At 38.1% G+C, this 56942-nt stretch carries 62 protein-coding genes and 2 pseudogenes (1 of these 64 running past the window's edge); 14 read left to right on the top strand and 50 right to left on the bottom strand.

From position 1 onward, the window contains the following. Positions 1-224: 224 nt before the first annotated feature. On the bottom strand, positions 225-1334 hold the full coding sequence (locus tag PAN07_RS11855; protein WP_269797986.1) for an AI-2E family transporter: 1110 nt from the start codon (positions 1332-1334) through the stop codon (positions 225-227). Positions 1335-1436: 102 nt separating this feature from the next. Here PAN07_RS11855 and pbp3 point away from each other — a divergent pair, with 102 nt between their 5' ends. Continuing rightward, positions 1437-2678: a D-alanyl-D-alanine carboxypeptidase PBP3 gene (pbp3, locus tag PAN07_RS11860; protein WP_269797987.1), complete on the top strand. Its 1242-nt coding sequence runs from the start codon at positions 1437-1439 to the stop codon at positions 2676-2678. 189 nt (positions 2679-2867) lie between these two features. On the opposite strand, the gene sdbB is transcribed toward pbp3, so the two are convergent. From sdbB to PAN07_RS11920, 12 genes are all read right to left on the bottom strand, one after another. Then, the gene (gene sdbB / locus PAN07_RS11865; protein WP_049493461.1) at positions 2868-3434 is read right to left on the bottom strand and encodes a thiol-disulfide oxidoreductase-associated lipoprotein SdbB; all 567 of its coding nucleotides are present in this window, start codon (positions 3432-3434) and stop codon (positions 2868-2870) included. An 11-nt stretch (positions 3435-3445) separates the two neighbouring features. Further along, positions 3446-4153: a thiol-disulfide oxidoreductase-associated membrane protein CcdA2 gene (gene ccdA2, locus PAN07_RS11870; RefSeq protein ID WP_045606863.1), complete on the bottom strand. Its 708-nt coding sequence runs from the start codon at positions 4151-4153 to the stop codon at positions 3446-3448. 196 nt (positions 4154-4349) lie between these two features. Next, a complete protein-coding gene (locus PAN07_RS11875) occupies positions 4350-4769 on the bottom strand; it encodes a F0F1 ATP synthase subunit epsilon (protein ID WP_049493458.1) in 420 nt (139 codons plus the stop codon). A gap of 10 nt (positions 4770-4779) precedes the next feature. Continuing rightward, on the bottom strand, positions 4780-6186 hold the full coding sequence (gene atpD, locus PAN07_RS11880) for a F0F1 ATP synthase subunit beta (protein WP_000094357.1): 1407 nt from the start codon (positions 6184-6186) through the stop codon (positions 4780-4782). A gap of 85 nt (positions 6187-6271) precedes the next feature. Next, the gene (locus tag PAN07_RS11885) at positions 6272-7150 is read right to left on the bottom strand and encodes a F0F1 ATP synthase subunit gamma (protein WP_000301224.1); all 879 of its coding nucleotides are present in this window, start codon (positions 7148-7150) and stop codon (positions 6272-6274) included. Between the two features lie 15 nt (positions 7151-7165). Then, complete coding sequence (gene atpA / locus PAN07_RS11890; RefSeq protein ID WP_000996629.1) at positions 7166-8671, bottom strand: F0F1 ATP synthase subunit alpha; 1506 nt, start codon at positions 8669-8671, stop codon at positions 7166-7168. A gap of 14 nt (positions 8672-8685) precedes the next feature. Continuing rightward, the gene (locus PAN07_RS11895; RefSeq protein ID WP_049551105.1) at positions 8686-9222 is read right to left on the bottom strand and encodes a F0F1 ATP synthase subunit delta; all 537 of its coding nucleotides are present in this window, start codon (positions 9220-9222) and stop codon (positions 8686-8688) included. Further along, entirely contained in the window at positions 9222-9716 is a 495-nt protein-coding gene (gene atpF, locus PAN07_RS11900; protein ID WP_001103468.1) for a F0F1 ATP synthase subunit B, read from the bottom strand. Before atpF ends, PAN07_RS11895 begins: the two co-directional genes overlap by 1 nt. Before the next feature lie 13 nt (positions 9717-9729). Continuing rightward, the gene (gene atpB, locus PAN07_RS11905) at positions 9730-10440 is read right to left on the bottom strand and encodes a F0F1 ATP synthase subunit A (RefSeq protein WP_000392870.1); all 711 of its coding nucleotides are present in this window, start codon (positions 10438-10440) and stop codon (positions 9730-9732) included. Positions 10441-10473: 33 nt separating this feature from the next. After that, on the bottom strand, positions 10474-10674 hold the full coding sequence (locus PAN07_RS11910; protein ID WP_001054558.1) for a F0F1 ATP synthase subunit C: 201 nt from the start codon (positions 10672-10674) through the stop codon (positions 10474-10476). Between the two features lie 314 nt (positions 10675-10988). Beyond that, positions 10989-12275 (bottom strand): U32 family peptidase, encoded by a 1287-nt coding sequence (locus tag PAN07_RS11915; protein WP_000169065.1) that lies wholly within the window; start codon positions 12273-12275, stop codon positions 10989-10991. 137 nt (positions 12276-12412) lie between these two features. Beyond that, the gene (locus PAN07_RS11920) at positions 12413-13111 is read right to left on the bottom strand and encodes a GntR family transcriptional regulator (RefSeq protein ID WP_084862361.1); all 699 of its coding nucleotides are present in this window, start codon (positions 13109-13111) and stop codon (positions 12413-12415) included. Positions 13112-13252: 141 nt separating this feature from the next. On the opposite strand from PAN07_RS11920, the gene guaA reads away from it, so the two are divergent. After that, complete coding sequence (guaA, locus tag PAN07_RS11925) at positions 13253-14815, top strand: glutamine-hydrolyzing GMP synthase (RefSeq protein ID WP_084862363.1); 1563 nt, start codon at positions 13253-13255, stop codon at positions 14813-14815. Between the two features lie 81 nt (positions 14816-14896). On the opposite strand, the gene PAN07_RS11930 is transcribed toward guaA, so the two are convergent. From PAN07_RS11930 to PAN07_RS11940, 3 genes are all read right to left on the bottom strand, one after another. After that, positions 14897-15136 carry a hypothetical protein gene (locus PAN07_RS11930; protein ID WP_084862365.1) on the bottom strand — a complete coding sequence of 80 codons (240 nt, stop codon included), beginning with the start codon at positions 15134-15136 and terminating at the stop codon, positions 14897-14899. 3 nt (positions 15137-15139) lie between these two features. Then, complete coding sequence (locus PAN07_RS11935) at positions 15140-15592, bottom strand: hypothetical protein (protein ID WP_239822191.1); 453 nt, start codon at positions 15590-15592, stop codon at positions 15140-15142. 120 nt (positions 15593-15712) lie between these two features. Continuing rightward, positions 15713-16705 (bottom strand): hypothetical protein, encoded by a 993-nt coding sequence (locus PAN07_RS11940; RefSeq protein ID WP_265471061.1) that lies wholly within the window; start codon positions 16703-16705, stop codon positions 15713-15715. A gap of 657 nt (positions 16706-17362) precedes the next feature. Here PAN07_RS11940 and PAN07_RS11945 point away from each other — a divergent pair. The 4 genes from PAN07_RS11945 to PAN07_RS11960 are packed head-to-tail and all read left to right on the top strand — an operon-like array spanning position 17363 to position 21884. Next, positions 17363-18136, top strand: coding sequence for an ABC transporter ATP-binding protein (locus PAN07_RS11945; protein WP_049511084.1), 774 nt, complete (start codon positions 17363-17365; stop codon positions 18134-18136). After that, positions 18126-20180, top strand: a complete 2055-nt coding sequence (locus tag PAN07_RS11950) for an FtsX-like permease family protein (protein WP_269797988.1) — start codon at positions 18126-18128, stop codon at positions 20178-20180. The genes PAN07_RS11945 and PAN07_RS11950 overlap by 11 nt, the downstream gene beginning before the upstream one ends. 32 nt (positions 20181-20212) lie before the next feature. Further along, complete coding sequence (locus tag PAN07_RS11955; RefSeq protein ID WP_042751014.1) at positions 20213-20902, top strand: response regulator transcription factor; 690 nt, start codon at positions 20213-20215, stop codon at positions 20900-20902. After that, entirely contained in the window at positions 20886-21884 is a 999-nt protein-coding gene (locus PAN07_RS11960) for a sensor histidine kinase (RefSeq protein ID WP_049511081.1), read from the top strand. Before PAN07_RS11955 ends, PAN07_RS11960 begins: the two co-directional genes overlap by 17 nt. A gap of 83 nt (positions 21885-21967) precedes the next feature. On the opposite strand, the gene ffh is transcribed toward PAN07_RS11960, so the two are convergent. The 7 genes and pseudogenes from ffh to PAN07_RS11995 all read right to left on the bottom strand — a co-directional run bounded on the left by ffh (position 21968) and on the right by PAN07_RS11995 (position 29719). After that, a complete protein-coding gene (gene ffh / locus PAN07_RS11965; protein ID WP_084862369.1) occupies positions 21968-23539 on the bottom strand; it encodes a signal recognition particle protein in 1572 nt (523 codons plus the stop codon). Positions 23540-23550: 11 nt separating this feature from the next. After that, a complete protein-coding gene (locus PAN07_RS11970; RefSeq protein ID WP_084862372.1) occupies positions 23551-23883 on the bottom strand; it encodes a putative DNA-binding protein in 333 nt (110 codons plus the stop codon). 78 nt (positions 23884-23961) lie between these two features. Then, positions 23962-24327: pseudogene (locus PAN07_RS11975) on the bottom strand (transposase); the annotation flags it as partial. 116 nt (positions 24328-24443) lie between these two features. After that, on the bottom strand, positions 24444-26441 hold the full coding sequence (gene metG, locus PAN07_RS11980) for a methionine--tRNA ligase (RefSeq protein ID WP_084862374.1): 1998 nt from the start codon (positions 26439-26441) through the stop codon (positions 24444-24446). 123 nt (positions 26442-26564) lie between these two features. Then, complete coding sequence (locus PAN07_RS11985; protein ID WP_269797989.1) at positions 26565-27824, bottom strand: ABC transporter permease; 1260 nt, start codon at positions 27822-27824, stop codon at positions 26565-26567. 1 nt (position 27825) lies between these two features. Continuing rightward, the gene (locus PAN07_RS11990) at positions 27826-28527 is read right to left on the bottom strand and encodes an ABC transporter ATP-binding protein (RefSeq protein ID WP_125454525.1); all 702 of its coding nucleotides are present in this window, start codon (positions 28525-28527) and stop codon (positions 27826-27828) included. Beyond that, positions 28511-29719: an efflux RND transporter periplasmic adaptor subunit gene (locus PAN07_RS11995; RefSeq protein WP_033684942.1), complete on the bottom strand. Its 1209-nt coding sequence runs from the start codon at positions 29717-29719 to the stop codon at positions 28511-28513. Before PAN07_RS11995 ends, PAN07_RS11990 begins: the two co-directional genes overlap by 17 nt. Before the next feature lie 291 nt (positions 29720-30010). On the opposite strand from PAN07_RS11995, the gene gor reads away from it, so the two are divergent. Next, positions 30011-31357 carry a glutathione-disulfide reductase gene (gene gor, locus PAN07_RS12000; RefSeq protein ID WP_033684941.1) on the top strand — a complete coding sequence of 449 codons (1347 nt, stop codon included), beginning with the start codon at positions 30011-30013 and terminating at the stop codon, positions 31355-31357. A gap of 188 nt (positions 31358-31545) precedes the next feature. Then, positions 31546-32082, top strand: a complete 537-nt coding sequence (locus tag PAN07_RS12005) for a biotin transporter BioY (protein ID WP_023946412.1) — start codon at positions 31546-31548, stop codon at positions 32080-32082. Positions 32083-32135: 53 nt separating this feature from the next. Here PAN07_RS12005 and PAN07_RS12010 read toward each other — a convergent pair whose 3' ends face one another. Beyond that, positions 32136-32351, bottom strand: a complete 216-nt coding sequence (locus tag PAN07_RS12010; protein ID WP_000807422.1) for a YdbC family protein — start codon at positions 32349-32351, stop codon at positions 32136-32138. Between the two features lie 98 nt (positions 32352-32449). Between PAN07_RS12010 and PAN07_RS12015 the strand changes: the two genes are divergently transcribed. Further along, entirely contained in the window at positions 32450-32770 is a 321-nt protein-coding gene (locus tag PAN07_RS12015; protein ID WP_023943050.1) for a hypothetical protein, read from the top strand. A gap of 30 nt (positions 32771-32800) precedes the next feature. Here PAN07_RS12015 and PAN07_RS12020 read toward each other — a convergent pair whose 3' ends face one another. From PAN07_RS12020 to rpsP, 7 genes are all read right to left on the bottom strand, one after another. Next, entirely contained in the window at positions 32801-33139 is a 339-nt protein-coding gene (locus tag PAN07_RS12020) for an ATP cone domain-containing protein (protein WP_001196040.1), read from the bottom strand. An 11-nt stretch (positions 33140-33150) separates the two neighbouring features. Beyond that, complete coding sequence (trmD, locus tag PAN07_RS12025) at positions 33151-33870, bottom strand: tRNA (guanosine(37)-N1)-methyltransferase TrmD (protein WP_061425171.1); 720 nt, start codon at positions 33868-33870, stop codon at positions 33151-33153. Next, a complete protein-coding gene (gene rimM / locus PAN07_RS12030) occupies positions 33860-34378 on the bottom strand; it encodes a ribosome maturation factor RimM (protein ID WP_001105892.1) in 519 nt (172 codons plus the stop codon). Before rimM ends, trmD begins: the two co-directional genes overlap by 11 nt. A 30-nt stretch (positions 34379-34408) precedes the next feature. Continuing rightward, entirely contained in the window at positions 34409-35197 is a 789-nt protein-coding gene (locus PAN07_RS12035) for an alpha/beta hydrolase (RefSeq protein ID WP_269797990.1), read from the bottom strand. A 97-nt stretch (positions 35198-35294) separates the two neighbouring features. After that, positions 35295-35627 carry a MazG nucleotide pyrophosphohydrolase domain-containing protein gene (locus PAN07_RS12040; protein WP_024057004.1) on the bottom strand — a complete coding sequence of 111 codons (333 nt, stop codon included), beginning with the start codon at positions 35625-35627 and terminating at the stop codon, positions 35295-35297. A gap of 44 nt (positions 35628-35671) precedes the next feature. After that, a complete protein-coding gene (gene kphA, locus PAN07_RS12045) occupies positions 35672-35911 on the bottom strand; it encodes an RNA-binding protein KphA (protein WP_000379617.1) in 240 nt (79 codons plus the stop codon). Between the two features lie 19 nt (positions 35912-35930). Next, positions 35931-36203, bottom strand: a complete 273-nt coding sequence (rpsP, locus tag PAN07_RS12050) for a 30S ribosomal protein S16 (protein WP_000268760.1) — start codon at positions 36201-36203, stop codon at positions 35931-35933. A gap of 177 nt (positions 36204-36380) precedes the next feature. Between rpsP and PAN07_RS12055 the strand changes: the two genes are divergently transcribed. From PAN07_RS12055 to PAN07_RS12070, 4 genes are all read left to right on the top strand, one after another. Beyond that, complete coding sequence (locus PAN07_RS12055) at positions 36381-36524, top strand: hypothetical protein (RefSeq protein WP_192851466.1); 144 nt, start codon at positions 36381-36383, stop codon at positions 36522-36524. A gap of 376 nt (positions 36525-36900) precedes the next feature. Beyond that, the gene (locus PAN07_RS12060; protein ID WP_084950378.1) at positions 36901-37497 is read left to right on the top strand and encodes a DUF3796 domain-containing protein; all 597 of its coding nucleotides are present in this window, start codon (positions 36901-36903) and stop codon (positions 37495-37497) included. Positions 37498-37499: 2 nt separating this feature from the next. Continuing rightward, the gene (locus tag PAN07_RS12065; protein WP_023946407.1) at positions 37500-37724 is read left to right on the top strand and encodes a helix-turn-helix transcriptional regulator; all 225 of its coding nucleotides are present in this window, start codon (positions 37500-37502) and stop codon (positions 37722-37724) included. Positions 37725-38029: 305 nt separating this feature from the next. Continuing rightward, positions 38030-38833, top strand: a complete 804-nt coding sequence (locus PAN07_RS12070; protein WP_023946405.1) for a peptidylprolyl isomerase — start codon at positions 38030-38032, stop codon at positions 38831-38833. A 55-nt stretch (positions 38834-38888) separates the two neighbouring features. Here PAN07_RS12070 and PAN07_RS12075 read toward each other — a convergent pair whose 3' ends face one another. The 7 genes from PAN07_RS12075 to PAN07_RS12105 form a co-directional block, all read right to left on the bottom strand. Then, positions 38889-40430 (bottom strand): ABC-F family ATP-binding cassette domain-containing protein, encoded by a 1542-nt coding sequence (locus PAN07_RS12075; protein WP_049499635.1) that lies wholly within the window; start codon positions 40428-40430, stop codon positions 38889-38891. Position 40431: 1 nt separating this feature from the next. Next, the gene (locus tag PAN07_RS12080; protein ID WP_049499637.1) at positions 40432-40914 is read right to left on the bottom strand and encodes a VanZ family protein; all 483 of its coding nucleotides are present in this window, start codon (positions 40912-40914) and stop codon (positions 40432-40434) included. After that, positions 40914-41999, bottom strand: coding sequence for a 23S rRNA (adenine(2503)-C(2))-methyltransferase RlmN (rlmN, locus tag PAN07_RS12085; protein ID WP_000804762.1), 1086 nt, complete (start codon positions 41997-41999; stop codon positions 40914-40916). The genes PAN07_RS12080 and rlmN overlap by 1 nt, the downstream gene beginning before the upstream one ends. Before the next feature lie 20 nt (positions 42000-42019). After that, entirely contained in the window at positions 42020-42550 is a 531-nt protein-coding gene (locus tag PAN07_RS12090; RefSeq protein ID WP_020903213.1) for a YutD family protein, read from the bottom strand. A gap of 161 nt (positions 42551-42711) precedes the next feature. After that, on the bottom strand, positions 42712-43317 hold the full coding sequence (gene sodA / locus PAN07_RS12095) for a superoxide dismutase SodA (protein ID WP_006150800.1): 606 nt from the start codon (positions 43315-43317) through the stop codon (positions 42712-42714). Positions 43318-43491: 174 nt separating this feature from the next. After that, on the bottom strand, positions 43492-44529 hold the full coding sequence (gene holA / locus PAN07_RS12100) for a DNA polymerase III subunit delta (protein WP_064276467.1): 1038 nt from the start codon (positions 44527-44529) through the stop codon (positions 43492-43494). 32 nt (positions 44530-44561) lie between these two features. Further along, positions 44562-45497, bottom strand: coding sequence for a dihydroorotate oxidase (locus PAN07_RS12105; RefSeq protein WP_269797991.1), 936 nt, complete (start codon positions 45495-45497; stop codon positions 44562-44564). A gap of 228 nt (positions 45498-45725) precedes the next feature. Here PAN07_RS12105 and gdhA point away from each other — a divergent pair, with 228 nt between their 5' ends. Continuing rightward, positions 45726-47072: an NADP-specific glutamate dehydrogenase gene (gdhA, locus tag PAN07_RS12110; protein ID WP_000199543.1), complete on the top strand. Its 1347-nt coding sequence runs from the start codon at positions 45726-45728 to the stop codon at positions 47070-47072. A 94-nt stretch (positions 47073-47166) separates the two neighbouring features. Here gdhA and PAN07_RS12115 read toward each other — a convergent pair whose 3' ends face one another. From PAN07_RS12115 to PAN07_RS12170, 12 genes and pseudogenes are all read right to left on the bottom strand, one after another. Next, positions 47167-47811: a TetR/AcrR family transcriptional regulator gene (locus PAN07_RS12115; RefSeq protein WP_020903209.1), complete on the bottom strand. Its 645-nt coding sequence runs from the start codon at positions 47809-47811 to the stop codon at positions 47167-47169. Between the two features lie 16 nt (positions 47812-47827). Continuing rightward, positions 47828-48832 (bottom strand): NADP-dependent oxidoreductase, encoded by a 1005-nt coding sequence (locus PAN07_RS12120; RefSeq protein ID WP_020903208.1) that lies wholly within the window; start codon positions 48830-48832, stop codon positions 47828-47830. A 345-nt stretch (positions 48833-49177) separates the two neighbouring features. Continuing rightward, on the bottom strand, positions 49178-50365 hold the full coding sequence (locus tag PAN07_RS12125; RefSeq protein WP_115904255.1) for a site-specific integrase: 1188 nt from the start codon (positions 50363-50365) through the stop codon (positions 49178-49180). Then, positions 50337-50606, bottom strand: coding sequence for a DUF3173 family protein (locus tag PAN07_RS12130; RefSeq protein ID WP_000450956.1), 270 nt, complete (start codon positions 50604-50606; stop codon positions 50337-50339). Before PAN07_RS12130 ends, PAN07_RS12125 begins: the two co-directional genes overlap by 29 nt. Positions 50607-50911: 305 nt before the next feature. Further along, on the bottom strand, positions 50912-51133 hold the full coding sequence (locus tag PAN07_RS12135) for a helix-turn-helix transcriptional regulator (RefSeq protein WP_115904254.1): 222 nt from the start codon (positions 51131-51133) through the stop codon (positions 50912-50914). 535 nt (positions 51134-51668) lie between these two features. Then, on the bottom strand, positions 51669-51842 hold the full coding sequence (locus tag PAN07_RS12140; RefSeq protein ID WP_265471006.1) for a hypothetical protein: 174 nt from the start codon (positions 51840-51842) through the stop codon (positions 51669-51671). 189 nt (positions 51843-52031) lie between these two features. Next, positions 52032-52310, bottom strand: a complete 279-nt coding sequence (locus tag PAN07_RS12145) for a competence protein ComA (RefSeq protein ID WP_125448200.1) — start codon at positions 52308-52310, stop codon at positions 52032-52034. Positions 52311-52378: 68 nt separating this feature from the next. Next, entirely contained in the window at positions 52379-53035 is a 657-nt protein-coding gene (locus PAN07_RS12150) for an ATP-binding cassette domain-containing protein (RefSeq protein WP_000087001.1), read from the bottom strand. A gap of 4 nt (positions 53036-53039) precedes the next feature. Next, positions 53040-55241 (bottom strand): ABC transporter permease, encoded by a 2202-nt coding sequence (locus PAN07_RS12155; protein ID WP_125448199.1) that lies wholly within the window; start codon positions 55239-55241, stop codon positions 53040-53042. Positions 55242-55547: 306 nt separating this feature from the next. After that, positions 55548-55694: pseudogene (locus tag PAN07_RS12160) on the bottom strand (helix-turn-helix transcriptional regulator); the annotation flags it as partial. A 206-nt stretch (positions 55695-55900) separates the two neighbouring features. Then, entirely contained in the window at positions 55901-56632 is a 732-nt protein-coding gene (locus tag PAN07_RS12165) for an ABC transporter permease (RefSeq protein WP_024056643.1), read from the bottom strand. Between the two features lies 1 nt (position 56633). Then, a protein-coding gene (locus tag PAN07_RS12170; protein WP_033685031.1) for an ABC transporter permease crosses the window boundary here: on the bottom strand, positions 56634-56942 show its final stretch. 435 nt of this gene lie beyond the right edge of the window; the window shows 309 of its 744 coding nt (coding positions 436-744); its start codon lies off the right edge, out of view; the stop codon is at positions 56634-56636.

Raw genomic sequence — 56942 nt, forward strand, 5'->3', positions numbered from 1 at the left:
GTATTTTTCTTTTGCCATTTGAGTAAAAGCCTCCAATAAAATATATTTTATAGATAGACAGTAGGCAATACAGTCTAACTTTCCTTACTATTTTATCAAATTTCAGCTAAATTGCAAGTGTTTTACAAAGTTTTTGTGAATTATTCTTAATCTACTAATCTAAACGGTATTTCTACTCCCATCACTTCTTTAATGAAAAAGAAAAATCAGGAATTTCCTGATTTTTACTTAGCTAATTCTCTTTCTCGTTCTTTCATTATTTTATGATTTTCATACAAACGTGATAAAAACTTAGAAATTTCTTTTAAGATAGAATAGGTTGGTACTGCGACAATCATGCCAATGACACCATAGATATTACTTGATAACAAAAGTAATACTAAAATCGTAATTGGATGAACCTTCATCACTCCACCAACGATTCGAGGGTAAAGGATGTTCCCATCTACTTGTTGAATAATCAACATATAAACAACTGCAATCAGCATTCTATGAGGATCAGTAAAGACATTGGCGATAATCATCGGAATCAAACCAATACTTGGTCCAACATAAGGAATGAGATTGGCCAATCCTGAAAAGATGGCAAAGACCAAAGCGTATTTCAAACCAATCACGCTATATCCGATAAAGGCCAAACAACCAATAATAATCGCATCAATAGCAACTCCACTAATATATCGAGCAATTGTAGTATTCAAATTTTTTAAAAGACCTGTAATATGCAACTTATCTCGCTTTAAAACAGTACGCTCAAGCATCGGCAAGAATTTGTGGCCATCTAACAAAAAATAAATTAAAAATACAGGTGTCATGATAATAATCAAAACAGTACTAAAGAGCGCAGATAAGACACTTCCAACACTATTCGTTACACTATTTAGGATATTCTGTAGAATATCTACATAAGAGAGATTTAACTGTTGAATAGTCGCTTGAATATCTAAATTTTGAAAGTCTGGATAAGTGGATAAATCGATAATCAAATCTTGCAGACGACTGTAGATTGTCTGACTTGTAGCAATCAAACTTGTCAGCTGATTAATCAAAATCGGTAAGAGATAGACGACCCCAATAACTAGCCCACAAACCAAGGCGCACAAGGTTAGTAGAATACCAATGATACGGTTAATTTTGAAATACTTTTGTAAAAAATTTACAATAGGATTGGTCAAATAATATAAAAAACCACCTAAAAGAAAGGGAATCATTATAGTGTTTGCGACACTTACAAAAGGCGTTATAATCCCACCCATCTGTCTCCATAAATAAAAGATGATGGTTAATAGTAAAATCTCACTGGTCCAAAAAAATAATTTATTCTTACGAAACATGAAGTACCTCCATTCATCTATTTTACCACACTTTCAAAAAAGCTTCTTTCTTATATCATGAAACTGGGAATATTTTTTTCTTTATGATAGAATAAACTTACTATGAAAAAAATAATTTTAACTCTCCTAAGCCTTTCCGTTATTGGGGCAGCATCTACTGTTGATGCTCAAGATTTTAATATTGCTGCTAAACATGCAATTGCTGTTGAGGCAAATACCGGTAAAATTCTCTATGAGAAAGATGCAACCCAGCCAGTTGAAATTGCTTCGATCACAAAATTGATTACTGTTTATCTTGTCTATGAAGCCTTGGAAAACGGTAGTATTACACTATCAACTCCGGTAGATATCTCTGATTATCCATACAAATTAACGACAAATTCTGAAGCAAGTAACGTTCCTATGGAAGCTCGTAATTATACCGTTGAACAGCTACTTGAAGCAACACTGGTATCTAGTGCCAACAGTGCAGCTATCGCCCTAGCTGAGAAAATTGCTGGCTCAGAAAAAGATTTCGTCGATATGATGCGGGCAAAACTCTTGGAATGGGGAATTCAGGATGCCACTGTTGTTAATACAACAGGTCTTAACAATGAGACTCTAGGGGATAACATTTACCCGGGCTCTAAAAAAGATGATGAAAATAAGCTCAGTGCTTATGATGTCGCTATCGTTGCTCGCAACCTCATCAAAAAATACCCACAAGTCTTAGAAATCACTAAAAAACCTTCATCTACTTTTGCTGGGATGACAATCACTTCTACCAACTACATGTTAGAAGGCATGCCTGCTTATCGCGGTGGTTTTGATGGCCTTAAGACAGGAACAACAGACAAAGCTGGAGAATCTTTTGTTGGTACTACTGTCGAAAAAGGGATGAGGGTTATCACAGTTGTTTTGAATGCAGATCATCAAGACAATAATCCTTACGCTCGCTTCACAGCTACATCTTCACTAATGGATTATATCTCTTCTACATTCACACTTCGTAAAATCGTTCAGAAAGGTGATGCTTATCAAGATAGCAAAGCCCCTGTACAAGACGGAAAAGAAGATACAGTCACTGCTGTTGCTAAAGATGATATTTCTCTAATTGAACGTATTGGGAATCAATCTTCTCAATCTGTTCAATTCACACCTGATTCTAAGGCAATTCCAGCACCACTTGAAGCCGGAACAGTGGTTGGACATTTGACTTATGAAGACTCAGACTTGATTGGTCAAGGTTACATCACCACAGAACGTCCTAGTTTTGAAATGGTAGCAGAAAAGAAAGTAGAAAAAGCCTTCTTCTTAAAAGTTTGGTGGAATCAGTTTATCCGCTTTATCAACGAGAAGCTATGATATAATAAACTTCTTAAAGCTAAAAAATAAATATTATGTTTAAAGAAAAAAAAGGGGAATCTGTATAATACAGAACTCCCTTCTTTTTTAAACTTAATTTATTGATAGCAAAAATCCCCTAAATCTTAGATTAATACTATCTAAAATCTAGGGGATTGATTGTATAAATACTATTTTAAAATCTTGATTCTAGTTCATTTCTTTAAAGGCTGCTTCTGCATCCTCGTTGCTGATGACACCAAATTGAATCTTTCCAATCTTTCCTTGACTATCAATCAGGTATTCTGTAGGAATGCTTCGAATTTGATAAGCTTGGAAGGTGGTTCCTTTTGTGTCATAAAGTACTGGGATATCTTTATATCCTTGATCTTGGAACCATTGTGGAAATTGCTCGACAGTTTTTTCACCTTGAATTCCTGGTGCAATGACACTAAGAATTTCAAAATCACGATCTGGTTTCGCTGCTAATTCCATCAACTCAGGCATACTTTTCTTACATGGACCACACCATGAAGCCCAAAACTTCAAGTAGACTTTTTTCCCCTTATAATCAGATAACTTAACTTCTTTACCATCCATAGATTGCAAGGTGAAGTCTGGAGCATCTTTTCCAACAGCAATTTGTTGTACAGGCGTTTGTTGCTGTTGTTTTGGGGATTGTTCTGGTGCTTGAGTCTTTTTAGTCTCTTCCTCGCCACAGGCCATCAATACAACTAGTGACAAGAGGCTTAAGCCAGCAAACATTACTTTTTTCATCTTTTTCTCCTTTATTCAAAAATACCAGCTAGAACATTTACTTGTCCTAATAGTAACAAAATTCCCATTAAAATAATGAGGAAACCACCAATTTTCTTCAGTAGCATCATATGACGCTTGATTTTACTAAAATAAGGCATTACTACACCTGAAGCTAGAGCCAAAAGCAAGAAAGGAATTGCCATCCCCAGAGTGTAAATCAAGGTATAGATTGCACCTTGCCAAGCGCCATTTCCTCCAGAAGCCGCAAGCGCTAAAACAGAACTCAAAACAGGACCAATACAAGGCGTCCAACCAAAGCTAAAGGTAATACCGAGTAAAAAGGCCGACCAATAACGATTGGCTTCTGATTTCTTAAAAGTAAAGCTTTTTTGAACCTCTAATTTCTTAAAATGAAAAATTTCCATCTGGTGAAGGCCTAAAATGATAATAATTGTTCCCATGGTATAGCGAAACCAATTGGCATAGAGAATGTTACCAAAGTAACCAGCACCGAATCCTAGAATAAAGAAAATGAGTGAAATGCCTGCGATAAAGCAAAGAGTTCGAATCAGACCTGACCAGGCAACCTTTCTCCCAAACAAAGAAAAACTTTTTGCGCTTTCTTGATCATCCAATAAAATTCCAGTATAAACAGGTAACAGAGGGAAAATACAAGGTGAAAAGAAGGACAAAATTCCTGCTAAAAAAACGGAGATTGAAAATACTATCGTTTCCAATAAAAAACCAACTTTCTTAATAATTCTAATCCTATTTTACTATAATCAATTTCATTTGTATGATTTCTGCTACGCAAATTGAACTATGCAATCTTTTAATTATCTTTTATATCTCTAGACAATTCTAATTTTGCATCAGTTTTGCTCCCTAAGAAAACATAAAAAATGAACTTGGTAACTCAAGTTCATTTTTTTCTTATAGTCTATTTCCGACATTAATACGGTTAATGGCACGTTGCAGTGCAATCTTCGCACGACGTTCTTGGTCAATCAAGTGTTTGTCGTGTGCTTCTTCAATTTCACGCTCTGCTCGAAGTTTGGCACGTTCTGCACGACTAACGTCGATATCACGAGCACGTTCTGCAGAGTCAGCAACAATTGTGACAACGCCATTGGCAACTTCGATAACGCCCCCGTTCACTGCAATCCAGTTCACGTGATTTTCATCATCTACACGTTTAACCTTAACCTCATCAACTGCTAAAACTGCAATCATATTTTCATGTCGTGGCAAGATTCCCATCTCACCATCCAGAGTTCGAACTGATACAAAGCTGGCATGGTGATCATAGACGAGACCATCTGGTGTCACGATCTGGACAGTTAACTGAGCCATAGATCACCTCTTAAAATCCCATTTTTTCAGCTTTTGCAATCACATCTTCGATAGAACCTACACCACGGAAGGCATCTTCTGGCAAGTGGTCGTGTTTACCATCAAGTATTTCCTTAAAGCCACGAACAGTTTCAGCAACTGGAACATAAGAACCTGGCTGACCAGTAAATTGTTCCGCAACGTTGAAGTTTTGTGACAAGAAGAACTGGATACGACGGGCACGAGCAACCAAGGTCTTTTCTTCATCAGAAAGCTCATCCATACCAAGGATAGCAATGATATCTTGCAATTCATGGTAACGTTGAAGAACGCGTTTTACTTCAGCAGCAACTGCATAGTGCTCTTCTCCAACAATTTCAGGTGCCAAGGCACGTGAGCTTGAAGCAAGTGGGTCAACGGCTGGGTAGATACCCAATTGTACCAACTTACGTTCCAAGTTAGTTGTTGAGTCCAAGTGAGCGAAGGCTGTTGCTGGCGCTGGGTCAGTATAGTCATCCGCTGGCACATAGATAGCCTGAATAGAGGTTACAGAACCCTTCTTAGTTGATGTGATACGCTCTTGCAATTGACCCATTTCTGTAGCAAGTGTTGGTTGGTAACCAACGGCTGATGGCATACGACCCAAAAGGGCAGATACTTCTGAACCAGCCTGAGTGAAACGGAAGATATTATCGATAAAGAGAAGCACGTCTTGGCCTTCAACATCACGGAAATATTCAGCAATTGTCAAACCAGTAAGAGCAACACGCATACGTGCTCCTGGTGGCTCATTCATCTGACCAAATACCATGGCTGTCTTCTCGATAACGCCTGATTCTTTCATTTCCCAGTAAAGGTCATTACCCTCACGAGTACGTTCCCCAACACCGGTAAATACTGAAATACCACCGTGTTCTTGGGCAATGTTGTGAATCAATTCTTGGATTAAGACGGTTTTACCAACTCCGGCACCACCGAAAAGTCCAACCTTACCACCTTTAAGGTAAGGGGCAAGAAGGTCGATAACCTTAATCCCTGTTTCAAGGATTTCAGAAGAGGTAGACAACTCATCAAAAGTTGGAGCTTTTTTATGAATTGGCTGACGCTCTGCATCTTCTGTAAAAGGAGCTTCCAAGTCAATGGTATCTCCCAAAACATTGAAGACACGTCCCAAAGTTTCTTTACCTACTGGTACAGAGATTGGACGACCTGTGTCCAATACTTCCATTCCACGAGTCAAACCATCTGTTGATTCCATGGCGATAGTACGGACCATACCATCTCCCAACTCCAAGGCTACTTCAAGGACGATTTTTGTTTTTCTTTCGTCATTTTTGTAGACGACAAGTGCATTGTTAATCTCAGGAAGTTTTTCCCCTGCTGCAAACAAGACGTCTACAACGGGACCGATAACCTGAGCAATTTTACCTGAACTCATCTCCTTCTCCTATTCTATATAAGATACTGTCGGTCCCTAGCTTAACTAGGTCCTAAGTTCATTTTCATACGAGCTGGACTAGTGCCTATTCTAAGGCACTAGCTCCTGCTACGATTTCTGTAATTTCTTGTGTAATCGCCGCCTGTCTGGCACGGTTATACTGAATTGTCAAATCATTAATGACTTTCTTAGCATTATCTGTCGCTGTTTGCATGGCTGTCATACCAGCAGCATTTTCAGCTGTCTTAGCATCGATAATAGCACCATAAATCATACTTTCTGCAAATTGAGGCAACAACTGCTCCAAAATTTCTTCTCGACTAGTTTCCAACTCAAAGGTCAAACTGTAACTGTCATCCGCTTCATTTGGATCCAAGTCAACAATTGGAAGCATTTGCTCCACACGCATTTGACTGGTTAGCGTATTGACATGGTGGTTATAGCAGACATAGAGTTCATCAAAAAGTTCATTTTGGTACATTTCAACAGTTTTTGAAATAATCTTACGAACTTCATCAAAGCTTGGTTGATCTGCCAAGCCACGTAGTTCATAAAGTGGTTGAATACCACGAGCTTTAAAGAAATCAGCTCCCATTCCACCAATACAGATCATTTCAAAACCTTTACCGTCTGGATGGTATTCTTCTTTCAGCTCCATAACGGCTTTCAAAATAGAAGAATTATAACCTCCAACCAAACCTCGGTCTGATGTAATGACGATATAGCCTGTCTTCTTAACTGGACGGCTAATCAACATCGGATTGGTTGAACTACCAGCTCCATTCCCATGAAGAATATCCGTCAAAAGTTTACGAACTTTCTGAGCATAAACTTGGAAGTTGCGAGCAGCTTCTTCAGAACGACCTAGCTTAGCAGCTGATACCATCTGCATGGCATTTGTGATTTGACTAGTATTTTTTGTTGAGGCGATTTTTGTTTTAATATCATTTAGAGATACTGCCATCTGACACCTCTATTCTTATTGGAAGCTGGTTTGATTGAGAAACTCTGTAATCGCAGCATCCAAGACTGCTTCTTCTGGCAAGTCTTTTGTATCACGAATGGTTTCCAAAATCTCTGGATGTTGAGCATCAAAGAAGGCATGGAACTCTTCCTCGAAACGAACAATATCATCTACTGGAACAGTATCCAAGAAACCATGTGTCAAAGCATAGAGAATGGTTACTTGTTTCTCAACAGGTAATGGTTTGTGAACAGGTTGTTTCAAAACTTCCACTGTACGACGTCCACGGTTCAACTTAGCCTGTGTCGCCGCATCTAAGTCAGAACCAAACTTAGTGAAGGCTTCCAACTCACGGTATGAAGCAAGGTCGATACGAAGTGTACCAGCAACCTTCTTCATGGCTTTGATTTGTGCAGAACCACCTACACGCGATACAGAAGAACCCGCATCGATGGCTGGACGAATACCTGCATTGAAGAGACCATCACCAAGGAAGATTTGTCCATCAGTGATTGAAATCACGTTGGTTGCGATATAGGCAGAGATATCTCCTGCTTGTGTCTCGATAAACGGTAGGGCTGTAATAGATCCACCACCAAGTTCATCAGAAACTTTAGCTGAGCGCTCAAGCAAACGGCTGTGAAGGTAGAAAACATCCCCTGGGAAAGCTTCACGACCTGGAGGACGACGAAGCAAGAGAGAGAGTTCACGATAAGCTACCGCTTGTTTTGATAAATCATCATAAACGATCAAAACATGCTTACCTTGGTACATAAATTCTTCCGCCATGGCAACCCCAGCATAAGGAGCTAGGAAAAGCAATGGAGATGGTTGTGAAGCAGAGGCAGTCACAACGATTGTGTAGTCCAAGGCACCGTACTGACGTAGTGTTTCTACTTGCGTACGAACTGTTGATTCTTTTTGTCCAATCGCAACATAGATACAGATCATATCTTGACCTTTTTGGTTCAAGATTGTATCAATTGCAATGGTTGTTTTCCCTGTCTGACGGTCACCGATAATCAACTCACGTTGACCACGACCAATCGGTACAAGGGCGTCGATAGCTTTCAAACCAGTTTGCAATGGTTCTGATACAGACTTACGTTGCATAACACCAGGAGCTGGCGCTTCTACTGGACGAGTTTTATCAGTGTGGATTTCTCCAAGACCATCAACTGGACGACCAAGCGGATCCACAACACGTCCAATCAGACTTTCACCTACTGGGACTTCCATGATTTTCCCTGTACGGCGGATTGTATCGCCTTCACGGATATCTGTAAAGTCACCTAGGATGATAATACCAACATCTGTTGACTCCAAGTTTTGAGCCATACCATAAGAGCCGTTTTCAAAAATCAACAACTCTCCACTCATGGCATTTTCAAGGCCATGAGCACGCGCGATACCGTCCCCGATATAGGTTACAACACCTGTTTCAGTCACATCAAAATTGGGTTTGAAATTTTCAATTTGTTGCTTAATTAAAGCGCTGATTTCTTGTGCGTTAATTGCCAAAAGAACACCACTTTCTATTTCAAATTTTCTTTAACAACTTTAAGTTGTTGTTTAATACTCACATCAATTGTCTTGTGATTGGCAAAAATGACAAAACCACCAATAAGACTTTCATCGATTTGTTCTTTTACACTCCTTACTTTGAGAGACATTTTTTTCTCAATCAAAGGGAGCAAGCGACTCTTCTGTTCATCTGTTAAAGGATGAGCTGACGTAATCGTCACTTCAAATCGATTTGTTTCTTTTTCAAGTCGGTTCAAACAATCTACAAGAATATCATAAAAAAGATTTGCTCTGTGATTGTAGATAAGAACCTGGATAAAGTTTTGCAATAAAGGTGACACTGAGTCTTGGAAGAAAGAAATCGTTTTTTCCTTGTCAGACTCGTCTACTGCCACTTTTTTTAAAAAAGAAGGTAAACCTGTTTCTTCAGCAACTTGCTTGATTTGAGCTAAGTCTGAAAAGATACGGTCTTCTTCTCCTTTTTCTAAAACCAATTGGACAAAAGGCATGCTGTATTTTTCAATTACCTTTACTGTTTTCTTGTCCATTAAGCTTCTCCTAACTGATCGATATACTGATCAATGAGTTCTTTATGGGCATGACCGTCAAGGTTTTGTGAGATGATTTTACCAGCCAAGCTGATTGTCAAATCTGCTACCTCACCCTTAACACTTTGTAAAGCTTCAGCTTTATTTTGAGCAATTTCTTGGTTCGCTTTTTCTTTCAAGCGTCCTGCTTCTAGCTTAGCATCTGCTAAAATACTAGCTTTGCTTTTCTCAGCTGTTTCTTTCGCATTCTCAATGATTGTCTTAGCTTCTTTACGGCTACCAGCCAATTCATCTTCGCGTTTTTGAGCCAATACTTCTGCTTTTTGACGTGCTTGTTCAGCTCCGTCAATATCTGCTGCAATTTTTTCTGCTCTTTGTTCGAAAATGCTAGTCAAATTTGACCAAGCGTATTTCTTAACCAAGACTAGCAAGAGAATAAAGGAACCAGCGATTAGTATAAAATCACCAAGTAATTCACCTACTGTTACATTCATAAACTACTCCTTTCTATTCTTCATCATTAATTTTATTTCCTAGGTACATTGAAGATAACAATGTAAATACATATGCTTGTACACAAGAAATAAAAACAGAAAATGCAGTCCAGATTAGATTTGTTCCAAAAGCAATAGGATACCAATAGAAGGCCTGATGAGAAAGTAGGACTAACATACTTGCCATCACTTCCCCTGCAAAGATATTACCAAAGACCCGCAATGCAAGTGAAAGGAGATTGGTAACTTCTTCCAAAAGATTCATTGGTGTCATAAAACCTGGTGTTACAAATGCTTTTAAATACTTTTTGATTCCACGACGACGAATTCCTTCTACGTGTGTCATTAAGATAATTGTAAAAGACAAGACCAAGTCAAATGACAAATTTGCTGTTGGTGAGGTCCAAAGATTTACACCATCTGTAGTCTGAATTCTAGCCATTAAGCCAATATTATTTGCAATGGCCATAAATAGGAATAAACAGAAATAAAAGAGAGAATAATCCTTTATCATTGGACCAAGGTTTGATTTTGTAAATCCAACAACAAAATCAAATAAATACTCTAATACATTTTGTTTTCCTGTGGGTCTCAAAGTCATATTTCGAGTTGCCCAATAAATAAAGCCAAAAATAAGTGCTACAGTCAACAAAGTCAAAACTACTATGGTTAAATTAAAGGTAACAGGACCAATATTGATGGTTGGATTAATACTTTCTTCCATCTAAAATCCTCCCTTTTTCAATTTATACTTCTTTTATTTGATGATAAATGAAAAGACAAGAGTAACGAAGAAAGTACCTTCAATAAAGGCAACCCCTAGGATCATCAAACTACGTAGTTCTGAGATGATATCTGGTTGGCGAGCAACTGATTTCAACAAACCGTTCATCAACAAACCTTCACCAAGAGATACACCCATACAGGCAAGACATAGACCGAAAAATGTTAAATTCATGACGAATTCTCCTTTTAATTAAAATTTACTTACTTAGTTTAGTCCTAAAAATTGGATTTGTCAACTTTTTACTAACATTGAAAGCGTTTAATGAAAATTATTTACAATTTTACTATTTTTAAGTCTATTATATAGAAAATTTTGGAAAAAACTTGTAATAAATCCGTCTATTATCTAGGTCTTTCTGAAAAATAATGAAAAAATCCGAGATGAAATCTCGGATGGAAATTAATATATTTTTTTAACCTAATGTTCTTTTAGTAAATAGGATTAAAGGGAAAGCAACTAGAAAGCTTTCGTCCCCTACATATTTATTAAGCACGAACTGTGACGCTGGTTCCATCTTCCTTATAAAGATTGATGAGACCTTCTTTGAGAGCTCGAACCATGTCTCCAGCTTGAACAGGTTGTGGAACCTTGATAGTCAAGAGTTCCATTGGATTAGGAGCACGATCGATTTTATTTCCTTTGGCATCATGTAAATCTTCGATATACGTTTCAAAATGACGGAAACCTGGGCCATAAAACTCAACTTGGTCGCCTTCGTTAATGACATTCCGTTGACGAATAGTTGCTGTTTGTGTCGCATCATCATAAGAAACTACTTCAGCGACAAACTTATACTCAGGAATTTTACGACGAGCACCAAACAACTGCTCATTTTCAGATGGTGTACCGTAATAGAAACCTGTTGCTAATTCACGTTGGGCAACCTTCCACATCTCATCAATCAAGTCTTGCTTGATAGCTTCAAACTTCTCTGGACTCTCTAGATAAGCATCAACAGCAGCCTTATAACAGTTAGTTACTGTTGAAACATAGTGAATAGACTTCATGCGTCCTTCGATTTTTAGACTGTCCACACCATTTTCAATCATATCTGGGATATGGTCAATCATGGACATGTCAACAGCTGACATTGAAAATTCTTCTGGGATTTCCCCTTTCAAGCTCTTACGTTCTTTCCCAAATGGCATATCATAAAGATCATACTTCCAACGGCAAGACTGAGAGCAACCACCACGGTTAGCATCACGCATACTCATGTGGTTTGAAAGAGTACAACGACCAGAGTAAGAAATACACATGGCTCCGTGGACAAAGGCTTCAATCTCAACATCTGTACGTTTGCGGATTTCAGCTAATTCTTCCATCGAAACCTCACGCGCCAAAACGACACGAGTCAAGCCCAGTTCTTTCCAGAACTCAAGGGTTTCATAGTTGGTGGCACTTGCTTGGGTAGAGAGGTGGATTTCAAGACCTGGTGCTTCAGTCGCTGCAATCATAATCAAGGCTGGGTCAGATACGATAACTGCTGCAATCCCGATATCACGCAGTTTACGGAACCACTCACCAGCACCAGCTTCATTTCCTTCGTGCATAACCATGTTGGCAGCCACATAAACCTTAGCACCATACTTGGCCGCAAACTGGACACCTTCTTCCATCTGTTCAAAGGTAAAGTTTCCTGCACGGCTACGAAGACCATAGGCCTGACCACCGATAAAGACAGCATCTGCACCATACTGAACAGCTACTTTTAGCTTCTCTAAAGTCCCTGCAGGTGATAAAACCTCAGGACGTTTTAATGTTTTTGTCATGTTTTCTCCTATTTGCAATATAAAAGTTTGACGTTTTTCCTTCTCATTTTATAGTAAATAAGCGATAAAATCAAGCCTAGACAGATTGTTTTGACAATTCTAATCTTTTAAGAAAGAAAAAAACTAGCCTTTCTAGACTAGTTGTTCTCAAGATAAAATTCAAAACGTTCGCCTACATACTGACTTTTTACGTATTCAAATGCAGTACCATCTTCTAGGTAGGAAATCTGAGTCAAACCAAGAATAGCATGTCCTCTTTCAACTTCCAAATAGTGAGCAATCTTTTCTTTAGCTAGGCGAGCATAGACGGTCTGCTGTGATTTGCCAATACGGTAGCCATGTTTTTGCAAGGTCTGGAAGAAATGACTAGTGATTTCTTCTTTTTTAAAGTCCTTAATGAATTTTTCAGGAATAGAAGCAACTTCATAAACTAGAGGAACTTGGTCGGCATAGCGGACCCGTTCCATTCGGATAATATTCTCCGTTGGAGAAATTCCTAGCTTGGCAACTTCCTGCTCATTGGGAATGGTTTTTCTGTAGGAAATGAGCTGGCTAGAGGGTACTTTACCTTGAGACTTAACAATTTCAGTAAAACTGGTTGTCCCTCGCATCTTTTCTTGTACCCGAGTACTAGAAACAAAGGTGCCACTTCCTACGCGGCGCTCTAAGACACCTTCTTCAACTAATAGAGATACAGCTTGGCGGAGGGTCATGCGACTGACCTCAAACTGCTCTGCTAAATCTCGTTCACTAGGAAGCCTCTCCCCAATAGCCCAACGGTGATCGTCAATATCCTTTTTAATCTGATCATGGATTTTCATATAAGCAGGTAGCATATTTTTCACTTCATTTCTATCTTTTCTCTATTGTACCCCAATAAACTAGAAAAAGTCAAACTTCGCCTTGTTTAGTTGGTAATTCGCCCTTATTTGTGATAGAATATTGAAAAAAGATATTTCTTTTGAGAAAGGAAAAAGATGAGCAACATTTCAACTGATTTGCAAGATGTAGAAAAAATCATCGTATTGGACTATGGTAGCCAATACAACCAGCTGATTTCACGCCGTATCCGTGAGATTGGTGTGTTTTCAGAACTAAAAAGTCATAAAATTTCAGCTGCTGAAGTTCGTGAAATCAACCCTGTAGGAATTATCCTTTCAGGTGGTCCAAACTCTGTATATGAAGATGGTTCATTTGATATTGACCCAGAAATTTTCGAACTTGGAATTCCTATTTTGGGAATTTGTTATGGTATGCAGTTATTGACCCATAAACTTGGAGGAAAAGTTGTTCCTGCAGGTGATGCTGGAAATCGTGAATACGGTCAATCAACTCTTACTCACACACCATCAGCTCTTTTTGAATCAACACCAGACGAGCAGACTGTTTTGATGAGCCATGGTGATGCGGTTACTGAGATTCCTTCTGACTTTGTTCGTACAGGTACATCAGCTGACTGCCCATACGCAGCCATCGAAAACCCAGATAAAAACATTTACGGTATCCAATTCCACCCAGAAGTTCGTCATTCTGTGTACGGAAATGATATCCTTCGTAACTTTGCCCTTAACATTTGTAAGGCTAAAGGCGACTGGTCAATGGATAACTTCATTGATATGCAGATCCAAAAAATTCGTGAAACTGTCGGTGATAAACGTGTCCTTCTTGGTCTATCAGGTGGTGTTGACTCATCTGTCGTTGGAGTTCTTCTCCAAAAGGCTATTGGCGATCAATTGATCTGTATTTTCGTAGACCACGGTCTTCTTCGTAAAGGAGAAGCGGACCAAGTTATGGACATGCTTGGTGGTAAGTTTGGTTTGAATATCGTCAAAGCAGACGCTGCAAAACGTTTCCTTGATAAACTTGCTGGCGTTTCTGACCCAGAACAAAAACGTAAAATTATCGGTAATGAGTTTGTCTATGTATTCGATGACGAAGCAAGCAAGCTCAAAGATGTGAAATTCCTTGCTCAAGGTACCTTATACACAGACGTTATCGAGTCTGGTACAGATACAGCTCAAACTATCAAGTCACACCACAACGTGGGTGGTCTTCCAGAAGACATGCAGTTTGAATTGATCGAACCACTCAACACTCTTTATAAGGACGAAGTTCGTGCCCTAGGTACAGAGCTTGGTATGCCAGACCACATCGTATGGCGCCAACCATTCCCAGGACCAGGACTTGCTATCCGTGTCATGGGAGAAATTACTGAAGAAAAACTTGAAACAGTTCGCGAATCAGACGCTATTCTTCGTGAGGAAATTGCCAAAGCTGGCCTTGACCGCGATATCTGGCAATACTTCACAGTTAACACAGGCGTTCGTTCAGTCGGTGTTATGGGTGACGGTCGTACATATGACTACACGATTGCAATCCGTGCAATCACCTCTATCGATGGTATGACTGCTGATTTTGCAAAAATTCCTTGGGAAGTACTTCAAAAGATTTCTGTACGTATCGTAAACGAAGTGGACCACGTTAACCGCATCGTCTACGATATTACAAGTAAACCACCTGCAACAGTTGAGTGGGAATAGAGTTAATAAGTTTAAAAAGCCTTAGAAATATTGATTTCTAAAGCTTTTTATTTTGCATTAACAATATTTTAACAACAAAAACTATTTTTCAGTATTTAAACCTAATATCTTTTTAACCTTTTTGGTAATTTCTATATACATACCTTTCTTAGACTCTCTAACAATTCTAGAATAATCTCCATTATCCTCGCGCAATTCATAAACACGGTAAAAATCATTATTATATTCAAACTCACTAATCAAGTCTATTTCTTTATTTATTATTTCCTCACTACCTAAATTTTCTGAATACTTCCTGAACTCTATTAACCAATTAAACACCTATTAATCAATTTTTAAATGTATCTTACCCTTCACTACATCCGGTATATATTTTGAAGTAATCTCATATTCAATCGTTTGAGGAACATTCTCAAACATTAGTATCGATGGAAATGCCATTGAGGAGTTATGTTTCAAATACTCAATGCCAAATCTTAAAATATCAAATTCTGAATTTGTAAAATTTTTATATATAAATATGTGTTCTAAAGAGTTTTTATAGTTGTATTTTTGATCTTCATAACCAGGTCTCGTAGTATATGCGATAAGTGGATTAATATTAATTCTTTCTATATTTGATGGGATTATTTGAAAATAAGCGTAAGCATCAACTGAGTCACTTTCTTTAATTTTAAATAGAAATTCATCTAATTCAATTCCCTGTATCTCCTCAATTATGTTCTCTCCTGGATAAAGCAAGTTATTATGTTTTAGCAGACAACCTTTTGGTACCATCAGTTTTATATCGATATCTTCATCATATGTTTTACCTAAGTTAGAAACGATTAATTCGACAAATTTAATGTTATCTATGTATGTGAAATATTCAATGTACTCTTTGTAAGATACTATTTCCTAATATAATTTGTTTAATTTAGAAAAGCGTTTCTTTTCCTTGTCAGACCCTATATACGAAGGTCTACTGTTACCAAAAGGAATTTCCACCTGAAATTTATCTTTCCTTAAATTTCCTAAGTGCCAAAAATTTTCATGTAGTTTGATTTGGTTTTCTTTAGCGAAATCATTTATAGTATCTTTGAATTCATCACTAATAACCACAGAATCAGCCATTTTATAAAGAAAATCAACATTCGCATCTTCTTTTGAAGGCATGATCAACTTTTTGGTTTTATCTTCTAATATACCTGATTCTTCAGAAATTACGGTACTGTTTAGTTCATCTATATATTCATTAATCCTACTTTGTTTTTCATTGATAAATTTTGACTCCAGTAAACTAAATTGTTTAGGTAAAACATTTTCGTCAGATAATGTATTTTTATCCCTTATTGTCACAAACGGTTTTATATTTTCGTTTTGATAAGTTTCTTTTTCTGAAATTAATTTTAAAAAATAAAGTGATAGATGATTTGTAAAAAGCCTTTGAAAATCACTCTCGTCATTAACTATAAAAAACATCCCTCTATCTTTATATCTTTCTTTAAATTCTTGCACTTTTTCATATTGCTTAATGTCTATATTAGACGGAATTATCGGAGCTTCTAAAAAGTACATAAAAACTTGTTTATCAGCTGATAGCATCTCCTCAATTTCTTCTTCCGTTCCTGATCCATAATTATCTGTTGCTGTACCAAATCTTGTCCAAAATATAGCAACAGCTGCATCACATTCCCTAACAATTTGCTTATTCAATAATTCCTGTGGTTTATCACCTGATTCAGGAAAACTATCCGTTGACCAATGCTTGATTGATACTTGTATATTATTCAAACTACCATATAGTTTATTAAAATTATCAACAGCTTCCTTAATTAATTGAAGATAGCCAGTAACATCCCCGGGACACGAAATTAATAAATCGTAAATAGTCACTCCTTCTCTTGGCATCAATGTATCCTCCGAAAATTTAATACTATACAAATCTAACCTATTATGATTATAAATCAAAAAAACAATAAAATCAAATTCTCTTACTGTTTTATTGGTTATAAACAATTGGAAATGAATGGTTTTGAACAAAGGTATCTACAACACAAAAGAGTAAATTAGGCTATGTTAATAGCATTTATCCCTTAGCGACTGCTCTTGTAAAAACTTATGGCAATGATGTAAAGCCATATTGGAAAAAAGATGATATTAATAAGGCAACAGAGAAAGCTAGTAATCGTATAGTGAGATTTATCTTTGGATAAAAAATAGTGTAGGCTGAAGAGAATTCTTTAAAACTAGCTTGCTACAATTATTCTTTGTCAGATTTAAATGAAGTAACAATAGAAAATAAGAACGGAAATAGATTTTCCTGTAAGATAATACCGCTGGAGCATGAACTTCAGTGGTATTATTTTTTATGATTTCAATATTAGGAAAATTTCTCAACCTCTACTCCTCTTTTTAAATCCCTGAAAGCATGCTATAATATAGTAAGTATAGTTCCAATAACCTGATTATAAAAGTCAGCGATAAAGATTTCTTACATCATCCGTAAGTGTTATTCTACTCTGATTCATATTATAATGAAAGTAACAAAAAATGGAGGTGTTTCACATGGACACAATTTTACGAGTAGAATCATTAAAAAAGCATTATGGGAAAGAGCCCAATATTACCAAAGCCTTGGATAGCATATCTTTTCAAGTTGTCAAAGGCGAGTTCTTAGGAATTATGGGGAGTAGCGGTTCTGGGAAAACAACCCTTCTTAACTGTCTCGCCACAATCATCAAGCCAACTGACGGTTCCATTCAAATGCAAGAAAAGGATTTAGGTCAGCTAAAAGGGAGCCAATTAGCAGATTATAGAGGCAAGGAAATTGGCTATCTCTTCCAGAATTTTGAGCTCTTGGACAATCTTACAGCCAAAGAAAATATTTTACTTCCCTTGTCTTTGCACAAGGTCGATGCCAACGAAAGCAAGGTTCGATTAGAATTACTTTCCCAATATCTGGATATTTCTGAACTTCTGGATAAGTTCCCTTCTCAATTATCAGGTGGTCAACGGCAAAGGGTAGCTGCTGCGCGCGCCTTAATTTTAGACCCTAAGATTGTATTTGCAGACGAGCCCACAGGGGCTTTGGATTCAAAAAATGCGACCATTTTGATGCAAAAATTATCCGAAATGAATCAAGTGGAAGAAACCACCATTCTCATGGTGACCCACGATTCCGTCGCAGCCAGCTTTTGCAACCGCATCTTGTTTATCCAAGATGGAAAACTATTCCATGAAATCCGTCGCGATTATCCAAGAGAAAGTCAAGAAGACTTCTACCACAGAATACTAAAGGTCATGGCAGCACTAGCTGGAGGTGATGGTAATGTTTTCTAAATTAGTCTCAAGAAATAGCAAGAGAGATCGAAAGAATAATGGCTTGTATTTCAGTTCTATGGTTCTGTCTATTATCTCCTTTTACATCATCCTTTCTTTGACTCATCAAGATGTGATGCACTTTCTAAAACAAATAGAAAGTGACGCTGTAAATAAACTCTTTAGCATGATTCCCATTCTTTATGTAGCAACGCTCTTTATTCTCTTTTTTCTAGTCTACTTCTCAAGCAGTATGCAGATGGAAAGGAGAAAACATGAATTTGGTGTCTATCTCACACTGGGAATGCAAAGAAGCAAACTGTTCTTGCTACTTCTGCTCGAGGATTTGAGAAACAGTGTCCTTGCCCTTGGAATAGGCCTTCCTATTTCCATCTTAATTTCAGAATTGATTAGCCTAATAACCTCTAAAATTGTGGGACTAGGGATTATTGAACATCAATTTTCTCTATCTACCACAGCTCTACTCTATACAGTCATCGGCTTCCTAGCCGTAAAATTAGCTGTTTTTGTCCTTTTAAGTGCAAAGACTGCCAATATGGAAATCGGAAACCTGCTCGCCTATTCTCCTTCTGGGATGAAGAAACTACTCCCCAAGGGGGTGTACCTTCTTGCTTCTGTCCTCGGAATTTTGCTTCTAGGAACAGCCTATTACATGGGTATGAGTGGACGAGCTTGGGAAAATGTCATAACAATGGGCATCACCGTTCTCTTAGGAACTCTGGGAACTATCCTACTCTTCTTTGGTATGCGTTTATTTATAGACTTTTTGGTCAAGCTTGGAAACAATCGAAAACTTCATGCCTATAATTTTAGACAGATTCAGGAATTAGTTATCCAACGCTCAACTATACTGGCTGTCTGCTCCCTCTTAATTTTCTCTGCCTTGTGCCTCTTTGGAGCAGGTGTGGCCATTACAAGCGGCAATCCAGGCAATCAAACCCACGTATTGGATTATACATTTAGAGATAGCAAGCAGGAAACAGATGAAAATCTTGATGTAAATGCAGTTAAAAAAGAGCTTGAAGCTGCCGGACTAGTATCACAGTTTTCAAAGATTCTGCAAATTAAAGTAGGCCAAACTAAAGAACACGAATCCGTGTCCTTTGAAGAGGTCATCAAGGAGTTGAAAAATCAAAAAGACAACAAGAACAAGGAAATTTTGCTCCATAAATTTAAACAGTCTACTAATTCCCACCTCATACCAGTTTCCGAATACAATGAACTTAAAAAGGCTGCCAATCTTCCTCCTCTAGAACTAACTAATAAGGAAGCATATTTGTATATGGGGAAAGATTTTCTGCCAGATGAAAGTCTCGTCAACTCTGTCCTAAAGACAAAGCCTCAAATCAAAGTCATGGGAAATGATGTAAAATTGATTGGCGAGGTGGAGTCTTTGCCAATCGTAACGGATCATGAGATAACCCTCTCTGTCGCTCTCATAGTTCCAGATGAGATTTTTATGAGCTATACAGACGGTCGCTATTCGAACTATGTTAGCGGTATCTTGGCTCCTGAGCTAGTCAAGGAAAAAGGCTTGATGAGAGCTATCTCAGATACCAATGAAAAGCTAAATCAAACCTCTCTTGGCTATGAAAGCTATATACAAAATATGGGAAGACAATTGTTTTACATTATCTCTGCCAGCTATGTCACCATCTATCTGTCTATCATCTTCCTTGTTGTCGCAAATACAATTATCGGCGTTCAGTTTTTGATGGGACAAAGACAATCCTATAGACGATACCAGACCTTAATCCATCTTGGTGCCAACTACGAAACTCTTTGTAAATCGTCAGAAAAGCAAGTCAACTGGTATTTCGGTCTACCAATAGCCCTTGCACTTATCAGTAGTAGCTTCGGAGTGAGCTCCCTCCTCACAGGAATAGTGCCCACTAGCGCAAGAATGGTTATGGGGCAGAGATTTATCACAGCCATGCTGATCGTACTGCTATTAGCTGGCTTTGAAGTCATCTATATCAGAATTGTAAAGAAAAATAGCAACAAGTACTTATTGTCATTAATGGAACCCAAAAGAGATGAATAAGGTAGAATAAAATAGGAAAAGGAGGAACCGATATGAAGCATATTCTGGTTATTGAAGATGAAGCCTTGATTCGAGATGAAATTGTCATCTTGTTAGAGAAAGCGGGTTATCAAGTTGATAAGTTGACTGACTTCAAAGATACAAGCCAGCAAGTGCTGCAATACGATACAGATCTAATCATACTGGATTTGAATTTGCCAGGAGAAACAGGTTTTCAAATTTGTAAAAATCTCAAGTCAAAACGCTCTGTCCCTATATTGGTTCTCACTTCCCGTGAACAATTAAAAGATGAAATCTACGCCCTGAAATTAGGGGCAGATGAGTATCTAACAAAGCCTTTCAAGAAAGAAAGATTTTTGGCACGTATAGAAAATATCTTGAAACGCTATGAAGGCAGACAAAATCTACTTGAAAAAGATAATTTTCTGCTTGATAGACAGACCTATACCCTTTATATCAATGGACACTCGATTTTACTCCCCCAAAATCAAGGGAAATTGTTAGAAACTTTATTAGTGGCAACTGATTCTGTCGTCACAAAAGAAGAACTAAGCATGAAACTGTGGAATACAACTGAGTTCATCGATGAAAATGCCCTTCAAGTAAATATTGCAAGACTCAAAAAGGTGATGAAACAGGCTGGTATTGCACTTCAAGTCAAGTCCGTCAGAGGTATCGGTTACAAATTGGAAGAGGAAAGGGAATATGAAACAGAATCCTAAATATTTGGCTACCTATCTGCCTTGGTTACTTGTTCTCTTAGCATTTGATCTATTCACAGCTGTCCTGCTTTGGCTTTCAGACGTGAGAAAGTTTCAAGCCCTCATCATTCTCTATCTTTTAGCTACTGTCCTGCTCTTTTTCATCCTATCATTCCTACTGATAAGAAAAGAAAGAAAAAAATCCGCTGCCTATAAAGCCTTCATAGCCAATCCCAAGGTCGATACTGAGCTGGAATTATTGCGTTTATCAAGTGCCTCAGAGAAAGAAAGCATCGAAGAAATCGCAAATGCGCTTTACCAAAGGCAAGCGGAAATAGGAAAGCTCAACTCATTACTAGCCGAATACGAGGACTATGTTGAAAAATGGGCTCATGAAATCAAACTCCCTCTATCGCTTCTTTCCCTCCTTTTGGACAATCAAAGTGACCAGTTGCCAAAGGATACAACTTTTAAGTTGGACTATGTGAAAAATCAAATCCAAGGAAATGTATCACAGATACTATTCTATTACAGGGTGAAAAGTGAAAAAAATGATTTTCTATTTGAAGACCTTGACCTCCAAGAGTGTATCCAAGATCTTTTGGAAAACTTTGATCCCTTGCTCAAAGAAAAGAAATTTACGATTCAGCTAGAGAACATACAAGGAATCTGCTACACCGATCAACGCAGTTTTGAATTTATCCTCTCTCAAATCCTCGCCAACGCCCTTAAATATAGCTCTGACAAGCCCGAACTCAGTATTTCTATGTCAAAAGATAAGGGGCGCACAAGTCTGATTATTAGGGATAATGGTTGCGGAGTTAAAGCTTGTGACCTCCCTCATATCTTTGAAAAAGGCTTTACAGGTGATTCAGGTGATACAAGGAAAAAATCAACAGGTATGGGGCTCTATCTAGTCAAACAATTAGCAGATGCTTTAAAAATCGAAATCACAGTAAAATCCGAATGGACGCAAGGATTTGAAATCTCTCTTTCTATTTAGTCAATTTTTCGATTAAGAAAATTGCCTAATCATAGAAAGCACATATGTTATATCAAAAAGGAAAGCACTTCTGCTTTCCTTTTTTATTTGCGTTTCTTCTTAGCTTTTTTCATTTTATTCGCCATGCGTTTCATTGACTGTTTCATAGCAAATTCACCGATTTTACCTTTTAGTCCGCCACCAAACATCTGGCTCATATCTGGCATTCCTGCTCCTCCGAGAGCTGACAAGTCAGGCATCCCACCTTGTCCCATCATTCCTTCAAGGGCAGACATATCCATTCCTCCCATATTTGGCATATTTTTAGGAAGGTTGTTTGGATTGATTCCCATCTGCTTCATCATCTTGTTCATATCACCAGACATAACACCCTGCATGAGTTGTTTAGCCTGGTTAAAGTCCTTGATGAATTTATTGACTTCGACAAAGGTATTTCCAGAACCAGCAGCGATACGACGGCGACGGCTTGGATTTAACAAATCTGGATTTTCACGTTCTTCAGGTGTCATGGAAGACACAATGGCACGTTTGCGAGCAATCTGGCGTTCATCCACCTTCATGTTTTGAAGGGCTGGATTGTTAGCCATACCTGGAATCAGCTTGAGCAAGTCTTCCATTGGCCCCATGTTTTGCACCTGATCCAACTGATCAATGAAATCATTGAAATCAAAGGTGTTTTCACGCATCTTCTCAGCCATTTCAAGGGCTTTTTGCTCATCGTATTCTTGAGAAGCTTTCTCAATCAAAGTGAGCATATCCCCCATACCAAGGATACGGCTAGACATACGGTCTGGGTGGAAGGTTTCGATATCTGTAATTTTTTCACCTGTACCAGTGAACTTGATTGGTTTTCCAGTGATGTGACGAACCGATAGAGCCGCACCACCACGAGTATCCCCATCAATCTTGGTAAGGATGACCCCAGTGACTTCCAACTGAGCATTAAACTCACGCGCAACATTGGCCGCTTCTTGACCAATCATGGCATCAACCACGAGGAGAATTTCGTTTGGTTGAGCCAATGCTTTTACGTCACGAAGCTCATTCATCAAAAGCTCATCAATCTGCAAACGACCTGCCGTATCAATCAAGACATAGTCATTATGATTGGCTTGGGCTTGTTCCAAACCTTGACGAACAATCTCCACAGCTGGAACCTCTGTCCCAAGAGCGAAAACCGGCACATCAATCTGTTGTCCAAGAGTTTTCAACTGGTCAATAGCCGCAGGACGATAAATATCCGCCGCAATCATCAAAGGACGAGCATTTTCTTCTTTCTTGAGTTTGTTGGCCAATTTACCAGCAAAAGTTGTTTTACCAGCCCCCTGTAAACCAATCATCATGATGATTGTAGGAATCTTAGGTGACTTGATAATTTCTGCCGTATCAGAACCTAAAACGGCTGTCAGTTCCTCATCAACGATTTTAATAATCTGTTGCGCAGGATTAAGGGTATCAATGACCTCGTGGCCGACTGCACGCTCACGAACTTTTTTGATAAAGTCCTTTACAACAGGCAAGGCAACATCGGCCTCAAGCAAGGCCAAGCGAATTTCTTTGGTTGCCTCTTGGACATCAGCTTCAGAGATTTTTCCTTTTTTACGTAGATTTTTAAAGACGTTCTGCAAACGTTCTGTTAAACTTTCAAATGCCATTTTTCTTCCTCTTATTCTCTATTATCAATGCTTGTTAAAATTTCTATCTGCTCCTTCAGAAAGCCATCCTTGGGATAGCGCTCCAAAATCTGGTCAAAAATCTGACTGCGGACAATGTAGTCCGAGTACATGTGCAATTTCATCTCATAATCTTCCAGAATCTTTTCTGTCCGCTTGATATTATCATAAACAGCCTGACGACTGACACCAAATTCCTCGGCAATTTCAGCAAGGCTATAATCGTCAGCGTAGTAGAGCTCGATATAATTCATTTGCTTATCTGTCAAAAGCGCCGCATAAAATTCAAAGAGCGCATTCATACGGTTGGTTTTTTCGATTTCCATAACTTTTATTATACCAAAAAATCTATTATACTTCTACATTAGAAGTCACTCTATCGGGTCAATCAAACCATTCTTCTATACAATAGATAGGACCTGATTAAAAATTTGCTCTATTATTTCCTTATATTGAAAACGATGTCTGTAATTCTTACCATAAGTTGTAAAATGAGGAATTTTATCGTTTCAATCCCCCCTTAAACCAACGATAGGCGGTATTGACCTCAATGTCCTTGATGGTTTGGAGCATGAAACTGAAACCGTAGAAACATTAGATGGGAGGAATTTTAACCAACATATGTAACAGTGGATAAACTAGGACACCTTTTATCCGAGGAATAAGTACCTGCGACCAAGAAAATGGTCTTACGAAATGAGTTCAACTAGCTCGTAAAAAACAACTTGAGTATATTTGTAGTCTTGATTTTCTTTGTGAGACTTAGGCATCATTTCTCAACCATTCTTACATTTATTATACTAATATACAACTCTACACATAGAAAAGTCCTTAGAAACTTGTAGTCTAAGGACTTTGTCTTCAAACTGACTTTAGTGTTTTATTTTTACCCAATCACACTTCCGTTTGGTACAGCTGGATCAACTGTGAGAAGGGTTAATTTCCCATCATGTTCAGCTGAGAGAATCATCCCTTGACTGACATATTTCTTCATCATCTTGCGTGGTTTGAGATTGGCAACGATTTGAACTTTCTTGCCGACCAATTCTTGTTCATTTGGATAGTATTTGGCAATTCCTGAAAGAATTTGACGATTTTCACCATCACCAGCATCTAGACGGAATTGGAGCAACTTATCAGAGCCTTCTACTTTAGACACTTCTTTGACTTCTGCGACACGGATTTCAACCTTGTCAAAGTCTTCAAACTTGATTTCTTCCTTGTTTAGTTTGAGTTCAACTTCGTCTGGGTTCCACTCTTTTTCGACTACTGGTTTGTTACCTTCCATTTGTTCCTTGATATAGGCGATTTCTTCTTCCATATCCAGACGTGGGAAGATTGGTGTTCCCTTAGCAACTACAGTCACACCTGCAGGAAAATCAGCCAAGCTCAAGTTTTCAAGGCTCTCTACTTCTTCCAAGCCAAGTTGATTCAAGACTGCACGACTGGTTTCCATCATAAATGGTTCAATCAAGTGAGCGACGACACGAAGGCTGGCTGGCAAGTGGCTCATAACACTTGCTAATTGATCACGATGAGCTTCATCCTTAGCCAATACCCATGGAGCTGTTTCATCAATGTATTTATTGGTACGAGAGATAAGGGTCCAGACTGCTTCAAGGGCACGTGGGTAGTCAACTGCTTCCATATGTGTATGGTAATCAGCGATTGATTGTTCTGCGACGTCAGCAAGAGCATGGTCAAACTCTGTTACACCTTCTTCATAGGCAGGAATTTGTCCATCAAAGTACTTATTAATCATGGAAACAGTACGGTTGAGGAGGTTCCCAAGGTCATTGGCTAATTCGTAGTTGATACGGCCTACATAGTCTTCAGGAGTGAAGGTTCCGTCTGAACCAACTGGAAGGCTACGCATGAGGTAGTAACGAAGTGGATCTAGTCCATAACGCTCTACCAACATTTCAGGATAAACAACATTCCCTTTAGACTTAGACATTTTGCCGTCTTTCATGACGAACCAACCGTGAGCAATCAAACGATCTGGCAATTTGATATCTAACATCATAAGAAGGATTGGCCAATAGATTGAGTGGAAGCGAAGGATGTCTTTTCCAACCATGTGGAAGACTGTTCCATTCCAGAACTTATCAAAGTTACCGTGCTCATCTTGACCGTAGCCAAGAGCTGTCACATAGTTAAGAAGAGCATCAATCCAAACGTATACAACGTGTTTTGGATTAGATGGCACTGGCACTCCCCATGTAAAGGTTGTACGAGAAACCGCCAAGTCTTCCAAACCTGGCTCGATGAAGTTGCGAAGCATTTCATTCAGACGACCATCTGGAGTGATAAAGTCAGGATGAGCTTTGAAAAAGTCTACCAAACGATCTTGGTATTTGCTGAGGCGAAGGAAGTATGATTCTTCAGAGACCCATTCCACCTCGTGACCTGATGGAGCGATACCACCAGTTACATTTCCAGCTTCATCACGGAATACTTCTGCAAGCTGGCTTTCTGTAAAGAATTCCTCATCTGAAACTGAGTACCAACCAGAATATTCACCCAAATAGATGTCATCTTGAGCAAGCAAGCGTTCAAAGACCTGTGCGACAACTTTTTCATGGTAGTCATCAGTCGTACGGATAAATTTATCGTATGAGATATCGAGTAATTGCCAGAGTTCTTTGACTCCAACTGCCATCCCGTCAACATAGGCTTGAGGTGTGATGCCAGCTTCTTCAGCTTTCTGCTGGATTTTCTGACCATGCTCATCAAGGCCTGTCAGATAAAAGACATCGTAGCCCATCAGGCGTTTGTAACGTGCTAGGACATCACAAGCGATGGTTGTGTAGGCAGAACCGATATGAAGTTTACCAGATGGATAGTAAATTGGCGTTGTAATATAAAAATTCTTTTCAGACATAATTTTTCCTTTCCAGGCAAATGAAACCTGTTTTTCTAACACTTCATTATATCACATTTTTAAGGATTTTCGATAGGAAAATCTATATAAAAACAAGATAGACGAGTGTCCATCTTGTTGATTTTATTCATAACGAAGGGCTTCGATTGGATCAAGTTTCGATGCCTTGTTGGCTGGCAAGACTCCAAAAATCATACCAACACTAGCCGAAACTGCAAGACTAAATAGGGCAACCGGGATTGACACTCCTACTTCTATACCTGCAATCAATCCTTGCAAGAGTATGCCAGCTATAGCGGTTAAGCCTGTCGCAATGATTAGACCAATAACTCCGCCTAGCAAAGTCAAAATCATGGCTTCAATCAAAAACTGAATTAAAATATTGGCACGCGTTGCACCCAAAGCCTTACGGAGACCAATCTCACGCGTTCGCTCCGTCACCGAAACCAGCATGATGTTCATAACACCAGTCCCTCCAACAAAAAGGGAAATTCCTGCAATGGCACTAATAATCGTAGTTATAAAGCCGAACAATTGTTGTACTTCTTGGAAGGCTGCAGTCGCATCTGACACCTGATACTCCCCTTGCTGAAGACCAGCAATCTCGGTCAATTTTCTAGCTAATTCTGGTCCCACTGTTGGTGTCAAACTGGTATCATTGACACGGAAGACAATATCAGAAATTTCATCCATATTGAAGTTGTTGGCAAGAGAAATATTAGTCGTAATTGGAAGTCCGCCAATACCAAAAGTCTTGGCAGTCTTGGCCTCATCGCTGGTATAGACACCAATGACACGATAGCTAAAGCCACCAACATCTATAACCTGGTTAACAGCTTCTTGAGCGGATCCGAACAGACTGTTAGCAAGTTCCTGGTCTAGCAAAATGACACTGGCCACATCTTTATAATCCTGAGCTATAAGACTACGACCTGCAACAATTTCATTTTCAACCGCCTTCATGTAAGTAATATTTCCACCTGTCAAGCTAGCGCGCTCCACTTTTTTATCTTTATAAGACAGGGTGGTATTTGTTGAGTTGGTTACATAGTAACTGTCCACCCCTTTAACTTTAGCAGCCTCCTTGACCCAAGCTTCTTGTGGTTTTGGTGGTTCCACAGGAACTTCCTCTTCTTTCCCAGAAACTGTCAATGCTGATTGTTTTTGGGTAAAAGAGCCATCTTTACTTTTAATAGGTGAGAAAAAAACATGGATATTCTTCTGTGACTTGGTCATGTTTTTATTGACCTGACGAGACATGGAATCACCTAGAGCCATAATCACAACAACCGATGACACACCAATGATAATCCCAATCATAGTAAGAAAAGAGCGCATCTTGTGGGCCATGATAGATGAAAAGGCGAATTTTAGATTCTGCATCTTAATTTTCCTCCTTTTCTAACTGAGCACTATCAGATGAAATAACTCCATCTCGAATGACAATCTGGCGTTTGGCATAAGCAGCGATTTCAGGTTCGTGCGTTACCATGATAATGGTTTTTCCTTCTTTATTCAGTTCAACCAATAATTGCATAATTTGATTCCCTGTTTTGGTATCCAAGGCTCCTGTCGGTTCGTCCGCTAGGATAATAGAAGGATTGTTTACCAAGGCACGCGCAATAGCTACACGTTGCTTTTGACCACCAGATAATTCCGAAGGTAAATGGTGACTTCGTTCTGTCAATTCAACCTTATCTAGATATTCCTCAGCTAACTTGCGCCGTTTTGAAGCTGAAACTCCTGCATAAATCAAGGGCAATTCTACATTTTGCAGAGCATTGAGTTTGGATAGAAGAAAGAACTGCTGAAAGACAAATCCGATTTGTTTGTTGCGGACCTTGGCTAGTTGTTTTTCACCAAGTCCAGCCACTTCTTGACCTTCAAGATAATACTCTCCACTGGTTGGTGTATCCAACATGCCAATCGTATTCATCAGCGTAGACTTACCAGAACCAGATGGTCCCATGATGGCAACAAATTCACCCTCATTCACTTCTAGGTTGATATTTTTGAGAACCTGCAGTTCTTGGTCGCCATTACGGTAGCTTCTGCAGATATTTTTTAGACTAATTAGTTGCTTCATCAGCCTTCACCTCTTTTCCTTCCTCTAGAGAAGACGTTGGGTTACTGATGACCTTGACTCCATTTGTCAGACCTGAAGTGATTTCTTGGTTGTCTGCATCAGCATTACCCAAACCAACTTCCACTTTCTTGGCCTTTTTCTGCTCGTCAAGCACCCAGACATAGTTCTTATCATTTTCAGTCACAACACTTGTTAGAGGAACCAAAATGGCTTTACTCTTATTCTTAACCTCAACACTTACTGAGAATCCTTGTTTCAAATCACCGATTTCACTTGTAACATCGATGGTATATGGATATTTAGAACCAGAATTACCACCTGTTGCGGCAGTAGCTGCACTTGCTGCTTCACCACTAGTTTTAGGATAGTCAGAGATATAGCTAATCTTACCTGTCCAGCTCTTATCTTGGTAAACTTTAGAAGTAAAGGTTACTTCTTGTCCTACAGAGAGGTTGGCAAGGTTATATTCAGATAGTTCACCCTTAACTTGCAAGTTTTCATTACTTACGACATGAACGACTACTTGACTAGCTCCTGTTGGAGATTTAGAAACATTGTGGTTGACTTCAACCACAGTTCCCTCCAGGGTACTGAGAACCGTCATGGCATCCAACTGACTTTGAGCCTTACTTAATTGCGCTTCTGCATCTGCACGAGCATCACGGGCATCACCTAGTTGTGCATCAATAGATGAAACTGCATTTCCTGAGACTGGAGCTGGAGTTTGCCCTGCAGCTCCTTCGCCTCCTGCTGGTGCTGGTAACTGTGGAGCCGGAGCTGAAGCGGCTTCATTTCGTGCTTGATTGAGTTCATTGATATGACGATCTGCCTTAGCTACTGCTCGGCTAGCTGAATCATAGGCCGCCTGGGCTTCTGAACTACTGTACTTGACTAAAGCCTGTCCTTCGCTGACCTTATCACCCACAGAAACAAGGATTTCATCTAAATCTCCCTTACTAGCATCAAAATAAACATATTGTTCATTTTTTGCTGTTACTGTCCCTGACAATAAAACAGAGGACGCCACGCTTCCTTCCTTGGCAACAACAAGATGAGTAGGCTCATCTTTTACAGCGGTCTGAGATGGTTGTCTAAAGAGCAAAATCCCCCCAGCACCTAATACAACTACACTTGCAGCACCGATTGCTGCATACAATTGCCACTTTTTAGCTTTACGATTCTTCTTCATAATGAAACTCCTTTTTGATTTAAAGTCCTTAACAATATTATATAAAAATTAGCAAATATAAACAATAACAGTTCAGAACGAAATAATGACATTTCGGGATTTGATTATTGTTCGGAATCTATTTTTTACTACCATTGTACTAGTTATATAATACACTTTATTTTTCCTTTTTGCAAGCCTTTTCTTTAATTTTTTTGAACGTAGCAGATTTTTGCAATCAAATCAAAAAAAAGATAGAATATGACTATCAAAAAATGACACTCTACTATTTAAAAGAGTATAAAGGAGTTTTCAATGAGAGAATATGATATCATTGCTATCGGTGGTGGTAGCGGAGGAATTGCTACCATGAACCGTGCTGGTGAACACGGAGCTAAAGCGGCCGTTATTGAGGAAAAGAAATTAGGTGGAACCTGTGTCAACGTCGGTTGTGTTCCTAAAAAAATCATGTGGTACGGGGCGCAAATCGCTGAGACTTTCCATCAATTTGGAGAAGACTACGGCTTTAAGACTACTGATCTTAACTTTGACTTTGCTACCCTACGTCGCAATCGTGAAGCCTATATTGATCGCGCTCGTTCTTCTTATGATGGCAGTTTTAAACGCAACGGAGTAGACTTGATTGAAGGCCATGCTGAATTTGTAGATTCTCATACTGTCAGCGTAAATGGTGAACTGATTCGTGCTAAACATATCGTGATTGCTACTGGTGCCCATCCCAGTATTCCAAACGTTCCTGGTGCTGAACTAGGTGGCTCTTCTGATGATGTATTTGCTTGGGAAGAATTGCCAGAGTCAGTTGCTATTCTAGGCGCTGGTTATATTGCCGTTGAATTGGCTGGCGTACTCCACACTTTTGGTGTCAAGACAGACCTCTTTGTTCGCCGTGATCGTCCTTTACGTGGTTTTGATTCTTACATCGTTGAAGGTCTGGTCAAGGAAATGGAAAGAACAAACTTACCACTTCACACTCACAAAGTCCCTGTTAAGTTAGAAAAAACTGCTGAAGGCATTACCATTCATTTCGAAGATGGTACTAGTCACACAGCTAGTCAAGTTATCTGGGCTACTGGTCGCCGTCCAAACGTTAAGGGCTTGCAACTTGAAAAAGCTGGAGTAACTCTGAACGAACGTGGCTTTATCCAAGTAGATGAATACCAAAATACTGTTATTGAAGGAATCTACGCTCTAGGTGATGTAACAGGTGAAAAAGAACTAACTCCAGTTGCTATCAAAGCTGGACGTACCCTATCTGAACGTCTCTTTAACGGAAAAACTACTGCAAAAATGGATTACTCAACTATTCCAACTGTCGTCTTTTCACACCCTGCTATCGGAACTGTTGGTTTGACAGAAGAGCAAGCTATTAAAGAATACGGTCAAGACCAAATCAAGGTTTACAAATCAAGCTTTACGTCTATGTACTCTGCTTGCACTGACAACCGTCAAGAAACACGTTTCAAATTGATCACAGCAGGTTCAGAAGAAAAAGTTGTCGGACTTCATGGAATTGGCTATGGTGTTGATGAAATGATTCAAGGATTTGCTGTTGCTATCAAAATGGGAGCAACCAAGGCAGACTTTGATGCAACTGTGGCGATTCACCCAACTGCATCTGAAGAATTTGTAACTATGCGTTAATCGAAACAACAGAAGCTGATACAAATGTGTCTGCTTCTTTTTTGATGTTTTCGAATCGATGAAAACAACTTAACCAATAAGCAAAATCGGCCGTTACAGTTTTTGTTACCTTGTTTTAAAAAATTGGTTGACAATAATTACTCTACGAGTATAATAGTTACTATACATCAGAAAAGAGGTTAACTATTTTGAAAAAAGCTCATATTTATGCTATCCCTGCTATTGGAGCTGCTCTCATTGCTGTTTTGGCACAAATCAGTCTTCCAATTGGACCTGTTCCCTTCACTCTGCAAAACTTTGCAATCGGCTTGATTGCAACTGTCTTTAGACCAAGAGAGGCTGTACTTTCTGTTGGACTCTATCTTCTTCTAGGTGCTATCGGTCTTCCTGTTTTTGCAGGAGGTGGAGCTGGTTTTCAGGCTTTAGTTGGTCCTACTGCAGGCTATCTTTGGTTTTATCTTGTTTATTCTGGACTTACATCCTCTCTAACCAACAGCAAGAGTAGTGTTGTCAAGATTTTTCTTGCAAACCTCTTGGGTGATGCCCTTGTCTTTGTCGGCGGGATTCTCAGCTTACATTTTCTTGCTGGAATGGCATTTGAAAAAGCTCTTGTTGTGGGGGTCATTCCCTTTATCATTCCAGACCTTGGTAAAATTATTGCTATTAGTTTTATTAGCCGTCCATTACTTCAACGCCTTAAAAATCAAGCTTACTTTGCTAACTAAAAAAGGATATCGAGTTGTCATGACTCAATATCCTTTTCATTCATTTTGACAACTTAGTTGCCTTTAAAGGCATCCACCATCGTTTGAAATTCTTCATTTGAGAGAGTGATCCCTTTACCCATTTTAGTATGGTCTGGACTCCAAGCACGAATATCAAACTTTGCAGGGGCTCCATTAAAGCTCACACGGTTGATTTCCTTGGTCCAACCTTTTTCGTTTTCAGAAAGAGTCAACAAGTGCTCTTCGATTTCAAATGTAAATTCTGCCATTTTCTTCTCCTTTTTTTGCTTTCATTTGATTATTCGTAAAATCTTGTAGATTTTAGGAAAATTTTATATAATATTGATATAAAAGAAGGGAGGCCAATATGAGACATAAATTCCAGCAAGTTCTAGATAAAATACATGACTTTTTAAATGGACATGAAGAACCAGACCATACTGAAAGCAACTCCCTTACAGCCACTATTGAAGAGGCTATCCAGAAACAAACTGCTGTTCACCTTATCTTGTCTGAGACAAGTTTTACAGGTGACATCATCAAATACGATCAGCAACGCCAGCAAATTATCGTGAAAAATTTTGCTAAAAATGTGACCCGTATTATCCGCATAAGCGATATTCAACGCCTACGATTTGTCCCTTCAACTGTCCAAACAGCCCAAAAAAATAGATTTAAGAAAGAGTGAGATGTAGTTGCTTCATCCCACTCTTTTTTCTTAGCGAATTTGTTCAAAATGTAAATGAACTGCGATATGATCTCCATAACCACTTCTTTCCAAGTCACGTTGTAGACGATAGGAAATGTAGTGTTCTGCAATGGTAATGTAACCTGCACCCAGCAAACGATGTTCAACCATAGACTGAATCATGCTAATGGTAGCACGTTCCACCTTGGCCTCTTCCAAGTCCAAAACTACTTTCTTAGTGACTTGTGCAAGGTTTTGACGCAAATCATCTGTCAATACATAGACAGTCTGAGCTGCCTTTAAGATAGCTTGGTAAATCTTATCTGGATTAAATTCAGCAATTTCTCCATCACGTTTGATTACTTGCATAGGTATCTCCTTTATTCTTTGTTTTCTTTGATTTCTGCCAGCATTTTTTCTTCTTCTGCTGTCAGTTGATAATGTTCAAGCAAATCCGGTCTGCGTTTATAGGTTTTCTTTAAACTCTCATACAGGCGCCACTGACGAATCTTTTCATGGTGCCCGCTCATTAGTACATCTGGGACAACCATGCCTCGATAATCATAGGGACGTGTGTACTGAGGATATTCAAGAAGGCCTGAAGAAAAACTATCATCTTGGTGGCTAGACTCCTTGCCAATTACTTCTGGAATCAGGCGTACCGTAGCATCAATCATGGTCATAGCCGCCAACTCTCCACCAGTCAAGACATAGTCGCCTAGGGAGATCTCATCTGTCACCAAGGTCTTAATTCGCTCATCATAACCCTCATAGTGCCCACAGATAAAGATTAGCTCTTCCTCTTGAGCCAAATCCTCAGCATAAGCCTGATCAAACTGCTTGCCAGCTGGGTCTAGGAGAATAACGCGCGGATTTTTCTTTTCAATAGCGTCAAAGGCATCGAAAATAGGTTGTGCTCGGAGCAACATCCCCTGACCACCTCCGTAGGGCTCATCGTCTACATGGCGGGCCTTTTCAGCATTTTCTCGAAAATTATGATACTGGATATCCAAGAGCCCTTTTTCTCGAGCCTTTCCAACGATTGAGTGCTCCAGTGGAGAAAACATCTCTGGAAAGAGGGTTAAAATATCAATCTTCATCGTCTAACCCTTCTAAGATTTCCACATCGACGCGGTTATTCGGAATATCAACATTGAGAACCACTGGTGGGATATAAGGCAATAACAAATCACGCTTGCCTTTTCGCTTGACTACCCAGACATCGTTAGCACCTGGTTGTAGGATTTCCTTGATGGTTCCAATCAAGTTGTCTCCCTCATAGACCTCCAAACCGATAATCTCGTGATAATAAAATTCACCATCGTCTAGGTCATTCAAATCTTCCTCAGCAACCTTGAGACTATATCCCTTGTACTTTTCGATAGCGTTGATATGGTACATATCTTTGAATTTAATGATGTCAAAGTTCTTCTGTTTTCGGTGGCTAGCAATAGTCACTGTTTGGACAAACTGATCTTTTTCATCAAACAAAGCCAGCTCAGCCCCTTTTTTAAACCGTTCTTCTGCAAAATCCGTCACAGACAAGACTCGCATCTCACCCTGTAACCCCTGCGTATTGACGATTTTCCCAACATTAAAGTAGTTCATCTTGTCTCCTGTAGTCTATTTATTTCCATCTTATTCTGACAATTCTCGAATAATAGTCACAATTTTTTCTGATTCTGACCATTGTAAATAATGGTGATTCCCTCCTAAAATGAGTTTAGTATTGGAAGTCCAATATTCTGATTCTCTGTACTCTTTTTCTCTATAAGCCTGACAAAAAATAAATACAGGGACATGAGATTCTATCGACAAATTCTCAAAATCTTCCTCAGTAATCTCTCCAGATATCTGAAATTCTGAATCTTGATTTTGCAACTCTGAACCTTTTTCTTGCATTATTTCCCAGATTTCTTTATTGATTTCAGGGCTAAATGTGGCTTGAGTTAAGCTCTTAAAATAAAGTTCAGGACCACACTCCTCAATCAGCATCATCTGCTCTTCCATTTCTGGATAAGGATTTTCTGAAAAATCAGCAAACATGACTTTTTTAGTTGTCGGTTCCATTGCTACTAAAGCCTGACACTTAATTGGTTTGTTGAGCAATTTACAAGCTAAAATTCCACTCAAACTATGTACACAAAGTATATATTCAGAAATCCCTAATTCTTCAAGTACTTCATAAACCGCATCTGCAAGATTATCCAGATTTTTTCCAGCTTGGTCATGAATCGGACTTCTACCTGTGTTTGGAAAATCAATTGTCAAATAACCAATTGTGGGAGGAAGTTTTTCGAGTATAAGTGAAAAATTTTCATAACTTGGTAGCAAACCTGCACCACTTAAACAAACTAGCATTTTCTTTTGCTTTTGATAAGTAACAGAGAGACAACCAATTTCTGTAGATACTTCAATCCTCTTCATAAAGAAATCCACTCATTCTGTATAATGAATTATAAAAAATCCTTATCCTTTATTTTATCACGTTCCAAGGATTTTCTCAAGTTGGAGAAAAAGTATGTCAACTCTCGAATTCCTTCAAAAATCCTTCCAAATCACGTTCATGTTGGTACTTAATGGCTGCAGTTTTGTCTTTCTCAAAGATGGTTTTAGTTAGGTCAATATGGTTGATGGCTGCGATTGCGACGGTGTAGTGAATGATATCAGCCAGTTCTTTTGCTAGTTCCTCGTTCGAATCCTGAACGCCCTCTTTTCGACCAGAGCGCCCATTCAAAACTTCGGCTACTTCTCCGACTTCCTCCACTAGCTTGATAAAAAGACCTTCCTCAGTCCGAGACTGCTGGTAATGTTCGAGTAAGTAGTCTTGTAATTGTCTAAACGTTAAATCCTTCATATCCTGCTCCTCGCAAAAAAAGCGAGACATTCGTCCCGCCCTTCTTATTTTTCGTCAATAACGATTCTTACTTTTTTGTCTTCAGTTGGGACAGAGTAGACAATCGTTCTTATCGCAGAAATAGTGCGACCCTTACGACCGATTACACGACCCACATCGCTTTGATCAAGATCCAAATGATATTCCAAAAATTCTGGTGTATCTTCAATCTTGATAGTTAAGGCATCTGGTTGTGAAATCAAGGGTTTCACAATCGCAATAATGAGATTTTCAATCGTATCCATCTGTCAACCTACTTTAAACTTATTTTGAGAATTTAGAATCGTGGAATTTTTTCAATACGCCTTCTTTTGAAAGGATGTTACGTACTGTGTCTGAAGGTTGAGCTCCATCAGCCAACCATGCAAGAACGCGGTCTTCTTTCAAAGTTACTTGGTTTTCAGCAACAAGTGGGTTGTAAGTTCCAACTGTTTCAATGAAACGTCCGTCACGTGGTGAACGTGAATCTGCTACGTTGATACGGTAGAAAGGTTTTTTCTTAGAACCCATACGAGTCAAACGGATTTTAACTGCCATTTTTAAAGTCTCTTTTCTTATTTTTTATTTCGGTGAAATAGCTGAGCTATTTAGCACATGTTCTATTATAGCAGATTTCTGGCAGGTGTCAAGAAAAAAACTTGACAGACTATAAAATTTTTAAACCATTTAGAAATTTGTTAGAAGTAGGAAATAAATGTTTGAAAGAGGCTATCCGTGAATACTATTTTAGAAACATTTTATAAAGACCATCAAGTCAAGCCCTTCATATCGCCTGAACGAGATTTGGATACTTGGCTCCTAAATCCCAAGCCTGCTCCCAAGCGAAATATCAAGGATTTTAAGAATGATATCTACTAATTAATTTATAAAATATGAATTAATAGATTATAAATAGGGGAATAGTTTAGTTCTGTAAAAATTAACTTCTACACCTATAAAGCTTATTCTGACAGACTTTATAACAGTCTAAGAAAAAAGTAGAGATTCATACAGTATCTAGATTTTCCAAAAATTCTTTATCATCAAATATTATTAACAAAACTATCCAAACCAAATCCGATGCATTGCTTCAAAGAATTCTTTAATTGTTTGACTATCAAGGGCTTTTATTAAAAAATTTTTTCAAATAATTGCCACCTTGGCACATAAATTCTTGCTTTCTAAATTTAAATGTGATATATTTATAACATAAATTTAAGTGTTATATATTTATAACACAAAAAAGGAGTATATCATGAAAAAAATTCAAAAAATGCGTGGCCTCATTTCAATGATTGCCGTAGATCTCTTTATTGATTTTACTGTTTTATTTGGTTCTAATCTTAGTTGGGGACCCAAATTAGTTATTGCTGGTATTTCAGTGTTAGGTCAGATTGTAGCTATTTGGGGCTGGCTACATATGAAATCATGGCCTCATAAGAGTCAGAAAAGTAAGGTAAAGACTATTTTTGACTTGTCTGCTAAACTTTACACGATACTTTTTTTTGCAGCAAGTATTTTTTATACAGTAGGGATTTGGGTTGCGACCCCAAGCGTGAGTTCTGGTATTAAAGAATGGATTTTGGGAATTGGCCTCGTTATTGAAATGATTGGATTTGGTTTTTTCTCTTTAAAAAATGTCAAGGAAACTCCGGACGAACGCTTTTATGCTAATTTAGCCAAGGCAGCTAGCTTGATGTTTGTTTTTATACTAGGCGCACTGATGATTCTAGCAGTTATCATTGGGTATATGGGATCTCTCACTCTTTACATTGGACAGATATTTATTAGCATAGCTGTCTTGATTTGCATCTTTGCGGTTGTCTATCTTATCTTGGAACGTAGAGGATAAACATGGCCAAAGAAAGCAATATTATTACTAATCTCAAATCTGTTCGTGAGTCCACAGGCATGACTCAGCAGGAGTTAGCCGACCTCATCGGCATGCGACGCGAGACAATTCTGCACTTGGAAAATAACCGTTACAACCCTTCGCTGGAAATGGCTCTTAAAATTGCTCAAGTTTTTAATCTGAAAGTAGAAGACCTCTTTGAACTCAGACATAAAGAGGAAGCATAATTCTTTTCGAGACCTAGTATTAAGTTCATTGACTAATTAGGAATTGAAGCCAAAAGAAAAAATCCTTTGAAAATGTGCTCTTTTAAAATATAGTAATTCTTTCTAATTGACGTTTACTAATTGTGATACTTTACGAGCTTTCTTAAGATCTGATTCCCTAAATACTTTGAATACACTTATGGCATTGATGCTCCTAAGCAAGCGACTTTCTGGTTGGCTTCCTCTTAAACTGTCTTGTCACTAACATTTGAAATCCACTTCCTTTTAGGGTACAATGGTAGAAATAAATTTTTGAGAGGAATAGAATGAAAAAACTAGCAACCCTTCTTTTACTGTCCACCGTAGCTCTAGCTGGATGTAGCAGCATCCAACGCAGTCTGCGTGGTGATGACTATGTTGATTCCAGTCTTGCTGCTGAAGAAAGTTCCAAAGCAGCTGCCCAATCTGCCAAGGAGTTAAACGATGCTTTAACAAACGAAAACGCCAATTTCCCGCAACTATCTAAAGAAGTTGCTGAAGACGAGGCTGAAGTGATTCTACACACAAGTCAAGGAGATATCCGTATCAAACTATTCCCTAAACTCGCTCCTCTAGCGGTTGAAAACTTCCTCACTCACGCCAAAGAAGGCTACTATAACGGCATTACCTTCCACCGTGTCATCGATGGCTTCATGGTTCAAACTGGAGATCCAAAAGGGGACGGTACAGGTGGTCAGTCCATCTGGCATGACAAGGATAAGACTAAAGACAAGGGAACTGGTTTCAAAAACGAGATTACTCCTTATCTCTATAACATCCGTGGTGCTCTTTCTATGGCTAATACTGGTCAACCAAACACCAATGGTAGCCAGTTCTTCATCAACCAAAACTCTACAGATACCTCTGCTAAACTCCCTACAAGCAAGTATCCAAAGAAAATTATCGAAGCCTATAAAGAAGGGGGAAACCCTAGTCTAGATGGCAAACACCCAGTCTTTGGTCAAGTGATTGACGGTATGGATGTTGTAGATAAAATTGCTAAAGCCGAAAAAGATGAAAAAGACAAGCCAACTACTGCTATCACAATCGATAGCATCGAAGTGGTGAAAGATTACAATTTTAAATCTTAAAAACCAAAAAAATACAGTATCCACATTCGGTACTGTATTTCTTTTACTCTCATTCTTAAGTTAAATTATTAAAATCCCAGATTTGGTCCATCCAACCTTCATAAAAGTCTGGTTCGTGACAGACCATAAGGATAGATCCTTTGTATTCTTTAAGAGCGCGTTTGAGTTCATCCTTGGCATCCACATCCAAGTGGTTGGTCGGCTCGTCCAGCACTAAAACATTGTTTTCACGATTCATCAAGAGACAGAAACGAACCTTGGCTTGTTCCCCACCTGACAAGACCTGAATTTGGCTTTCAATATGCTTGGTTGTCAAACCACAACGGGCAAGGGCTGCACGAACTTCTGCTTGGTTGAGTGCAGGAAAGGCATTCCAGACAGCTTCAAGTGGTGTTTGACGATTGCCACCTTCTACTTCCTGTTCAAAGTAACCAAGTTCTAGGTAATCACCTCGTTCAACTTCCCCAGCAATTGGCGGAATAATCCCCAAGAGACTCTTCAAGAGAGTTGTTTTCCCGATACCATTAGCACCGATAATGGCAACCTTTTGATTGCGCTCAAAGGTAAGATTTAAAGGCTTAGTCAGAGGACGGTCGTAACCAATCTGCAAATCCTTGGCTTGGAAGATAAAGCGCCCTGGCGTACGAGCTGATTTGAAATCAAAGGATGGTTTTGGTTTCTCACTTTGGAGTTCGATAATATCCATCTTATCCAATTTCTTCTGACGAGACATGGCCATGTTTCGTGTTGCAACACGCGCTTTGTTCCGAGCAACAAAGTCCTTGAGGTCGGCAATCTCTTTCTGCTGACGTTCGTAGGCCGCCTCCAGCTGGGATTTCTTCATGGCATAGACTTCTTGGAACTGGTAGTAGTCACCAGAGTAACGCGTCAGCTGTTGATTTTCCACATGATAGACAATATTAATCACATCGTTCAGGAATGGGATATCATGTGAAATAAGGACAAATGCATTCTCATAGTTCTGGAGATAGCGCTTGAGCCAGTCAATATGCTCAGCATCCAAGTAGTTGGTCGGCTCGTCCAAAAGCAATATATCTGGCTTTTCAAGGAGAAGCTTAGCCAAAAGCACCTTGGTTCTTTGCCCACCTGACAAAGAAGTTACATCCGTATCCATTCCAAAGTCCATGACACCAAGGGCACGCGCCACTTCGTCAATCTTAGCATCCAAGGTATAGAAATCACGACTCTCCAAACGGTCTTGAAGTTCTCCAACTTCTTCCATAAGTGCATCAACATCCGCTCCGTCTTCAGCCATTTCCATATAAAGGTCATTGATTCGGACTTCTGCTTTAAACAGCTCATCAAAAGCTGTACGGAGCACATCACGCACCGACTGCCCTTCAGCAAGGACAGAGTGCTGGTCCAAATAACCAGCAGTCACATATTTAGACCATTCGACTTTCCCTTCATCTGGCAACATCTTACCAGTTACAATGCTCATAAAGGTTGATTTTCCTTCACCATTAGCACCGACCAGACCGATATGTTCTCCCTTGAGGAGACGGAAGGATACATCTTCAAAAATTGCACGGTCACCAAAACCGTGACTCAGATTTTTAACTTCTAAAATACTCATTTTAATTCCTTATCTTGTTTTTATGTAGTTGTTTATAGAGGAGCCAAGCCAGATAGCCACCCAAGGTATTGGTCCACAAATCATCAATCTCAAAGACGCGATTGAAATCAAAGAAAAGGTCCAAGACTAACTGCGTACACTCGATTCCAAGACTCACTAGAAAACTGAAAAGAAGAACTCTTTTTGTTTTCCTTAAGTTTGGAAAGAGATAAAGGAGTTGGAAGACCAGAGGAAAAAGCAAGAAGACATTGAGGATATTTTGTAAAAAAATCCAATATAATTGTCCCATATCACTCACTTCACCCAGTTTCCAGAAAGAATTGAAAGGAGTCAAAAGAAAAACCAGGCGTCCAAGATGCTGAATACCTGGAGTTTCCACTCCCACGGGAGAATGTTCTTGAGGAGTAAAACAAAAGTAGACGATACAAATGCTATAGAAAATAACTCCCCAGACTAAAATATGATTATGAGTTTTCTTCATCATTACGGATTGACTGCTGCGACTGCTTTCTGGCGGTCACGTTTCATTGTATTGGAACGCAATTGTCCACAAGCTGCATCAATATCAGTACCATGCTCTTGACGAACAACACAGTTAACCCCTTTTTTCTTAAGAGTATCATAGAAGGCCATGACGCGCTCTTTGGGACTACGGCTATATTGGTCATGCTCACTAACTGGGTTATAAGGAATCAAGTTTACATAAGACAATTTCTTGATGTTCTTGAGCAATTCAGCCAATTCCAAGGCTTGTTCTACACCATCGTTAACTTCATTAAGCATGATATACTCAAAAGTCACACGACGATTAGTTGTCTCAATGTAGTACTCAATAGCAGCAAAGAGTTTTTCAATCGGAAAGGCACGGTTAATCTTCATGATGCTTGAGCGCAGTTCATTATTAGGTGCATGAAGGGAAACAGCAAGATTGACCTGAACTCCTTCATTAGCAAAATCACGAATTTTATGGGCCAAACCTGAAGTTGAAACCGTAATGTGACGAGCACCGATGGCCATTCCCTTGTCATCATTGATAGTACGAACGAAATTCAAGACATTGTTGTAGTTATCAAAGGGCTCACCGATTCCCATGACAACGATATGGCTGACGCGTTCGTCCTGACCACGCTCATCGAAGTATTTCTGAACCAGCATGATCTGCGCTACGATTTCCCCATTATTGAGGTCGCGTTGTTTCTTAATCAAACCAGAGGCACAGAAGGTACAACCGATATTACAGCCGACCTGAGTCGTCACACAGACTGACAAACCATAGTGTTGACGCATGAGTACAGTCTCGATCAACATACCATCAGGCAACTCAAAGAGATATTTGACAGTCCCATCAGCAGACTCTTGAACAATACGTTGTTTCAAGGGATTGACCACAAACTGGTCATTAAGCTTCGCAATCAAATCCTTAGAAAGGTTGGTCATTTCTTCAAATGACTGGACACGTTTACGGTAAAGCCATTCCCAGATTTGGTCTGCACGGAATTTCTTTTCTCCCTGCTCCAAAACCCATTCCTGCATGGTTTGACGTGTTAAACTATAAATTGACGGTTTCATTTCTTCTCCTTATTCTCTACTCACTTCTGACGAATGACAAAATGACGTTGCCCCTTGTCCTCTTTCTGAGAATGCTGGTCTTTCTGACGACGTCTATTTTTCTTATCTGCATTCGGTTTTCGTTTGGTTTGAGTCGGCTTCTTTCCTTTTCTAGAAGGCAGTTCTTCTTCCTTCTTACGCATTTTCTTGTCAAATGATGCTCGCTTAGGGGCTTCATTTTCTAAGACAAAATAGGCACAACCATAACTACAATACTCTAAAAGGTAGTCTTGTAAACGACTGATTTTTTCAAGTTTTTCTTCTGTTCGGTCATCCTTATAAAAACCTCGTAGGCGAAGCTGTTCGTTGCTCCAGTCTCCCACGATATAATCAAACTTTGTTAAGACTTCTGAAAAACGCTGATTAAAAGCCGTCACATCGAAGGCATCCTTGATATTTTCCACCAAGGAAAAAGCTATCCCTTCCGTTTCTACCTTGTCCCCGTGTAAATGGAACTCAGGACCAGGAAACTTGTTATAGTTGTATAATTCAGGTGCAATTTCTTTTCGCATAGATATCCTTTTTCCACGATTACTTAATACTTTATTCTACCATAATTTCTAGCACTTAGCACGTTTCTCATAAAAATGAAAAAAGTCTGACGATTTTGTCAGACCAAAATAATATAACCTTAAAAAGAGAAGAACAATTCTTCCCTCCATATATCATATCATTATTTAGCAGCTGCGTACAATTCATCTACTTTGTTCCAGTTGATCACTGAGAAGAAAGCTTTGATGTAGTCAGGACGTACGTTGCGGTATTTCACATAGTAAGCATGTTCCCAAACGTCCAAGCCCAAGATTGGTTTTTTGCCTTCTGAGATTGGTGTGTCTTGGTTTGCTGTTGAAGTCACTTCAAGTTTACCTTCTTTGTTGACAACCAACCATGCCCATCCTGAACCGAAACGGGTTGTTGCTGCTGCAGTGAATGCTGCTTGGAATTCTTCAAATGAACCAAATGTTTCATCGATTGCTGCTGCAAGTTCTGCTGATGGAGCTGTTTTCTCAGGAGTCATCAATTCCCAGAAAAGAGCGTGGTTCAAGTGTCCACCACCGTTGTTGATAAGTGCTTGACGGATATCAGCTGGGATAGATTCTACATCAGCAAGCAAGGCTTCAAGATCTTCACCGATTTCAGGGTGTTTTTCAAGAGCTGCATTAGCGTTGTTGACATAAGTTTGATGGTGTTTGTCATGGTGCAAGTGCATTGTTTCCGCATCGATGTATGGTTCCAAAGCGTCGTATGCATATGGAAGATCTGGTAAGATAATAGCCATCTGTAATACCTCTTTTTCTTTCTATATGAAAATGATAACGCAAACATTCACTTTTTTCAAGTTTTTTGCTTATAGATAAGGAAATCACTGAGATACTTTCTAATAAAACAAGCAAATCAGCAAGAAACCCACGACAAGATAATATTGACGCGGGTTGTAGTTTCAAAAAAAATGTCAATTTACCTGACTAGCAATCTGTAAGAGTGCCTTTTCAAAAAGGAAACTCTTTTCATAAAGACCTGTCTTAACCTGATAGTCTGTCTCAATCAAATAAGAAATAGCTTGCTTCAAAAAGCTCAAGGAAAGTCCTCTTGAATCCCTCAACGCAAACTTGATTTGATAGGGATTAGGATTACGTCCGAGAAAACTTCCTAAACTACTTGCAATCTGAGATTCTGCTTGTCCAGACTCCGCCAAAATCTTCACCTGAGTAAAAGTCCGAAATTGTCCTAACATGACAGCTATGAGCTTAACTTCATCTTCACCTTGCAAGGTCAAATCTCTAACCAAATCTCGCGCCTGGTCCATCTTTTTAGTCAGAATAAACTGAGTTAAATCAAAAATATTGTCCTGCAAGGTCTTGGGAATTGCGTTAACAATATCCTCTTCCTCGATAACAGAGTCTTCTTTATAGGACTGTAAAAAGAGGAGATTTTTCTGGATTTCGCTAAATTGAAAACCCGACTTAATGAGGAGATTTTCAAAAGAATGATTGGTAAACTGCAGACCTTCTTTCTGACTCCACTTTTGGAAATACTGGCGCAATTCTTGTTCTTTGGCTTCTACTGCATCAAAGACCTTGGCATCACGCTTAAGTAATTTAACCAACCGTCTTTTGCTATCCAGCTTTCCTTCCGCAAAGATTAACAACTTGGTTGTTGGTGAAGGATTATCAAGGTATTCCTCAAATGACTTGAGCTCATCATCTGTCAAAAAGCGCTTTTTAGCAGTCGTGATATCGACAAAATGATCCAATATTACGATTTTCTCATCCGCAAAGAAAGGAAGGCTGACCAACTCCAGTTCTACATCCTTATAAACCACTTCTTTCATATCAAAGTAGGCAAAGTTGAGGTCTGCAGAATCATAACCAATCTGTTTCAACACTTGACTCTTCATCACTTCAAACTGACCCTGATCTGTCCCTGTAAAAAGGCTCAGGCTCGGTAAATTTGATAAAGTCAACTTCTGACTTTCTTCGATAGCTAGCATCTTCTCTCCTTTCTTCTGATTTTTTAATGAATTTAATCGATATAGCGCAATTTCCCACGGAAATCTTCTAGGCTCTCGTACCCTTTTTCCGCCATGATTTCTTTCAGTTCATTAGTAATGCGTTCAAAAGCACCAACTCCCTCTTTGTAAAGGGTGGTTCCCACCTGCACCATACTTGCTCCACAGAGGATATGTTCAAAGGCATCACGACCAGTCAACACGCCACCTGTTCCGATGATTTGGATTTGAGGATTGAGGCGTTGATAGAAGGCATGAACATTAGCTAGAGCAGTCGGTTTGATATACTCACCACCAATGCCACCGAAACCATTTTTAGGACGAATAACGACAGACTCATCTTCTATATAAAGGCCGTTTCCGATAGAGTTGACACAGTTGACAAACTTAAGAGGATACTTGTTGAAAATAGCTGCCGCTTGGTCAAAGTGAACAATATCAAAATATGGTGGCAATTTAATTCCAAGAGGTTTGGTGAAGTAGGCAAATACTTCTGCCAAAATCCGGTCTGTTGTCTCAAAATCATAGGCAATCTGAGGTTTACCTGGAACATTTGGACAGGAGAGGTTTAGCTCAGTCAGACCACGAAACTCACTCTCTTGGACTTTTTTCAATATAGTATGGGTTTCCTCTGGAGACATACCAACTAGAGATAAGAAGAAAGTTCGGTTTGGCTCTTTTTCTTGCAAATCCAAAAGATAATCCAAATAATAGTCTAAGCCATTATTTGGCAAGCCCATAGAGTTGATAGAACCAAGTGGAACATCTTGATAGCGTGGCTCAGGATTCCCCTGACGAAAGTCCAAGGTTGCTGTCTTAGTCACAAAAGTTCCTGCCACTGAGTCTTTAACGCCCTCTAACTCTGCTATCGTCATACAAGCCACACCTGCTGCATTCATCAAACAATTGTCAAACTCAAAACCAGCAATTTGCGTTTTCGTTGATACCATGATTCTGATCCTCCAGATTCCTTTTATTGCTAATATTATACCATATTTTCAGATTTTCTCTTTAAGAAAGGCATTTATAAGAAAAACGTTCGTTTTTTATCTACTTTCAAAAAATCTCAAAAACTAAATTGAAAGAATTTTTAGAAAATTTCTGTTTTTTTCTTTACAGTAAAAAAAAATTCTGCTATAATGACTCACATAATTAAATTAGAATTTAAGGAGAACGATATGACATCTGCTAAAGAATATATCCAAAGCGTGTTTGAAACTGTAAAAGCTCGTAACGGGCACGAGGCTGAGTTCCTTCAAGCTGTTGAAGAATTTTTCAACACTTTGGAACCTGTATTTGAAAAACACCCTGAGTATATCGAAGAAAATATCTTGGCACGTATTACTGAGCCTGAGCGCGTGATTTCTTTCCGTGTTCCTTGGGTTGACCGTGATGGAAAAGTTCAAGTAAACCGCGGCTACCGTGTTCAATTCAACTCAGCTGTTGGACCATACAAAGGCGGACTTCGTTTCCACCCAACTGTAAACCAAGGGATTTTGAAATTTCTCGGATTTGAACAAATCTTTAAAAACGTCTTGACTGGACTTCCTATCGGTGGAGGTAAAGGTGGATCAGACTTCGATCCTAAAGGTAAAACAGATGCTGAAGTGATGCGCTTCTGCCAAAGCTTCATGACTGAATTGCAAAAATACATCGGCCCATCACTTGACGTACCTGCTGGTGATATCGGTGTTGGTGGACGTGAAATTGGTTACCTTTACGGTCAATACAAACGCCTTAACCAATTTGATGCTGGTGTCTTGACTGGTAAACCTCTTGGATTTGGTGGTAGCTTGATTCGTCCAGAAGCAACTGGTTACGGTTTGGTTTACTATACTGAAGAAATGCTTAAAGCTAACGGTAACAGCTTTGCTGGTAAGAAAGTTGTTATTTCAGGTTCTGGTAACGTTGCTCAATACGCTCTTCAAAAAGCGACTGAACTTGGTGCAACTGTTATCTCTGTATCTGACTCAAATGGTTATGTCATCGATGAAAATGGTATCGACTTCGATCTTTTGGTTGACGTTAAAGAAAAACGTCGCGCTCGTTTGACTGAGTATGCAGCTGAGAAAGCAACTGCTACTTATCATGAAGGTTCTGTATGGACTTACGCTGGAAACTATGACATCGCTCTTCCATGTGCGACTCAAAACGAAATCAACGGTGAAGCAGCTAAACGTTTGGTTGCTCAAGGCGTTATCTGTGTATCTGAAGGTGCCAACATGCCAAGCGACCTTGATGCCATCAAAGTCTACAAAGAAAATGGTATCTTCTACGGACCTGCCAAAGCTGCCAACGCTGGTGGTGTAGCCGTTTCAGCTCTTGAAATGAGCCAAAATAGCCTTCGCCTCTCATGGACTCGTGAAGAAGTTGATGGACGTCTCAAAGACATCATGACAAACATCTTCAATACAGCTAAAACAACTTCAGAAACATACGGTCTTGATAAAGACTACCTTGCAGGAGCTAACATTGCTGCCTTTGAAAATGTAGCAAACGCTATGATTGCACAAGGTATTGTTTAAGATTCATTTGCTTAATCCTCAATCGCTACGATTGGGGATTTTTATGTTGAATCCAAAAAAACTCACCATTAACAGTGAGTTTTAACATCAGAATTTATTTTACTTTCATTAGGGCAGATGACAAACATTCAACAATCTCATCAACTGCTTCATCTATGTTTATAGTTTCTTCATCATTCAACATCATGGGAATAAGATAAGAAAAACTCAATGCTAAAATGTATCGAACAATTCTTTCATTTGACCAATTTAGAATAAGTCCTTTTTCTTTAAATTGATTTAAAACAGGGCTAATTGGTTCTATTATAGATTGAACAATAATATTTCCTAACTGGATAGAAAGATTTTTATCAATAAAAGAACGCCCCAAGAGAATTTTAACATGCATTTGATTCTCCTGAATGAAAAAGAGCCTATCTCGAACAATACTTTTTAAAAAGAAGGGAAAATTTTCTTGATCTACTGTGAATTTTTTTTCTGAGAAATCCGCAATTACTTCTGGAATAACCTGTTCTAGAAAAGTAGATAAAATGACTTCTAAAATACCTTCCTTTGTTTTAAAGTAACTAAAAACAGTTCCTTCTGACACTCCAGCGCGTTCGGCAATAAGGCTGGACGTTGTATTCTCAAATCCAATTTCTGAGAATAATTTTAAGCTTGATAATAATACTCGACGTTGTTTCAAGCTCAAGTTGCTAACTTCTAACGTCTGAGCATACTTTTGTTCTAAACTTTCCATCGCTAGCACCTCTCTTCTACTCTCTTACTTTTACGACTTTTTTGCCTCGACTGTGTCCCATTTTCAGACTACGATAGGCTTCTCTAACTGACTTTAGAGAAAAGTCATACACTTGATCAATTTTCAGCTGAATCTTCCCGTCTGAGACCATTTCAGCTAAAGTGCTAAAATCATCATATGTGGAATGTCTCGGACCAGTAAACTGAGCACCTTTTATCATAACATAGGGTGAAGGTACTAATGTCCCAATAGCTGTCCCCTTCAAGCCTAAACTAAAAGCCAATCTAACATAATCAGATCCATAACAATCCAAAAATTTTGTAATAGGCGTTGGACTAGCTGATAGAAGAGCCTTCTTGATATTCTCTTCGTAACTTACTGGTATAGCACCTAAAGACTTCAGATACTCTGCATTTTTCTTACTTGCTATTCCAATCACTGTCGCCCCCTTAGCAACTGCATACTGTACTGCAATACTTCCAATACCTCCTGCTGCAGCTGAAATAACAACAGTATCTCTTGAATTTAAACCGATTCTTCTAAAAGCCCCACCCACAGTTAGAGCAGCTACTCCCATAGTAGCTGCGTGAGTCATGTCGATCATCTCTGGTTTCAATACAATTTCTGATTCATTGACACAAATTTCTGTTGCTAAAGCTCCCCTATTAGTTCCCAAACCAGGATCGCTAATCATTGTTCCAAACACCTTATCTCCTACTGAAAACCTAGTTACTTCATTTCCAACTTCTGTAATATCTCCAGAAAAATCTCTCCCCACACCTCTTGGAAATAAAGATGATTTAGATTCAAACCAACGACTTGGTTTCCTTAATTTCGTTATAAAAGATAGAAATCGAAGGGGTTTCGCTCCCTCAAAAGTTTTATAATCAATAGGATTTAAACCAACAGCATGAACTTCTACTCTCACCTGATTTACCTCCAAGGCTGTAGAGTCTATCTTCAGCAAATCCAAGACCTCTTCGTTACCGAAACGACTGTACTCTATTGCTTCAACAACCATTTTCTTTACTCCTTAATTTCACAAAAATTGAGTGAACACTCATTTTTATAAATTATACTCTTAATTTGTAAGAAAATCAATATTATCGTTTGATAACGATTTATGACATGATACAAATATCTATCATTTCGATTTACCAATATGATTCTTTCAATCTAACTCTCCTCACTTTTAAAGATTCCTTTCCCTTTTTTGCCCCATGTAATAAAAAAATAAAAACCGCTACTCCTAAGAATAGCGGTTTAATCATGTTTTTAAGCTACTAATGTAGTTACTCTATTATTTAAGAGTAACAATTTGCTAATCTTATTTCCGCCCAGTATTAGTGGGTTAATTCCTCCATTTTCAACTTTGGCAGGAATTTGGTAGGTAAATTGATAATCCAAGATTATCTAAACTGTTTGTAATCTCTTCTGAAATTGTTGAATCACCTGAATAATACCAGTGACTATATGTATTCAACGTGGTTGACTTATCAGCGTGTCCTAATCGATATGAAACATATAAAGTATCCTTATGTAACACATTTATAAGATAAGATGCATGACTATGTCTTAATCCTTTCCCCGTAATTTCTGGTACACCAGTAATCTTAGCATGCCTTTTTATTATCCTAGAAATTGTAGACTTACACAAGGGGGCACCAAAACGTGATATTACATAATCTTTATCATCATTCTTGATTTGAACTTCTCGCCATTTTTTAAGTGTTGTAATCGTAAAATCATCTAAATCAATTTTACGATTCCCTGCTACTGTCTTTGTTTGTTGTTTAGCATACCATACACCGTTTTTATCTTTCTCAATCGTCGAATGAACATGAATCCATTTACGTTCAAAATCAATATCTTCCCATTTAAGAGCAATACCCTCACTAACTCTTAAACCAGTCATAAAATATAACCAGATCGTCGTGTAATTATGGAGTCCCTCATACTCACTAATATCAAAAGAGTTTATTACCTTCTTAAATTCATCAAATGTCCAAAATTTTGTATCAGGGTGCTTTCCTCTAGGATTATCTAATCCTTTAAAAGGAACTCTATCAATATAACCCAATCTTTCTGCATAGCCCAGACATGCTTTAAATCTAGACCACATATTTTTAGCATAGTTACTAGAATACTTGTCTATAATAGCTAAGCGAAATCTTTCACAGTCAATAGTACTAATATCTGATAATTTTTTACTACCAAATTGCTTAATAAATAACTGATGATGTGGTAAAGCGGTCTGATAAGTTACAAATTGAACTTTTTGTTGATAATATTTTAAATAAATCTCTTCCATAAACTCTCTAAAAGTTAGAAAACTATTATTAATAGTAGAGTTCACAAATTCATGTTTTAAACGAAGTATCTCTTCATATGCTTCCTTAAAAGAATTAAACGGTAGTCCCTGTTGATTTTTCCTTCCTTTCTTTTGAATTCTTTTCCCAGTTATTGGATCAACTCCTAATTCAATTTGAAAATAAATTTTTCCTTTTGAATCTTTGTATACACCTTTATATTTCTTTGTCTTTGATATAACCATTTTTCTCACCTTCTATATCTGAAAAAGAAATACCAATTAAATTTTCTACAATATTTTTAGGAGCAATGCCTAACCTTTTATTATCGAAAGGTGAACATCCTAATTGTACCGCATTCTTATCATTTTTTCTAGCTTCTTCAAACTTTTTTACAGCAATCTTTTTTGCTTGTCTAATAATATTTCTTGATGTGTGCTCTGGAAAACCAATCGCAACTAAATCTTTATAGTTTACTGTTTCCATGATTTTACTACTTCCTTTCTTAGATTTTTTCACCTCCATGGCATGACTGATGAAGTCATCATAAGAATTTCACTTGCTGCTCTTTTACGGTGGCAGCCTGAACGGTCAGAAGTATCATTGTATATCATTTGTATCATGGCATATAAAGTATCGCTCTATTTTATTGATGGTTTTAAAATCGCTCTTATCATGGCGAGCCATTCAAATCTGCTCCACAAATGAGGAAAGTACCATTTTGGACTATTCAATTGTCAAAGAACAAATAAAAAATCTCCTCATTTTCACACTCTATGCAATTGAGGAGATTATTTTCTAAAGCGAATTTTATCAGGAAAATCTATCAATCCCAATAGATAGTCTGTACTGACATCGTAAAAGTTTGAGAGAGTTACCAATACATCTGCCGTCAAGGCATGCTCACCCCGTTCAATTTTAGCATAAGCTGAGTTTGTAAACGAAAGTATTTTAGCTATTTGTTTTTGGGTCAAATCGTGATCTTCCCTCAAATCTCTCAAACGTCTGTACATCTAGCTTTCTCCTGAGAAAAGTATAATATATAAAACTAAGAAATCTTTCAAAGTGTCCAAACTGGACATTTTGAACTAAAATTAATTTATTAAACACTTCTCATAAGCATATCTATTAACCGTCTGAGAGCAAATATTTTATCAACTATTTAAAATTACTGACTTTCAAAAATTAGTCTTATTGTAAAATAAAGTGAAACACAAAAGACATGTTTATCTAATATATTATAGTCTCAAAAATATTACAAAATTATAGGAAAATGTTCACAAATTAATCATACAAGAACTTCTCTGGAAACAGGGACTTTTAACCCATTCACATAGATAAAATACACTATTTTATTCCTCCTTATATAAATTTGATAAGGTAGGAAATGGCGGTGAACGATTTTTCATAAAACTCTCTCAATTTTTAGACTTCACTATTAAGAGTGAAAAATTATGTATTTTTACTGCTGTTTTTAGAAAAATAAAAAAAGCGATATAGCAAATTGCTATATCGCTTTTTTTATTTTTCTAAGTACGTCTAGACGTTTTAAAACTCATCTTGTGATTGAATTACGTTCAATACTTCTTGCATACTTCCAGCCTTACAATTTGCCTTAGTATTAAATAAAGGCAATCGGTTATCGTAATATCCAATAGTAGCAATACCAGCACTAGTTGAACCCTGTATCCCTGAGTACGAATCTTCAATAGCAATTGTCATCCGAAACAATATAATCAAAATAATTCTTCAAATCCAGTTTTTCAAGACTTATTTCTATACTGAAACAACATCTTTCCAGAACTTCAATAATTTCTTTTTGTGTTAAATCATTATTTAACTAAATCTTTGGAGGTAATACGTTTTCAAAGCTACTTTTTACCATAGATTTTGAGTCTTCAACACATATTACTAAGCCGAAAATGCTCTAAATTTTTGAAATTCTAACAAAGCCCACTCAACTTCATAATCATCTTTGACTTTCACAATATCTTCCTCAAAATAACATGGAATAAATATAGTGTTCTTTTGAAATGGGTTCAAAATAACCATATCTAATAATTTATTACTAGCAATGATATGCAGACAAATGACATCATCAATATGATTTTCAACCAGTACATGTGTTTTTAACTCCAAACGATTAGACAAATTTGGCTGTTTTATAACATCGTATGTAAATTTTTTCATGTTTGAACTCTCCACCTTCGATATTCCATAATCAAAAGTAACCGTATCAAGTGCTAATAATGGTTGAGTTAATTTACAAGAACCGACTCCAGTGAAATGATCCTATCACATTGCCGTGCTTGCTCCATGTTATGCGTAACAACCAAAATTGTTTTACCAAATTGATCTCTCAAAGTTCGAATCAAATCGAATGCTTTTTGAGACATTTCAGGATCTAATGATCCGGTTGGTTCATCTGCTAGGACAATATCTCCGGGCTTTAAAATAGCTCTCACAATCGCAATTCTCTGCTGTTCACCTCCCGATAATTCATTGATTTTACTATTTAACCGATTTTGTAGACCAACAAATTCTAGCGTTTCCTTGATTCTCTGCTCTTTCTCCTGTCTAGAGAAATTCGAAAAAGTCATGGCAAGCATCAGGTTATCTTTCACACTAGATGTAGAAATGAGTGCATTGGATTGAAAAAGATAGTTGATGACATTCCTTCGATAATGAACTGCTGATTGCGAATTTACCTTAGGCAAAACTTTTCCGTTGATTAGGATTTTACCACTGTCAACAGCATCCAATAGTCCAATCATATTGAGGATAGTCGATTTTCCAGAACCAGAAGGTCCTACTAAAGCTACAAATTCATTTTCCTCAATATCAAAGCTTAAGTCTTTGAAAATTTCTCTTGAACCAAATTGTTTTGATACATTTTGTACTGAAATTCTAGACATGAGATTACTCCTTAAATGATTGTATGATACTCTCTCCTTCTTTACGGAACAAACTGAAATAAAGAAGCATTATCTGAAAAGCAAATGTAGCTAGTGTCATGACTATTCCCAACTTAGAACCCACCAAGATAGAAACGATTAGTTCCATCACAGAAAAACTAATAATGAGAGAAAGCACACCAATATATCTTTTCCATGGTGAGAATCCTATAAAGTATTGGACATACAATTTTTCTTCAAATAACAAGCGGTACATTAAGACAAAACTCCAGAAAATAGCCATCATCGTAATGATGATAATCGCTATGATTGTGCCGAAAAGATAAAATGTATAACTCAGATCTTTTTGAAGACCATTGATAAAGTTCTTGACAGTTGTAAAACTCAACCGATTATCCGTTAAATCTGGAAATTCTGTTTCTAAAACGGACACTACCTGTTCCATCGTTTCCCTATCACGAATCTTCAAAAGACCATTATAGCCACTGACAACTAAGTTTGCCGACTCCATGAAATATAAATTCTCTGGTGTTGAGATAAAAATAACTGGATTCTCACTAGTTGTACCATAAGAAATGGAATCTGACCAAGTAAATATTGGTCGAGACGGTTGGTAAACCTTGAACATAAATTTCTGATTTTCTGTGAAATTAGTTTGTAAATCCCCCGGTTTTACAGTGACACTTTCCTGTAAATACGCCTTCATCACCTCAAGTTCTTCTGTATTGAGCGTGTTAGGTAGAAGATAAAGTCGAGTACCATTCCTCATCTCTAGCAACTCTTCATCACTTAGGGGAATACCTAGGTCTTGCAGGTAATTATAGGAGAATTTCAAATACCAAAATGGTTTTTTAGGGACATGCTGGTATGTCCCATAGACTGCATCAAGGTACTCCTGATTAAGAAATTTTCCTTGGGCAATATAGACACCTGGAAGCTCAGATATACGCTGGTAAAAGTTATACATACTGCGCTCAAGGGAATTTGTAGTTCCTGCATATGTACCTACATCATCTCCCTCAACAAAGCTGGATATAACGTACATATCTTCAACATTCTTCCACTCTCTAGATACTTTCATATTATCAATAAACTGATTCATTGGAGCATCTAAAGAGTAACTGACTGCGATTAACAAACCAGCTACCAAGGTATAGAATAACAAGCATGTTACCATTAAAGGCTTCATTGGTAATCGTTTATGAATTGCGGCTAATGGAGAAACCGAATAAACAATAATCGTTGGAATAATGAATATCAATAGTAGCAACAAGACTGAGAGGCTGACTCCAGCAAAAACTAGAATAAACGATGATAAACCAAAACTAGACCAGCCTGACAACAACCAACTACATAAAGAGATAATTGGAATAATGTAGATTGAAAATAGTAGAGAATTTTTGAAAAAAGCAGACCATAATTCTTTTCTATCCCATCCTAAAAGAATCAATGTTCCGAAATGTTTAAAGGATTGAAGAACACAGATTAAGAATAGAATCAGTAAAATGAAGGCATTTACTAAGATGCTGATAGCAAGTATTATTCCCCAAATTCCCTGATCAGTACTACTTCCAAAACTTTCTTTTGTCAAATCCTCAACAGAAATACCTGACCTCTTTGAAAGATGCAACAGAAAGTTATCTCTTGAGACAGCATCGTGGAGACCATTGATATGGTATATCCCATTAATCATATTAGTGTTTTGGAAAGTATAATCTAATCGTTCAATGACTACAGGCGTGCTAAATAATAAATCTGGAAGCTCGTAAAGCATATTATTTGAGCCTTTGTCAAGTCCAATAGTCATACTATTATCACTATGAGATAATAAATTTGCAAATTGTTGTTGTGATACAACTATTTTACCCGTACTTTCAAAATCTGAAAAACCAGCAGAGCTACCAAGGATGTCTATATAAATCCTATTTAGACCTTCTCCTGTATCACTACTTTCAGAACGTTTTGTCCATATGGACAAGTCACTCTGTTCTAAAAAATAATTAAATACATCTTGTGATTGCTCTTCTGTTAACTTCTGAAGATAAACTGTTACGGTCCCGGAATGATGATTATAACTCTGCCATGACTGCTGATACTGTAAACCTGCTAAAAAAATTGCTACCAGAGCAAGTAAGACACTCTGGATGGCAATCAAAAACAGGATTAAGTATCTCATTTTACCTAATAATATGTTTTTGTATGTCATAAGTACTTACCTACAATTCCAGTAACATTCAGCTGTACAGTTCCAATGAATTTAGAAACATGTGCTTCTACTCCAGGTGATTGCCAGCCTGAGAATGCCCCGTTAGCAGTTGCTGAGTGTTCGTAAACACTAGACTGAAGATTTGAATAGCTCCAAGCCGTCTTTTTTGACGCCGTAATTCATCTTGATGAAAAGACCTTCCTTAACCACCTTATCAATATGATACTCGGCTAGGACAACTTCAAACTCCTGAATCTGGTCATGTTTCTCTTTGACCTCCTTGTAGGCTGTTAGGAGTTCCTCACTTGAGAGTTTAATCAAGTAATCAATCGAAATCTGGCGTTGACCAGATTCGATTTTAGAATATGCCGACTGACTACATGATAAATATTTAGCAAGATACTCTTGCGTATAATCATAATCTTCTCTAAGATCCCTGACACGCCTATACATTCGTTTACTTCTAAGAAAATTATAGTTAAGTTTTGAACGAATCTTAGATTTTATACCAAATTGGCATAAGAAGATTATTAATTAGAATATAAATATAGATCTACATCTACATCTACATTTTACACAGAATAACCTATATAGCTTTAATTCAATTTTTCTGACTGATGATACTCAATTTTAAATAGTGCACTATATATCAATATTGTTTATCTTTTTTCCAAAGCCCCTACAGTAAATTTATAAAAAACAAAACTATAAAATATATTCACTGCTAGAAAGATAATCATATCGTTTAATGACATATCCGCTAGTGACCGACTACGAAGCGCAATCATCGGTTGAGAATATGGAAAAAATTTTGTTAAGTCTTCATTAATAAAGATGAGGACAAAATTAAACATGCTCCCAATAGTTGCTAATCCCACACTTTTACTGAAATTTCTAGTTTTTACAGTTACATAGGATTGAAGAGTAATTATTGGAAAAGATGCTAGAACTGCTAAGAACAACCATTTGAAATAAGTTTGCAAACTCAGATCTAACGTAATTCCATCAACCTTAGTTGCTATAATAAAAATAAGGAACAGAATTAATTGAACTGGCAAAATTATGATGAAACTACATAGCAATTTCCCAAAATACAATTTCCCCATTGATACTTGATTCACCTTCAACATATCAAGAGTTTTCCTTTCAAACTCAGGCATAATCAACAGTCCTGTAATGATAGCTAGCATAGGGGGATAGAGCAAGGTGCTGTTATAAAAAGTCAACTGCCCCCATAAAACAAGGGATTGCGTCCCATCAACTAATACCTCTCGACTAGCAAAATAGATTCCCAGTCCAATAAAACTAGAAAAAATCAGAAAGGCAATTCCGATCAATAAAAGTTGAGTCTTTCGCGTTTTTTTCCATTCTGCTAAAAAATAACTTCCCATCTTAGTTTCCTCTCTTTTTCAAAATGATATTAGCCAAACCATATAATAATGCACAATAGAATACATAAACTACTAGTTTCCATAGTAGTTGTTCGTCAAAAATATATGTAAATACTCCATTTCCAAGGAACTGGTACTTATAAGGTGCTAAACTACCGAAACCTGTTATAGGATTGAGTAAACTACCAAAACCATTGCTTCTTGGGTTTAAAACAATTCCCAAAAAACCACCTAACAGACCTAACGCTAATAATATACCTTGCCTTTCCAAGAGCATTGCTAGGGTTAAATAGATACAAATCAGAGAAAA

The organism is Streptococcus sp. SM5 (assembly GCF_027497975.1).

What these genes read in the sequence shown, in the direction of transcription:
- PAN07_RS12015 (WP_023943050.1), top strand. Translation starts at nt 32,450, where the DNA reads ATGAGACATAAATTCCAGCAAGTTCTAGATAAAATACATGACTTTTTA.
- PAN07_RS12165 (WP_024056643.1), bottom strand. Translation starts at nt 56,632, where the DNA reads ATGGGAAGTTATTTTTTAGCAGAATGGAAAAAAACGCGAAAGACTCAA.
- atpD (WP_000094357.1), bottom strand. Translation starts at nt 6,186, where the DNA reads ATGAGTTCAGGTAAAATTGCTCAGGTTATCGGTCCCGTTGTAGACGTC.
- PAN07_RS11950 (WP_269797988.1), top strand. Translation starts at nt 18,126, where the DNA reads ATGTTTTCTAAATTAGTCTCAAGAAATAGCAAGAGAGATCGAAAGAAT.
- atpB (WP_000392870.1), bottom strand. Translation starts at nt 10,440, where the DNA reads ATGGAAGAAAGTATTAATCCAACCATCAATATTGGTCCTGTTACCTTT.
- PAN07_RS11940 (WP_265471061.1), bottom strand. Translation starts at nt 16,705, where the DNA reads ATGCCAAGAGAAGGAGTGACTATTTACGATTTATTAATTTCGTGTCCC.
- PAN07_RS12115 (WP_020903209.1), bottom strand. Translation starts at nt 47,811, where the DNA reads ATGGAAAGTTTAGAACAAAAGTATGCTCAGACGTTAGAAGTTAGCAAC.
- PAN07_RS11875 (WP_049493458.1), bottom strand. Translation starts at nt 4,769, where the DNA reads ATGGCTCAGTTAACTGTCCAGATCGTGACACCAGATGGTCTCGTCTAT.
- atpF (WP_001103468.1), bottom strand. Translation starts at nt 9,716, where the DNA reads ATGAATGTAACAGTAGGTGAATTACTTGGTGATTTTATACTAATCGCT.
- pbp3 (WP_269797987.1), top strand. Translation starts at nt 1,437, where the DNA reads ATGAAAAAAATAATTTTAACTCTCCTAAGCCTTTCCGTTATTGGGGCA.
- gdhA (WP_000199543.1), top strand. Translation starts at nt 45,726, where the DNA reads ATGACATCTGCTAAAGAATATATCCAAAGCGTGTTTGAAACTGTAAAA.
- kphA (WP_000379617.1), bottom strand. Translation starts at nt 35,911, where the DNA reads ATGGATACGATTGAAAATCTCATTATTGCGATTGTGAAACCCTTGATT.
- PAN07_RS12135 (WP_115904254.1), bottom strand. Translation starts at nt 51,133, where the DNA reads ATGTACAGACGTTTGAGAGATTTGAGGGAAGATCACGATTTGACCCAA.
- PAN07_RS12125 (WP_115904255.1), bottom strand. Translation starts at nt 50,365, where the DNA reads ATGGTTATATCAAAGACAAAGAAATATAAAGGTGTATACAAAGATTCA.
- PAN07_RS11855 (WP_269797986.1), bottom strand. Translation starts at nt 1,334, where the DNA reads ATGTTTCGTAAGAATAAATTATTTTTTTGGACCAGTGAGATTTTACTA.
- PAN07_RS11920 (WP_084862361.1), bottom strand. Translation starts at nt 13,111, where the DNA reads ATGCTACCTGCTTATATGAAAATCCATGATCAGATTAAAAAGGATATT.
- PAN07_RS12120 (WP_020903208.1), bottom strand. Translation starts at nt 48,832, where the DNA reads ATGGTTGTTGAAGCAATAGAGTACAGTCGTTTCGGTAACGAAGAGGTC.
- guaA (WP_084862363.1), top strand. Translation starts at nt 13,253, where the DNA reads ATGAGCAACATTTCAACTGATTTGCAAGATGTAGAAAAAATCATCGTA.
- PAN07_RS11955 (WP_042751014.1), top strand. Translation starts at nt 20,213, where the DNA reads ATGAAGCATATTCTGGTTATTGAAGATGAAGCCTTGATTCGAGATGAA.
- PAN07_RS11935 (WP_239822191.1), bottom strand. Translation starts at nt 15,592, where the DNA reads ATGGTACCAAAAGGTTGTCTGCTAAAACATAATAACTTGCTTTATCCA.
- PAN07_RS12060 (WP_084950378.1), top strand. Translation starts at nt 36,901, where the DNA reads ATGAAAAAAATTCAAAAAATGCGTGGCCTCATTTCAATGATTGCCGTA.
- PAN07_RS11985 (WP_269797989.1), bottom strand. Translation starts at nt 27,824, where the DNA reads ATGCAGAATCTAAAATTCGCCTTTTCATCTATCATGGCCCACAAGATG.
- PAN07_RS11945 (WP_049511084.1), top strand. Translation starts at nt 17,363, where the DNA reads ATGGACACAATTTTACGAGTAGAATCATTAAAAAAGCATTATGGGAAA.
- trmD (WP_061425171.1), bottom strand. Translation starts at nt 33,870, where the DNA reads ATGAAGATTGATATTTTAACCCTCTTTCCAGAGATGTTTTCTCCACTG.
- PAN07_RS12080 (WP_049499637.1), bottom strand. Translation starts at nt 40,914, where the DNA reads ATGATGAAGAAAACTCATAATCATATTTTAGTCTGGGGAGTTATTTTC.
- PAN07_RS12070 (WP_023946405.1), top strand. Translation starts at nt 38,030, where the DNA reads ATGAAAAAACTAGCAACCCTTCTTTTACTGTCCACCGTAGCTCTAGCT.
- PAN07_RS11990 (WP_125454525.1), bottom strand. Translation starts at nt 28,527, where the DNA reads ATGAAGCAACTAATTAGTCTAAAAAATATCTGCAGAAGCTACCGTAAT.
- PAN07_RS12155 (WP_125448199.1), bottom strand. Translation starts at nt 55,241, where the DNA reads ATGACATACAAAAACATATTATTAGGTAAAATGAGATACTTAATCCTG.
- PAN07_RS12075 (WP_049499635.1), bottom strand. Translation starts at nt 40,430, where the DNA reads ATGAGTATTTTAGAAGTTAAAAATCTGAGTCACGGTTTTGGTGACCGT.
- PAN07_RS12035 (WP_269797990.1), bottom strand. Translation starts at nt 35,197, where the DNA reads ATGAAGAGGATTGAAGTATCTACAGAAATTGGTTGTCTCTCTGTTACT.
- PAN07_RS12140 (WP_265471006.1), bottom strand. Translation starts at nt 51,842, where the DNA reads ATGACAATTGCTATTGAAGATTCGTACTCAGGGATACAGGGTTCAACT.
- PAN07_RS12105 (WP_269797991.1), bottom strand. Translation starts at nt 45,497, where the DNA reads ATGGTATCAACGAAAACGCAAATTGCTGGTTTTGAGTTTGACAATTGT.
- rimM (WP_001105892.1), bottom strand. Translation starts at nt 34,378, where the DNA reads ATGAACTACTTTAATGTTGGGAAAATCGTCAATACGCAGGGGTTACAG.
- PAN07_RS12130 (WP_000450956.1), bottom strand. Translation starts at nt 50,606, where the DNA reads ATGGAAACAGTAAACTATAAAGATTTAGTTGCGATTGGTTTTCCAGAG.
- PAN07_RS12090 (WP_020903213.1), bottom strand. Translation starts at nt 42,550, where the DNA reads ATGCGAAAAGAAATTGCACCTGAATTATACAACTATAACAAGTTTCCT.
- PAN07_RS12010 (WP_000807422.1), bottom strand. Translation starts at nt 32,351, where the DNA reads ATGGCAGAATTTACATTTGAAATCGAAGAGCACTTGTTGACTCTTTCT.
- PAN07_RS12065 (WP_023946407.1), top strand. Translation starts at nt 37,500, where the DNA reads ATGGCCAAAGAAAGCAATATTATTACTAATCTCAAATCTGTTCGTGAG.
- PAN07_RS12145 (WP_125448200.1), bottom strand. Translation starts at nt 52,310, where the DNA reads ATGAAAAAATTTACATACGATGTTATAAAACAGCCAAATTTGTCTAAT.
- PAN07_RS11910 (WP_001054558.1), bottom strand. Translation starts at nt 10,674, where the DNA reads ATGAATTTAACATTTTTCGGTCTATGTCTTGCCTGTATGGGTGTATCT.
- ffh (WP_084862369.1), bottom strand. Translation starts at nt 23,539, where the DNA reads ATGGCATTTGAAAGTTTAACAGAACGTTTGCAGAACGTCTTTAAAAAT.
- PAN07_RS11885 (WP_000301224.1), bottom strand. Translation starts at nt 7,150, where the DNA reads ATGGCAGTATCTCTAAATGATATTAAAACAAAAATCGCCTCAACAAAA.
- PAN07_RS11960 (WP_049511081.1), top strand. Translation starts at nt 20,886, where the DNA reads ATGAAACAGAATCCTAAATATTTGGCTACCTATCTGCCTTGGTTACTT.
- PAN07_RS12020 (WP_001196040.1), bottom strand. Translation starts at nt 33,139, where the DNA reads ATGCAAGTAATCAAACGTGATGGAGAAATTGCTGAATTTAATCCAGAT.
- metG (WP_084862374.1), bottom strand. Translation starts at nt 26,441, where the DNA reads ATGTCTGAAAAGAATTTTTATATTACAACGCCAATTTACTATCCATCT.
- sodA (WP_006150800.1), bottom strand. Translation starts at nt 43,317, where the DNA reads ATGGCTATTATCTTACCAGATCTTCCATATGCATACGACGCTTTGGAA.
- PAN07_RS12150 (WP_000087001.1), bottom strand. Translation starts at nt 53,035, where the DNA reads ATGTCTAGAATTTCAGTACAAAATGTATCAAAACAATTTGGTTCAAGA.
- PAN07_RS11895 (WP_049551105.1), bottom strand. Translation starts at nt 9,222, where the DNA reads ATGGACAAGAAAACAGTAAAGGTAATTGAAAAATACAGCATGCCTTTT.
- sdbB (WP_049493461.1), bottom strand. Translation starts at nt 3,434, where the DNA reads ATGAAAAAAGTAATGTTTGCTGGCTTAAGCCTCTTGTCACTAGTTGTA.
- rlmN (WP_000804762.1), bottom strand. Translation starts at nt 41,999, where the DNA reads ATGAAACCGTCAATTTATAGTTTAACACGTCAAACCATGCAGGAATGG.
- PAN07_RS11970 (WP_084862372.1), bottom strand. Translation starts at nt 23,883, where the DNA reads ATGGAAATCGAAAAAACCAACCGTATGAATGCGCTCTTTGAATTTTAT.
- rpsP (WP_000268760.1), bottom strand. Translation starts at nt 36,203, where the DNA reads ATGGCAGTTAAAATCCGTTTGACTCGTATGGGTTCTAAGAAAAAACCT.
- PAN07_RS11915 (WP_000169065.1), bottom strand. Translation starts at nt 12,275, where the DNA reads ATGACAAAAACATTAAAACGTCCTGAGGTTTTATCACCTGCAGGGACT.
- holA (WP_064276467.1), bottom strand. Translation starts at nt 44,529, where the DNA reads ATGCTAGCTATCGAAGAAAGTCAGAAGTTGACTTTATCAAATTTACCG.
- gor (WP_033684941.1), top strand. Translation starts at nt 30,011, where the DNA reads ATGAGAGAATATGATATCATTGCTATCGGTGGTGGTAGCGGAGGAATT.
- PAN07_RS12040 (WP_024057004.1), bottom strand. Translation starts at nt 35,627, where the DNA reads ATGAAGGATTTAACGTTTAGACAATTACAAGACTACTTACTCGAACAT.